Origin of the sequence: Corynebacterium nasorum, assembly GCF_022345765.1 — a bacterium.
GTDB classification, from domain to species: Bacteria; Actinomycetota; Actinomycetes; order Mycobacteriales; family Mycobacteriaceae; genus Corynebacterium; species Corynebacterium kefirresidentii.
In genome coordinates, this window is the sequence record NZ_JAKRDR010000005.1 from 1 (window position 1) to 57206 (window position 57206).

Genomic DNA, 57206 nt, shown 5'->3' on the forward strand with positions numbered 1-57206 from the left:
AACGCCCGGTCCCATTCCGAACCCGGAAGCTAAGCCTGCACACGCTGATGGTACTGCAACCGGGAGGTTGTGGGAGAGTAAGTCACCGCCGACACCAAACAACAAACACAACAAAATACAAACAACAAAGAAGAGGACGGTATACCACCGCCCTCTTCTTTCGTCGTTTTACCAGCCCTCCCGGCCCGTGGAAGGTCCTCATCTACAAAGCCAAGAGTACGGCTGAAGGCTATGGAGGGGAGAGTCTGGGCGGACTCACATCTTGTCACCGGCCCACAACGTGGCAAGGGTGCCCCGAGCTGTCTATGCAGTCTCGGGCTATTGAGCTATTTTTACTACCACCACACTGCCTATCCTGTAGCAGCCATCGGTTTCAACATAGGCCACCGAGAAGCCGCTAGCACGAGGCTCGGCGTACCGGGCTTGTGCTACTGAAAATCGATGAGACGGTGTGTGTATAGCGGCAGGGCGGACTCAAACTCGCGCGGCTTTTCACTCAGGGGATCAGTAAATTCGATGCGCGTGGCCGTTAGGTGCATGGGGATACGCATATCCTCTGCTTCTTCGGGAAAGATTTCTGGATAGACTGGGTCACCCAGGATAGGTACGCCTGCTTGCCACATATGGAGACGCAATTGATGGGTCTTACCCGTGGTGGGGGTTAATGAGTAAATTCCTAATTCTGGCAGGTGGCCGTGTAGTTTTTCATAAGGGGCATTGTCTATGCGGTCGACTGAAGCGAGGGTAGTGAACGCATTAGGGGGACCGTCGCCAATTCGGCCCTGGATTTCGCCGGGGGTCTTGGTGAGGTGCGAGGACCATTGGAGGGGCGTCGGAAAGCGCCGGTATTTGGCGATCGCTTGATAGGTTTTTGCGACTTTCTTTTCAGCGAAAAGGGTTTGGTAGGCACCGCGCACCTCACGGTGTTTGGTAAATAGCAAGATTCCGGATGTAAGTCTGTCTAGACGGTGTGCTGGTGCTAGTTCGCTATTTCCGGTCATTCGCCGCAGCTGGACTGTAGCGGTCTGTACGATATGTCGCGCCCGTGGCATGGTGGCCATGAACGGTGGCTTATCGGCGATGAGAATGTGTTCATCTTCATAGAGAACGGGGATGTCATAAGGCACCGGTATCTCGGGTGCCGGCATGCGGTAGAAAAAGACGTCCTCATCTTGGCGCAAGACGGATTCCGGTCGGAGCTGGGTTTGGTCGCGTAGGACCACCTCGCCGGAGTCAAAGCGCGCTTGGAGCGCGGCGGCGTCATCGTGAGGATGCCGGTGGCGTTGTGCCGAGATTACTGCACTAAGAAAATCCCAGGCGGTTATGTTTGCCTCAGGGGTGCGCACGCGGGTTGGGTTTAGGCCGTCTTTAATCGGTAAAGGCGTGAAACCTTTTCTGCGATGTACTAAGGTTTTGTCCATGGATTTTAACTCTCTCATTGAACCGGTTGTTGCCTTTTTCTCTGAAGGTATCGGCGCCGTAATTCGCACCGTCTTGGAATTTGTTTACACCGTTATGTTCCCGTCGAATTCTGAGGCCGCAACCATCAACCCTCAAGCCTAATCCGTACTACAATTAAGGTATAACCACGGAAAGGACACATCATGGCCAAGGAAGACATTGTAGTCGTTGCCGTTGACGGTTCGGAAGCATCCAAGAATGCAGTCCGCTGGGCCGCAAATACGGCTATGAAGCGCGAGATTCCTCTTCGAATTGCATCGAGCTACACCATGCCGCAGTTCTTGTACGCAGAGGGCATGGTTCCGCCGAAGGAACTTTTCGATGACTTGCAGGCCGAGACGCTGGAAAAGATCGAAGAGGCTCGCGCTATCGCTCATGAGGTTGCCCCAGAGCTGAAGATTGGTCATACGGTGGCTGAGGGCTCCCCGATCGATATGCTGCTGGAAATGTCGCATGATGTCACCATGATCGTCATGGGTTCCCGCGGCATGGGTGGCTTGTCTGGCATGGTGATGGGCTCTGTCTCCGCTTCGGTTGTCTCCCACGCTTCTTGCCCAGTGGTTGTCGTTCGCGAAGATAATCACGTTACGGAATCCACCAAGTACGGTCCTGTTGTGGTCGGTGTGGATGGCTCTGAGGTCTCGCAGAAGGCCACTGCTTATGCATTCCGTGAGGCGCAGGCTCGTGGCGCCGCTTTGATTGCGGTTCACACCTGGATGGATATGCAGGTACAGGCTTCCTTGGCTGGTCTTTCGGCCGCCCAGTCTGAGTGGGCTGATATCGAGAAGGAGCAGAGCGAGCTGTTGGCTGAAAACCTCAAGGAGCCGCGCGAGGAGTACCCAGACGTAGAGGTCAAGCAGCTTATCACCCGGGATCGTCCAGTGAGCGCTTTGACCGAAGCCGCAGAAGGTGCGCAGCTTCTGGTTGTGGGCTCCCATGGCCGCGGCGGCTTTAAGGGTATGCTCTTGGGCTCGACCTCTCGCGCATTGCTGCAGTCTGCACCATGCCCGATGATGGTTGTTCGCCCGGATGAGGACAACTAAAAGCTACTGCGTATAAGGTGCTCCGCCCATGTAGGCGGAGCACCTTTGTTGTTGCGTACCCCCTAGAGCCGGTTCGCTCGTGTACGTTGGAGTGTGCCCGTTAATTTAGGAGGATTGCATGAATTTGGGTTTGGGGCTTTTTAGCTCGATTGTTATCGGTATTATTGCTGGCTGGCTGGCAGAAAAGATTATGAAGCGCGACCACGGCTTGTTGACCAACCTTATTGTTGGTGTGCTGGGCGGCATTATCGGCGGAATGATTATCCACTTCCTGAACATTGAGGAAGGCGGATGGATCTTCTCCTTGATTGCCGCTACTGGTGGTGCTTGTATCCTGTTGTGGATCGTGGGGCTCATTAAGAAGTAGCCCGCATTTAATTCGCGTACAAACCGGTTTGTCTATAAAGTATAGATGAACCGGCTTTGTCGTTTTAGAGAGGAAACCATGGCAGAAAAGAAGTCGCGCCGTAATCGGCCCAGCCCGCGTAGTCGGCTGCTGGAATCGGCGACCAAGCTTTTTACTACCGAGGGCATTCGTGTCATCGGAATTGACCGCATCCTGCGTGAGGCGGACGTAGCTAAGGCTTCTTTGTACTCCTTATTTGGTTCCAAGGATGCGCTCGTAATCGCCTATGTGGAAGCTTTGGACGAGAAGTTCCGCCAGGATTGGGAGCAGCGCACTGCGGAGATGACGGATCCGGATCAAAAGATCATGGCCTTTTTTGATAAAGCGATTGAGGAAGAACCCAAGCAGGATTTCCGCGGATCCCACTTTTTGAATGCGGCCGGAGAATACCCGCGACCAGAAACTGAAGCTGAGCACGGGATCGTGGCTGCATGTATTGAGCACCGTAACTGGGTGCACTCTACCTTGACGGCATTGTTGACTGAGCGCAATGGGTACCCATCCTCTTCGCAGGCGAGCCAGCTTTTGATCTTCTTGGATGGTGGTCGCGCCGGCGCTCGGCTCACCAAGGAGATTGGGCCGCTGCAGACGGCTCGCGAACTGGCTACTCAGATGCTTTCTGCTCCCCCTGCTGATTATTCGATTTAAGATACTTTCGTGCCTCCATACGTAGCCGGTTGACCCGCTTCTTCTCTTCCTTGGAGAGGGCGGGTTCTTTTTCGCGCTTGCGCCAGCGGCGGATGCTGTCTCGGCGCATAGTATGAACGTCCTCAGTAAGTGGGTAGTCGCGGTGCAAAATGATCTCAAACATGGCGGTTTGGATCAGCGTGAAGAGATACGCGCAGCCCCAGTAGAGAATGATTGCTACCGGGATTGGTCCGGTTTGGGCCAAGTGCCATAGGAAGAATGGGATGACTAAGAGCAAAAAGCCCATGATGATGAAGACGCGACGGTTGACCTTTTGATCAAACTGAGTGGTGCGGAAGCTGCGCACCAGAGAAATAACAGAATTAGCCATGGTAAAGGTAATAGCGGCTATCAAGATGGGGTTGATGAGGTCGCCGTGTTCGCGGGCGAAATCCGTCAACGGGGCGCCGTAGAAGGTAGTTTGGCGGAAGGCCGACACATCGGAGGCATTCAGCATTCCCACGGTGGTGGAGCCGCGCTCGATATTAGACATGCGCAGGAGCACCTGGTAGAGGCCGATGAAGGCCGGGATCATGATGAGTGGGGGAAAACAGCCCGCTGCAGGGTTATAGTTGTAGCTCTTCATGAGGTTCTTTTCCTCTTGCATGAGCTCCACCATTTCCTCGGTAGTGGTGGCGTTGTTCATCTGCTTTTTGATGCGGTTGTTTTCTGGGCGGATGAGTGCGCCGATACGGGCGGAACGTACGGAAATCCAGTTCAGGGGGACAACGACTCCACGCACGGTGATAACGAGCAGAATGATCGAGATCAGCCAAGCCGTGGATTCACTGACGAAGCTGCTGACGATCCAGTGCCAGAATTTCATGATTCCAGAAACCGGGTACATGAAGACTTCGTACATACTTAACCTTTCATGGGCAGTATGGTCTAAGGCATGACTAAAGTTCTTGGGGAACTCATGCTAACCATTGGCGTGGTTCTTTTACTCTTTGCATTCTATGAAGCCTATTGGACAAATGTAGAATCCGGGCAGTTGCGAGAAGAGGCGAGTGCCGATCTTGAAGAGCAATGGAGGAACCCACGCCAGAAGATGGAGCCGGAATTGGGCGAGGCATTCGCCCAGCTCTACATTCCCACCTTTGGTTCTGACTATCACTTCGCCATCATTGAGGGCACCAATGAAGATGATCTGCTCCGCGGTCCTGGTCGCTACGTAGATTCCCAGATGCCGGGGGAGATGGGAAACTTTGCCGTTGCCGGCCACCGCGTGGGCAAGGGGGCTCCCTTTAATGATATAGGCAAGCTGGAGACCTGCGATGACATCGTGGTGGAGACGCAAACGGAGCGAATCACCTATCGCGTACTGCCCATTGATGGAGAGCAGGCGGATTGCTTTAACGGAATACCGCCGGAGTATTCCCACGTGGTTGGCCGGCATATTACAACGCCTGGCGATGTCTCAGTGACCAACCCAGTACCAGAGTCTGACGCCGCGCCGAATCGCGAGATCCTTACCCTGACCACGTGCCACCCGCAATTTTCCAATGCGGAGCGCATGATTGTGCACGCTATGGAAGTAGAAAAAGAGGAGAAATAATGTATCGCGCTTTATGGAATTTTTTGCCGGGGCCGACACCGGTGAAAGTCATCTTGGCCATCGCCATTGCGGCGGGAGTTTTCTTCCTGCTGATGGAGGTTGTATTCCCGTGGCTGTCGCCAATGATGCCGTATAACGATGTCGCGGTCTAAAGGCCTAAGTTCGCAATCGCCTCGTGGGCGATCTGCTCTGATTTAACCGTTTGTTGCTGGTTGCTCCAGACCAGCACCGCGTGCGTGTCCTTCTGCACGGCGTATACGGCGTGTTCATCGACCACGCCCCGGCCGCCTTCCCAACCGTCAAAAGAGGCGGGTTCGGTGGCGTCGATAGGTGCGGCCCAATCCACTGCGGCGCGAGCGTCTTCGGCCGTGGGCATATCCCGCACGATGACGGTGGCTTGTGGATCGTCCTGATAAGACCAGAATACGCAGGCTGGGGTGGGAAAGCGCGTGTCGATGCCCTGTTTGGTCAGGCGCTGGCCGTTGGTTTTTTCTAGCCAGCCGGGGCCGATATAGGGGCAATCGCTCCAGTCATTGACCTCCGCGGTCTGAGAGACGTTAACCTCGGGTGCTTGCGATGATTCTGGGGTTACCGGGGTGTTTGGCGCAGGGGCGGGCGTGGATGAATCGCAGCCGGCGATCCCAAAAGCGGCTAGGGTGAAAAGGGGAAGTAGGCTTTTGCGCATGAACTCCACAATAGACCGGGATACCGATGCACTCCGCACCGGCATCCATATCCTCACCGCTGGCCTGCTGGTGGTCGGCATTTTCACCTCGGCGCGGATGCCGCTTTCCCAAGCGATTATTAACCTGCTGCTCTTGGTGGGTTTTGCGGCGGTATTTTTCGCGGGCTCGGTGTACGGGGAGAACTGGGCTAGGCCGGTGCGCTACCTATGGCTATGCATCCTATCGGTGCTGTGGATAGCGGACCTTTCTGTGGCTCCAGCGGCAATCTATTTGGTCTTCGCGATGTTCTTCCTGTACCTCACGGTGCTGGATATGGCGGCGGGCATAGTCTGCGTTATTGGAGCCTCAATCATCACCGTGGCGGTGCAGATACCGCAGGGGCTAACTTTTGGCGGGGTGATGGGACCGGCAGTTTCGGCGCTGGTGACGATAGCGATTACCTACGCTTTCCGTACGCTGTCACGGATGAATAAGGAGCTGATAGAAACTCGTTCGCAGCTAGCGGCCACGGAGCGCGATGCTGGCATGGTGGCCGAGCGTCAGCGCATTGCGCACGAGATTCATGACACCCTTGCCCAAGGGCTGTCTTCTATTCAAATGCTTTTGCATTCGGCGGACCGCGATTTGGATAAGCAGGACGTGGACAAGGCGCGAGAGCGAATTGAACTGGCCCGAAGGACGGCCGCGGATAATCTGCACGAGGCACGGGCGATGATTGCGGCCTTGCAGCCGCCAACGCTCAATGAGGCTTCCCTTGAGGCGGCGTTGACCCGCATGGCGGAGAATTTTGGTGCTACTGGAGATATCCACGTAGAGGTGGAATCCGAAGGTGAAGTACAACAGTTGCCCATGAAGGTGGAGGCGGCGTTATTGCGGATTGCGCAGGGGGCTGTGGGGAACGTCGTCAAGCATGCAGGGGCGAGCCGCGCCCGGATTACGGTGACCTATGAGGGTGATGAGGTGCGCCTGGACGTGGTGGATAATGGCAAGGGCTTTGATCCGGCTGCGGTGGAGAGTACCCCTGCAGGTCTGGGACATATTGGGCTGGCCGCAATCAGGCGCCGCGCGCAGGAGCTAGGCGGGGAGGTCATTATTGAATCCGCGCCGGGGGAGGGCACTGCTGTGTCAGCTAGTATGCCCTTAAACAGCCGAGTAGATTAAACTTTTGGTTGACAATGACATCGATAGGAGGAATGTCGTGATTCGGGTCCTATTAGCAGATGACCACGAAATCGTCCGGCTAGGCTTGCGCTCCGTGCTGGAGGGCGCAGAAGATATCGACGTCGTAGGGGAGGTCGCTACGGCCGAAGCTGCGGTGTCGGCTGCGCAGGCGGGCGGCATCGATGTCATCCTGATGGACCTGCGCTTTGGCGCCGGCGTGGAAGGGACCCGCGTTATGGGTGGTGCGGAGGCTACCGCGCAGATTCGATCCGCCATGGCCACCCCGCCCAAGGTTCTGGTGGTCACTAACTATGACACCGATGCGGATATTCTCGGCGCGATTGAGGCCGGCGCCGTGGGCTATCTCCTCAAGGATGCACCACCGCAGGAGTTGCTCGCGGCGGTACGCTCGACTGCGGAGGGCGATTCGGCGCTTTCTCCTATCGTGGCCGATAGGCTAATGACTCGCGTACGCACGCCGCGTACTTCCCTTACACCGCGCGAGTTAGAAGTATTGCAGCTGGTGGCAGCCGGTGCTTCAAACCGCCAGATTGGACAAGATCTTATGTTGTCTGAGGCCACCGTGAAGTCCCACCTTGTGCACATTTATGACAAGTTGGGTGTGCGTTCGCGCACCTCCGCCGTGGCGGCTGCGCGCGAGCAGGGCGTGCTCTAGTTGGCAGCGTTATAGGCCTCGATGACGTCCTGCGGGATCTTACCCCGGTGCGCCACTGGCAGCCCTTGGGTGCGTGCCCATGCGCGGATCTGACTCGGATTGGCGCGCTGTGCATTGATGCCCGGGGCAACGCGGGCGGCATCCACGTAGGGGGCGAGAAGATTATGGAAGCGACGCGCGTTATCCGTGGAGAGATCGATAAGGTAGTTTTGACCGTTCACGCTGAAGCGAATGACTTCTAGCTGGTCTTCGGGAATTAGGGTGTGGTCCAAGTCGTCGTAAAATTGGGTCACTTCACGGCGGGACATTTTGCCTCCAATTTTCTAAATGCACACCAAGCAAAGAGAGCATTAATGGTGTTTCAGGGATAGGGCGATTAGAAGACTATCAGCAACTTTTTCGGGCCGAAAATACTTTTCCCGAAAAATTCCGGAACTTTATGGAAAATAAATATATGCCACCACCGCCCCCTATTCGGTGGTGGCATAAATGATTTTACTGGGCCAGACGCTGCTGGATTTCCGCAGTAATGGAGTCAATCTCCGAGCTAATGGTCTTGTGCGCGCGGCGGCGCTGCTGCTCAGTCATAAACTCAGCATTGTCGATGGCGGAGTCTACTTCCTGGAGGCGGTCGCGCACATCGCGCTTGAATCCGGCCGGGATATCCGTGTTATCGAGGGAATTGCGGATACCTGCGGTGCGGGCCTTGAGCGGGGCACCGTAGCCGGAAAAGGAAGCCATCTGGTCCGAAGTTACGCCGGCTTTGGCGGCCTTTCGCTTTTCGCCTTCGGTTTTCAAGCCTACGTAGCCGCGGTAGAGAAGTGGCAGCAGCAGGGGAGCGGCGGTGCGCAGTGCGCCGGCGTAGCGCTTGACGTTATCGGAATTAAAACGGCCGGCCTTGAGCTTGGCCAGTTCATTCTTGGCCATCTTCTGCTCGTGCTTGCGGCGCTTCTTTAGGCCCTTTTCCTCAGACTTGATGAGGTGCTTTTCCTGCTTGGCCAGAAGCTTTTGCTGGCGACGGCGGTCCTTAGACTGGGCCTTTACCTCTGCCTTAGCGCGGGTCTTGGCAGCCTTTGCCTGTGCGCGTGCTTCTTGGCGGGCCTTTTTAATTTTCTTCAGAATGCTCATTTAATTTCCCTCACGTTTGATCGAGTCTGGATTCAACTTTACCTTGCCGTTCCATTAAGCTCACCCGGTGTGGAGGATGTGGTTGTTGCTTCGGACCTTGTGGGGTGCCGTTACCGCTTAGTGCAGCGGCGTGCGCACCCCGAGATGCCGCGTACCCATGCCTCGATTGCCCGGGCGGAGCGCCACGCCGCCGCCGTGGAGGCGGTCATGCAGATGCTTCCGCGCAGGGGTTCCGGTCGTTTCCGCCGCATCGATTTAGAAGACGATGAGTGGGAGCGCTCCATGCGCACCCTTGAGGCTGTGGTTTCCGGATATACGCACATCACCAATGCGGTCTTTGCTACCGAGGAGTGGATGGTGCACGTGGATGTGCTGCTGCGTGAGGGCGATAAATACACCCCGATCATCGTCTCCAATCATCGTGTGGCCCGCAAGAATGACACGAAGACGACGCTGGCGGTGCCCACCCACAGGTTGGGGCTGAGCGAGCCGCTCGAAGCCCCGTATAAGCTGCGCCACCATGCGGTGGATGGCTACCGCTTAGCTTTTGCCGCTCGTGCTTTGCAGGATCTAGGGCTTGATTCGGGCCGGGGCGGAGCCATTGGACAGGATCGCACGCGAGCATTTTTTACTGACACGGCCAGGTTTGATCTGGAACGCGCGTGGAATCAGCCGCTGCCTACTGCGCCGGTACGGGTTAAAGAGTGCGCTAGCTGCCGCTTCTGGTCTTTGTGTGAACCAGAGTTGGTGGCGGCGGATGATATTTCGCTCTTTTTATCCGGCGACCGCGCTAAGCCTTACCGCGAGCGAGGTATTACTTCCGTGCAGGCGCTTATCGACGCCGACCTGGGCGAACCCTCCCGCCTTGCAGCCGCCTGGCGCGCCGGGGAAGTATTGTTGCGCCGCGGTGACGTGAACGTTCCGCGGGCGGACGTGGAAGTAGACGTGGATATGGAAGCCTACCTGGACCAGGGCGCGTATCTATGGGGAGCGTGGTACGACGGCGAGTATGTCCCTTTCGTGACCTGGGAGCCGTTGGGAGGGCGCGCCGAGGCGGAAAATTTTGCGGCCTTCTGGCGCTGGCTGATGGATCTGCGGGCGCAGGCGCATGCGCAGGGTAAAACCTTTGCTGCTTATTGCTACTCTGCCCATGGCGAGAATCACTGGATGCGTATGTCCGCGCGGCGTTTCCACGAGGTGGATGAGCGGGAGGTAGAAGAGTTCATCTCCTCGCCCGAGTGGGTGGATATGTTTGCCCACGTTAAAAGATCCTTCGCCGGCCCCTTTGGCCTGGGCCTGAAGGTTGTTGCGCCTGAGGCTGGGTTTACGTGGCCAGAAGAGGATTTCGACGGCGAAGAATCCGTGAATGCGCGGCGCGAGGCGCTAGCCGGGGACCTCGTGGCGCGGCAGCGTTTGCTGGACTATAACTCCGGCGATGTACAGGCCACCCGCGCGGTACGCGAGTGGATGGATGCCGGAGCACCGGGGGTTAAAGCGCTGTAAATAGGGCGTACACGACCGAGAGGATCGCTATGCCCATATATACCTGGTTCCATTCAGGTCCCGGCTTGGGATCTGGGCCCTCCGCCTTTTTCATTAAGACCTGTTTCTGGGCTTTGACCGCTCGGGCGATGAGCACGGGGTAGACAGCCAGAGAAAGGATGCACAGAAGGGAGGCGGCCACCTTGAGCAGGGAAACATCGGTACCGATCCAGATGAGTAGCCCGCCATTGACGAATGTGGCACGCAATAAGCCGAGTTTGTCTAGCTGCTGTAGGCCCGCTCGGACGGCAGAGGGGCCGCCACCCATGGTGGTGGGCAAGAGGTAACTCATGACGCCGATGAGGAGCTGACCGGCAAACCCCACCAGCAAGGCGAGGGAAGGCAGTGCCGGTTCAGGGGTGAAAAAGTGCTGGACGGTGTAATACGCCAAAGACAGCACCAGCCATAACGAGGCCATAAGGACGGAGACCGAGGCGAAAGTAATGCGATCGCGCGGGTCTTTAGCCACTGTGAGCACGTTGTCGAGCCACTGCTGCAGACTCAGTACCCAACCGCAGCAGTACATGATTAGGCCCAACTGGGGGAATCCGAGGAAGGCCCCAATGATGGTGGCGGCCACGCCGACGGCGAGCAGGGCAAAGGAGGAACGCATGTGGCGATTGATACCTTGGGTGCGCCAAATGGAGGGGAAAAGGATGGTGAGGGAGCCGGCCGCTGCCAAGCCGATGAAACCGCCGATATTGGCGGCGATATGGGCGAGCAGCAGCGTAGGGTGGCCGGGGTGGACCGCTAGCAGTGCGCCAAACATGGCGCCTACCGGCAGGCAGAGGGCGGAAAGTGCATAGGCGCCCACCACCGGCCGGAAGCGCTTTTCTTTGGCGCCGCGCCATTGCCGGAAGAGCGATGCCGCATGCCAAAGCATCATGAGAGTAATGAGCGTGGCTCCCACCTGGGTGACTATCCAGTGATGGGACCAGAATTCCATAAGGACTTGGCCGAGTAGCGTGATGATGATGCCGGCATTGAGGCCATAGATGCGACCCAATTGGGTGGGCCGGGCGGAATCGGGGAGGCGCTGTTGGGTGAATTTTTCCGTCAGGTGCTGTGACCAGACCATGATGCTATTGCTCACTAGTCCGAGGGTGAACAGGTGAATGAGCACCCATCGGTAGTTCGGCACCAGGGTATGCGTGGCACCCACGAGGATGAAGACCATCATCCACAGAGATACGGGCCGAGAGGCCCTTCGGTGCCACGTCCGCGCCGACCACTTATTCTCAGGCATAAAACCGATATTAGTCGGATTTAATCCTGGTCCAAGTCAGTGCGCTAAGGCTAAGGGCCACCGCGGTGAAGAAGGCAATGAAGAGGGGCCAAGAAAGGGCGTCGAAAAGCATGCCCGCACACGCTCCCACCACAGAAGAGCCGAAATAATAGCAGAATACGTACATCGAGGACGCCTCCGCACGGTCATGGGTGGCAATCTGGCCTACCCACCCGGAGGCAGTGGAGTGGACGGCGAAAAAGCCCACGGTAAAGGCGATCATGCCCAGGAGCGTCATGGGAAGGTTACCGGCGCATAATGCGATGCCAAGGGTAAAAAGTGCGGCTGAAGCACAGAGGGTTTTCCCATGCCCGATCCGTGCCACGAGAGAGCCCGCCCGCGCAGAGGACCACGTGCCGGAAAGATAGAAGAGGAAGGCCAAACCGGCGAGTGAAGGGGCCAACCCAAAATCATCGATGAGCCGGAAGGTCAGGAAGTTGTACATGGAGACAAATGTGCCCATAGAGAGGAACGCGGTGAGAAAGAGCAATGCCAAATCCCGGTTAGCCCAGTGGCCGAAAAGCGCCCGACTTTCGCTGGTGAGATGGATGGATTTCGGCCGGAAATTGCGTTGCGCGGGAAGCAGGAGCCACGACGTGATGGCAAAGGCGAGCGAAACTAGCGCCGAACCAAAAAGGGCCCAGCGCCACGTGGAAATCTCTACCAGCCCGGTAGGAATGAGACGGCCGGTAAGGCCGCCGACGGAGGTGCCTGCAATGTAGAGCCCCATGGCGCGCGGCAGCGCTTTATCATCGAGTTCTTCAGAAAGCCATGCCATCGCGGTAGCAGGTGCACCGGAGAGGAGAGCGCCCTGCAGGCCGCGCAGCAAAATAAGATGCCATCCTTCGGCAGCGAGCGGCACAATGAGCCCCACGCTGGTGGCGGAAACGGCCGAAATAAGCAGGATACGGCCGCGGCCGAAGCGTTCGGAGAGGATGGAAGCGGGGACGACGCACAGGGCCAGCGCGCCCGTAGCGGCCGATACGGTCATGGCCGCCTCGGTGGAGGAAAGACCCATGTTTTGTACCAGCGTGGGAAGAATAGCTTGGGTGGAATAAAGGCTGGAGAAGATGGCCAAGCCCACTAGGAGCATGGCTACCGTTGCACGCCGCGTTCTAGTCATGTCATTTAGCCTGCCTTGTGGCACTGCATGTGTAAAATGTGGAAAATTACAAAAAGCGATGCGGAGCATGCATGAATGTTGAAGATATCCGCGGCTTCCTCGCCGTGGTGGATTACGGTCGGGTTGGCGCTGCGGCCGATGAGCTGGGGATTTCCCAATCTGCACTGACCCGCCGCGTACAGCGCGTAGAAGCAAGCCTCGGTGCCCGTCTTTTTGAGCGCACTGGGCACACCCTGCATGTAAACTCGCGCGGAACCGTCTTCGCTGCGACAGGACGGGAAATGCTCCGCGCCTATGAGTCAGGCCGGGACGATGTAGCCCGCCTCATGGACCCCGAACGAGGTACCGTGCGCCTTGATTTCATGCACTCGCTCGGCACCTGGCTGGTTCCGGATCTGATCAAAAGTTATCGCGAGCTGCACCCCCACGTGGATATTCGCCTGCACCAAGGGGCGGCGCAAGAGCTGGTGAGCAGAGTAGAAAATGGCGAATCCGACCTCGCGCTGGTAGGCCCGCGGCCGAATGCCGCATTGGGCTGGCACCAGATAAAGGTGCAGCGCCTAGGTCTTGCGGTACCGGAAGGCCACTGGGCAGCACACCGGCAAGAGGTAGATCTTGCGGAATGTGCGGCCGAGCCGTTCATCGGCATGCTTCCCGGCTATGGCACGCGCATGCTCCTTGATGCCCTGGCGGAAGATGCCGGCTTTAGTCCCCACCTTGTTTTCGAATCGATGGAGCTTACCACCGTTGCGGGGCTGGTAGCGGCCGGCCTTGGGGTGGCGCTCTTGCCGCTGGATGATCCTTATCTACAGGTGGGAAGCCTAGTTCCCCTTACGCCGCCGGCGTACCGCGAACTCGGTTTGGTGTGGCGCGCCGGGGACGATGCGCCTCCGGTGCAGCAATTCCGGGAGTTTATCCGGGCATAGAAAAGGCCGCCCCAGAGGGGGCGGCCTGTGTAACTAAAAGGAGTTACTTGGTGGCTGCAGCGAAGCGCTCAGCAACGTCATCCCAGTTGAAGACGTTCCATACGGCCTTTACGTAATCAGCCTTAACGTTCTTGTACTGCAGGTAGAAAGCGTGCTCCCACATATCCAGCATCAGCAGCGGGGTGAAGTTGATGGAGGTATTACCCTGCTGGTCAGTCAGCTGCTCGATGATCAGGCGGCCAGCAATGTGGTCGTAGCCCAGAACTGCCCAGCCAGAGCCCTGCAGGGAGGTAGCGGCAGCGGAGAAGTGAGCCTTGAACTTCTCAAAGGAGCCGAAGTCGCGGTTGATAGCTTCTGCCAGCTCGCCGGTTGGCTCGCCGCCACCATTCGGGGATAGGTTCTTCCAGAAGATGGAGTGGTTGGTGTGGCCACCCAGGTTAAATGCCAAGTTCTTGGACAGGGCACGGATACGATCCGGGTTAGCCTCGCCGTTGCGCTCTTCCTCGAGCGCCTCGAGTGCAGCGTTAGCGCCAGCAACGTAGGTTGCGTGGTGCTTATCGTGGTGGAGCTCCATGATCTCTGCGGAGATGTGTGGCTCCAGTGCGTCGAATGCGTATGGGAGGTCAGGAAGTTCGTAAACAGCCATTAATTTAATCCTTTCTTCGGGTACGTGTCCCGATGATAGGCACGGTTGAAAGATTTCGCCATGATTAATTCGAATTGTGGAACCAGCGCGAAAATTAACTGGCTGTGGAATAGCTTTTCGCAGTACAACGTTGGGAAGAAGGAATAAGGAAGGAGCTATGCCTCATGTGGATGTTTAAACCAGAGCCCAAGCTCGTTGCCGCAGACCAAGCCCTGTCAGGGCGAGCCGAACCGATTCTGGCCCCTGCCCCGCATGCTGTTTTAGGAACGCCGATTACCGGACCGTGGAAAGAAGGGCAGCGCTCCATCCTCATTGCACTGGGATGTTTCTGGGGTGCGGAGAAGATGTTCTGGGAGACAGAAGGAGTGGAGTCCACCTCGGTGGGCTATGCGGGTGGCACTACCCCGAATCCTACGTATTACGAGGTATGCCGCGGACTGACCAACCATGCCGAGGTGGTTCAGGTGGTTTATGACCCGCAACGCATCAGCCTGCGTGATCTTGTGGTGCAGGCCCTTGAGGCGCATGATCCCACCCAGGGCTTCCGTCAGGGCAATGATGTAGGCACGCAATATCGCTCTGCCTTCTATCCACGCACGGAGGATGAGCGGGCAGAAATCCAGGACATCGTGGATTCCTATGCAAACAAGCTCAAGGAATTCGGATTCGGAGATACCACCACGGAGGTTAAACTTCTCTCCGATACAGATTCCGGGGAGTACTACCTAGCTGAGGACGAGCATCAGCAGTATTTACATAAGGTGCCCAATGGATACTGCCCGCACCACAGCACCGGGGTGAAGTGCGATTAAGCGTCGCGCCGGATGAAGCGGGCAATCTTCTTAGCCAACTTTGGGGTGAGCGATTGGCGCGATTGGGATCCTAAAACCTCGTCCCAATACCAGAGCATTTCCTCAAAATAGTTGTGTCCGTGCCCGCCGGGGACGTTGAGGGAATTGATTTGGTCCAAGCCAATTTGCCACCAGGTAATAAATGGCACCCAGTGCAGCTGCCGGAAGGTATCCGCGTGCAGGGCCTCCGGCTGCGGTTCATGGATCCATGTGGGCCTGCGCACAAGGAGATTCAGGTCCCACCACACGATGGCGTCGGAAGCGTGTTGGGCAATGAGCATGCGGGGCCGGCGCCAGGTATGGGCGAAGTCGTTGCCAAAGGCGTCGTGCAGCGTGTGGTCCGGGGCCGCTGCGTAGCGCACATGTTTACCGCCATCGATAACGGGCAGACGTTCCAAAGAGCCAATGTCTCGGCGCAAACGCTGGGTAAAATGCGTCATGCGTGGAGGGCCGGAAAAGACGGCGCCATTGCAGGCAGAAAGTAGGTCCTCCACATTATGGTAGTTATCCATAATGGCGTAGGCTCCAAGCGATTCACCTGCAAAATAGAGCCGAGGGCGGTTTTCCTCCGGTAGCTTATCTATTTCTTCTTGTATCACCCGAATCAATTCGCGGGCTGCCTGCTTCGGGGCGTTTTTATCTACAAGGTAAGCAAAGACCGAAGGCAGATAGGAATATTGCATGGTGACGGTGACGCAATCACCGCCGGTTAAAAACTCATAGGAGCACGCGCCCCAATTATTTATCCATCCCGAACCCGCAGGCATCTGGATAACAATAGTTTCGCGCCTTAGGGCACCAGTGCGCTCGAGTTCGGCGCGAACTTTCTCTGCGGATTGCCGGAAGGAACGCCCCGGAATGTATCCGGCATAGATGCGGATGGGCTCTTTCGCATTGATTCCCGTTGCCATGCGGATATCGCGGGCGCGGGGGCCATTAGAAACAAAGCGGCGCCCCTGCTGCCCCAGCGCCGACCACGGCTCGAGCGACCACGGGCTACCGGACCGCTCCGGCTCCCAAGGCATGGAGGTGCCGGGGAAAATTTGCTTATTGATTCTTTGCGCTTGGTGCGAAAGTGAGCGCAACCAGCGCCGAAAAACCACGCGATCAGAAAGGGCAAAGGCCGTTAGGCTCAGTCCTGCGGTAACAACCGGCCAAGCGATAAGCGCCGGAACCCAGCGTCCCAACTGGCGCGATAATTTAGTAACGGCCAGCTGTGTGGCTTCCCCGATAAGCAGTAGTGTGCCATAGCCTGCGGTGCCAGCGGCCAAGCCGATCGCCGCCGTAACGGGCCCGCGCACGAGCTGTTTATTTACTAACTCCGCCTGCTTTTTCTGGTTGCGCAACGAAAGTACGGCATTAAAGGCGGTGCCGGCGCCGATAGCAAGGTGCAGGATCTGTCGATGTTGTGGCCCCAGGCGGTCCTGGGGGCGCTTACCAATGCTGTTGAGTAGGAAGCTTGTCGAAGCCGCCCCCAAATGTCCGATGCCCTGGCCAATGGCTACATTGGCGGCAGTCACCCACCACGGGCGAGGGAGGAGAGAGGGTGAAATTGCTGCCCACGTGGCTAATTCCGCACCCAAAATTCCAGCCGACATATTGGGCGGTAAGGTTTGCCGGCTGGTCATACGGACGATGGGCGTGAGATCCGCGGCTACGCCAAGAGCGATTAGTGCAGCGCGGCGGAGAGCGCGTTTCATAATGCCCGATTGTCCCAGATTTCGGTGGGAATTTCAGGGTGAGATCTAGCCCGTGCAAAACCCCCCAAAAAGTTGCACAATGGGGTCATGGCAAATCATGTAGGAAACAAGGTAGTTCTCATCGGCGCCGGCGACGTGGGAGTCGCCTACGCCTTCGCTCTCATCAACCAAAGCATCGTTGACCACCTGGCAATCATCGACATCGATGAAAAGAAGCTAGAGGGCAACGTCATGGACCTCAATCACGGCGTTGTTTGGGCCCCCACCCGCACTCGCGTCACCAAGGGCACCTACGCCGATTGCGCAGACGCCGATATGGTTGTCATCTGCGCCGGTGCCGCACAGAAGCCGGGCGAAACCCGCCTCGACCTGGTGGGCAAAAACGTCAAGATCATGAACAGCATCGTCTCCGATGTCATGGCCAATGACTTTGACGGCATCTTCCTTGTCGCCTCCAACCCAGTGGACATCCTGACCTACGCCGTATGGAAGGCCTCCGGCCTGGACCACAAGCGAGTCATCGGCTCCGGCACCGTGCTGGACTCCGCTCGCTTCCGCTACATGTTGGGTGAGCTAGAAGGCGTTGCCCCGAAGTCCGTTCACGCCTACATCGTGGGCGAGCACGGCGATTCCGAGCTGCCGGCCGTCTCTACTGCCAATATCGCTGGTGTTCCGTTGTCCAAGAAGTTCGACACGGATCCGGAGTACGCTGAGCGCATCGAGAAGATCTTCGAAGATACCCGCGATGCTGCCTACTCCATCATTGATGCCAAGGGTTCTACCTCTTTCGGCATCGGCATGGGCCTAGCCCGCATTACCGCCGCCGTCATCCAGAACCAGGACGTGGCTCTGCCAGTGTCTGCGTATCTGCAGGGCGAGTACGGCGTAGAAGATCTCTACATCGGCACTGCCGCCATTATCAATCGTTCCGGCATCGTGCGCGCGATTGAGCTGCAGCTCAATGAGCACGAAAAGGAGCGTTTCGATGCTTCTGCGAAGACCCTGAATGACATCAAGGAAGAGTTCTTCGGCTAGTGAAGATTGTCGCCCACAGGGGATACTCCGGAAAATATCCAGAGCTATCCCCTCTAGCTTTTGAGAAGGCTTTAGATTTGCCAATTCATGGCGTCGAGTGCGATGTGCGCTTGACGCGCGATGGAAAGGTAGTGGTCCAACACGATCCCACGTTGGACCGCACTGCGGGGCGCCCCGGCCGCATTTCCAAGCTGGACTGGGAAGAATTGCGCGGCGTGGACATCGGTTCGGGCCAACGCATGATGCTTCTCGATGAACTCTTGGAGCTACTCGAGGGCAAACCGCACCACCTATACATCGAGACCAAGCACCCCTCCGGGCAGGGCGACATCCTGGAGGAGCAAACGGTGCTGCGCCTGCGTTATGCGGGGCTTTTCGACGATCCCCGGATCCACATCATTTCCTTTTCCCACCATGCCATTCGGCGGATGCAAAACTTGGCGCCGCATATGGACCGGATTTATCTCCGCCGCGATTGGGAACGCCACGTCAACCGGCCCGATGTGATGTTGTCCAAGCCCACCGCTCTGGGCGTATCCTTGCTGCGTGCGAAGCTACAGCCAGCAATTATCGGTGCCCAGGGATTGCCTACTTACCTGTGGACCGTAGATAAGCCGGAGGATATGAAGTGGGCGTGGGCCAATGGGGTGGATATGCTCGCTACCAACCAACCCGAAGTGGCCCTGCATGCCATTGAGCTCTAGTAACCAGGTATCTTGGAAGCATGGCCAAGAAGAAAAAGAACAAGGAACAGCTGCCTGATGGCATGTCCCGCCGCCAGGCAAAGCTCGCCGCCCGCGCCAAGGAGCGCGCTGCCCTAGAAAAGGATCCCCGCCCCTACGGTGGACTTGCTGCAGAGGCCAGCCTGGTCGCCATGCAGGAGTTCGTCCCCTCCGCTTTTGCCAAGCTTGAGGTCAAGGGCTGCGACAAGAACGTATATGTAGCCACCGTCTTGCCGGGTGCTTCTGCTGCGCTAATTCGTGATGCCGAATTTGGCGGCGATGCCTTCGTGGGCTTGCAGGTACAGTCGCATACCCATAACCCGGGCCGCGACCTCGCCTTTGCCCTCAACTGGGTGAAGAATAATGAGCCTGGCGCCACCCTGGAATCCACTGCGGCTGATGGCTCGGAGCCGAAGCTGGAAGAGCTTATCGACGCCTCCGCAGCCCTCGACGTGCAGGTGCACCAAGACTTCGAATGGTGGATCCCGGAGGGTGCACAGGTCACCCCGCAGATTGCGCAGTCCCTACGCGCAGCTAATGATTCCGTCATCGAATCCCACGAAGTGGGCGAGAACATCACCGGCGCTGCTTTCTGGGCAAATGCCGGCGGTGGCAAGGCCCATATTCGTTGGGTCCGCCCGAGTGACGATGAATCCGCATTCTTGAATGCGCTGGCACGCGTAGCCGCCCGCGGTGAGCTGAACCTCGGTGAAGATACCAAGTTTGCCGGTGTCTTCCGCACCCACGGCCTTATTGCCCCAGTCTTTGACTTGGATCCAGAGGTTGACCACGCTTCCTATGAGGACCACCTCACCCGCGTGGATAAGGCCCTGGAGGAGGAAATTTCTAATGATGCTCAGCTCAGCGCCGATGAGCGCAAGCAGCTCGAAAACATCAAGTCTCGCCAGGTGACCTTGCGTTAAAGACATAAAAAATGGCACCTCCTGTGGCGGAGGTGCCATTTTTTGATCCCTATTTGAGGGAATCCCACAACCCAGAGGCTGCTTCCTCGTCCCAGAGGACTACGTTGCCTACCTCGGTGTCTTGGAACCCACCGATGGGGACGGTTTCTGTTTCCACACCGGAGCCCATGGCAAGCGCCACGCGGGCAAGATGCCAGACGTGGTCACCGTTGCCCACGATGAACGAGGAAGCGGTGTGGTTGACCAAGGAGTAGGCGCGGAATGGGTTGATAATGGTGGCAGGAGAAGCCACCTTATCCAGCAAAGCGGAGAAGAATTCGCGCTGGCGCTGCACGCGGTCTAGGTCACCCATGGCAGTAGCACGGGTGCGCACGTAGCCCAAGGCATCGCGTCCCTTGAGCTTTTGGCAGCCGTCTTGGAGATCGATGCCGGCGAGCGGGTCATTGATGGGTTCTTTCACGCACACGTCCACACCGCCGACAGAATCGACCACATTGGCCAGGCCACCCATGCCGATTTCGGCATAGTGGTCGATGTGCAGACCGGTTGTCCCTTCAACGGTTTGGGCGAGTAGCTGCGGTCCACCGTAGGTAAAGGCGGCATTGATTTTGTCCATGCCAAAACCGGGGACCTCTACGTAGCTATCGCGCGGAATGGACACGAGCTTGGCCTTGCCGGTGCGGGGAATGTGCAGCAGCATGATGGTATCGGTACGGCCTTCACCTACATCGCCGCCGGTGCCCAGTTCGGCCTGCTGTTCCTCGCTGAGGCCCTGACGAGAATCGGAACCGACGAGCAACCAATTGGTGCCGGCGGTATTAGACACTTGGTCTTCTGGAAGCGCTTCGACACGGGTGAGGCGAGCATCGGTCCAAAACATGAAGACGAGGTTGAATACCAAGAGGACAACAAGCGCCATACCAATACAACCGAGGGCGCGCTTGGCCGGATTGACCTTCTTGCGGCGGCTATGCGGGCGCTGGCGGGGCGCAGGTCGGGGTTCGGTCCGACGGGGTGGGCGTTGCTGCGCTCGGTATTGACTCGGGTAGCGGCTCGGCGTTGGGGGTGGGGTGCGGCGCGGTGGCTGTTGCTGCCGCTGTGGCTGCGGAGCGCGGAAGGATTGCTGTTCCGGTTCGACGCGCCGCGGCGTCGGGCGGGCGGAGGAACGGCGTCGAATGGGGCGGCCGTATCGATCCTTGAGGGGACGCCCATCGGCCCCAAGGACGAATTCAGTGGAGGAACCGTCGCCGGCGCGGCGGGCCTCCCTATGCGGATCTCGTCCTGATTCAGTCATGCGCTATACCTTACAAGGTGCGGGGAGTTTCGCCCGCTTCGCGACGTCCCCCTAAGGGCATTTTCACAGGAAGGAATAACCCACGAAAGCGACGGCGTCGATAAGAAAATGCGCTATGACTAACGGCCATACTCGCCCCGTGCGGTGGTAGTAGTAGCCATAAACGAACCCCATGATGATATTGCCACATCCAGCAGAAACTCCTTGGTAGAGGTGGTAAGAACCGCGCAAGACAGAGCTCGCGGCAAGTATTGTCAGCAGGGACCAACGGGCCTGGCGCAAGCGCGTCATAAACCACATCACCACCACGGTTTCCTCCGCAAAGGCATTAGCCGCTGCCTTAAAAAGGGAAACGGGAATGTGCACCCAAGCATTGGCAAAATCGCCGGGGATAACCTCTTTGCTCCACCCGAAGTGGACTGACGTGAAATATAGGGCGAGTCCCGGAATTCCAATAAGTGCGGCAAGCCCTGCCCCCTCCAGCCAGTCGCGGGCGCGGTAGGCGCGCGGGAAAATATGGTCCTTAGCCAGCAGGAAGAGCGCTAAGGCACCATAGGAGCAGAGTACAGCGGCCGAGCACAGCTGCAGGCCCATATCCACCCAGGCTAAAGAGGACTGGCTGGAGTTGAGCGTGACCGATTGCTCATTGAGCCGCTGCGGTGAGGCGAAGGAATTGATGAGGTTCAACACCGCCCGCACCCCGGAAATACCAAAGGTGAGGGTGAGGACGATGAGCAGTTCGGCGCGTAGAGACTTGGTCATGGGTGCAGGATGTGGGCGAGGCCGAGCAGGGAGGCGTCGGAAAGCGTAATGCCCCCTAGGTGTACTCCCACCGGTGGGTGATTGGGAATGGTCCACGGCACGGAAATGGCGGGAAGTTGGGCCATATTAAACAGCGAACCCCACGGGGACCACTGGGTCTGGGCTGCGAAATTCTCCTCATGGGACAGAGACAGGAAATATCCGGTGCGCGGTGGATCCGTGGTCAGCATCGGGGTGAGGATGGCATCTACGCCCCACTCTTGGGCCAGTAGGTCCGGCAGCTGCCGAACGTGTGCCCGCGCCGCGGCCACCTCAGCAGAGCTGACGCGCCGCCCCTGCTGGGCAATCCACTCGGCGTAGCCTTCTGCTGGGTGAAGCTCCGCTAGGCGGGAGGTAAAAATATTCCGGAAATGCGCAAAGGTAGCCCGAGCCTGAGGGTAGGGGGAAATGGGCACTACCTGAAAGCCGGCTGCCTGTAGGCGCTGGGCGGCCTCGCGGGCGGCGCGGAGGTGGTGCGCAGCGACGCTGGCATCGCAGAACAACGGCTCCAGTAGCAGACCGATGCGGGCGCGCGGGGTGATCATGCGGTGTCCATGCAAAAACGCATTATCTGCCACGGTCCGGGTAATAAAGCCCTGCACACCCAGTTCTTTTCCTGCCGGTTTGAAACCCACGACGCCGCAGGCCGCGGCCGGCACGCGGATGGATCCGCCGCCATCGCTGGCGTGGGCTGCTCGCAGCAATCCTCGTCTGACTTGCACCGCCGCGCCACCCGAAGAACCACCCGGGGTGCAGCCGGGGTAGAGGGGATTATCGGGGTGGGGCAGGCCCACCGGTTCCGTATCTACACGCAGGCCAAGTTCCGGAGCGGAGGACTTGCCGATGATGCGCGCACCCTGCTTTTCCAAGCCCTCTATGAAGGAATCGCTACGCTCAGGGTAGTAGGTACGATCGATGTTTCCCAAGGTAGTGGGCATGCCGCGGACATCGCAGAGATCCTTAGCGGACAGGACCCAGCCGCTTAGCCGGCCGTAGGCGGAAGGCTTGCGGTCCAGATCCACGTAGGTAAAACCATGCTCCTCTGGGGCAAGGCCGCGCAGGTCCGCGCGGAGCTGTTCTACGGAAAAGTCCATGGGGCACCAGTCTAGTGGGCTAAGGTGACGAGCATGATTACCACCATCGCCTTCCTTGGACCGGCAGGAACTTTTACGGAAGCGGCCGTGCACAAGTTTGCCGCGCACCTGCCGGAGGTAGAGACCATGCCGGTTGGCTCTCCATCGGAAGCGGTGGCCGCGGTGCGCGCCGGGCAGGCCGAGTATGCCTGCGTAGCTATTGAAAATTCCGTCGATGGCGCGGTAACCACCACCTTTGATGCCCTTGTAGAGGGAGAACCGGTGCAGATTTACCGCGAGGTGGATATCCCCGTGGCCTTTAGCATCATGACCCGGCCGGACACGGAGGATATTAAACGGCTCAGTACCCACCCGGTGGCCTTCCAGCAAATCCGCGGGTGGGTAAAAGAACACCTGCCGGAGGTTGAGTTCGTGCCGGCTAGCTCCAATGCGGCTGCGGCCGAGGCGGTGGCTCGGGGGGATGCTGATGCCGCGGCGGCACCAGCGCGGGCGGCCGAGATCTTTGGTTTGGAGACCATGGCCCAGGGGGTGGCGGATATAAAGGGCGCCGCAACACGGTTTGTTTTGGTGGGGCGCCCGGGAAAGCCTACCGCGCGTACCGGACAGGATCGCACCAGTGTTATCTTCACCCTGCCTAATGAGCCGGGCAGCCTGGTGGGAGCACTGCAGGACTTTGCACACCGTGGGGTGGACCTTTCCCGGATTGAGTCGCGTCCAACGCGGGAGGCCTTTGGTGAATACCGTTTCTATATAGACCTCATTGGGCATATTGAAGACCAACCGGTGGCAGAGGCGCTCCGGGCATTGTGGTTGCGGGCGCAGAACGTGCTCTTCCTTGGCTCTTGGCCGGCGGCAACCCCCGCAGGCAGGCCGCCGCGCGATCTTGCCGCGGCGGATGAATGGGTAGCGCGGGCACGCAGGGGCCAATAATCTAGAGGCATGCCCGGAAGAATCATCCTGCTGCGCCACGGCCAGACCTATTCCAATATTTCTCGTCTTCTTGATACTCGCCCGCCTGGGGCCGAGCTTACTGAGCGCGGGCGCGACCAAGCCACGGAGGTCGGCCGTGAGCTAGCGCAGTTGGTGGGCGAGCGCGAGGTGGAATTTAAATGCTCCGTCGCGCTGCGCGCGCAGCAAACCGCGATGCTGGCGGCACGCGCCTTTGAACAGGAGCGCGGCATTCCAGGGTTTTCCCAGCGCGTTGATGTGATCGCCGGCGTGCACGAGATTTCTGCCGGCGATTGGGAAATGGACGGCAGCGAGGATGCCCACCGTTCGCACATGGTGGCCATGCGCGGCTGGTGCGATGGCGAGCAAGACGCCGGCATGGAAGGCGGCGAGACCCTAGAGGATGTGCTGGCGCGCTACCAGCCGGTGCTGGAGGGCATTGCAGCGCAGCTTGCCGACGACCACGATGTCATCCTTGTTAGCCACGGCGCGGCCATCCGCGTGGTCACCAAGCATGCCACGGGGGTTGATGCCGACTTTGCCTATACCGGCTACCTGCCCAATTGTCGCTTCATGGTGATGGAGCCCCGCGGCAAGGACTTTGGGCAGTGGACATTGACCCGTTGGGCAGATACGGAGCTCTAGCCCCAGCCTAGGCGGTGCAGCTCCTCTTCCTCGAGGCCAAAATAGTGGCCGAGCTCGTGAAATACCGTCACCTTGACCTGCTCTGCTAGGTCTTCCTCGCTGCCGGACCAGCGCTGCAGCGTCTTCCGGTAAATGAAGATCGCATCGGGCAAGAAACCGGTGTGGTCGAAGGTGCGGCGGGGCAGTGCCACGCCTTCATAGAGCCCGAGCAGCATCGGGTTATCGGGGTTTTCATCTTCGACCAAGATGACGAGGTTGCGCATGCGACGTACAAATTCCTCGGGGACCTGATCCAGCGCCTCGTTGACCATTTCATCGAAGCGCTCTTCCGAAACCTCCACCATTAGGGTGCTGGGGCTGGTGCAGGGGCGGCGGATTCGGGCGCTGGCTTATTGTCCTTATCCTCGCGCAGCGGATTGCGCTCAGGTCGCTCCTCCGGCGGCTTGCCATCGATAGTCAGGGCCTGACGGCCACCGGTAGCGGAACCGGTGATGGCAGAGAAGCCGCCGCCTGCGCGGGCATGCACGAGGAAGCAATTGACGGACTTGGTGCCACCATTCCATGAGGCCTCGGTGATAGAACCCCAGAACGGTTGCAGCGTGGATTGATAGAGCTGTTCTTCGCCGCCGAGGTAGTCCTCGGTAGCGGCGGTGCAGGTATCGGAAAGGAATTTGTCCATATCCTTGCCATCCGGGTAGCCATCAGGGAACTGCTTGCCCACATCAATGACGGATACGGTTTCCATCTGGTGCGGCTTAGCGCAGTCAACGACGTGTGGAACCTGCTTGTCATCGATGGCCAAGCATTCGCCCGGCTTGGTGAGGTTGGCCTGCTCGGAGGCTTCTACGTTGCCGAGATTAAGCTGCGGTACGCCGTGGTCATCGGTGGTTTGCAGGCCGCAGAGTAGGGTGCGGTCGCCGCGATCCCAGGCAGACTGCGGCGGGAGAATGGATGCTACGTCGTACTTGCCGTTGGGATCCCACTTGCCGTGCAGGTAGTTCACGGTGGCGGATTCGCACAGCTCATCGCGCAATTGGTGTTGGCGGGTAAGTGCCGGGCGAGTAGCATCTGGTCCGAATTCGCTGGTGGGGTACACACTTAAGTCTTCGGTCTTGGAGACCTCGAAGCGGTGCTGTTCGGAACAAGGTACTTCCTTGAACCCTGTGGCGGAGCCATCTTTCGCGATATCCCACGTCAAGCAGGCACCAGCGGCCGCGGCGGTGAAAGGTTCCGGTTTAGGGGCAGCGGTTTCTGAATTATCCCCGCTATCGTGCTGCTGGGCAGCGGTGGTCTCATCGCTGCCCGATTTCTGGGAGCTGATAACGCCGTAGATGCCCATGAAAACGGCCGCCGCGATTGCCGCAATCAAGACAATCTGGACGGCCACAGCGGAACGCCACGCAGGTGATTTCTTCATAAGGCCCCTAATCTTACCTTTTAACCTGGATGCTGGCTAGAGACTGTTCTCCCTAGCCACCCGGGTAGTCAGGCGATAGCGGTCGGTGCGATAAACCGAGGAGCACCACTCTACCGGCCTATCGCCCGAGCGGGAGTAGCGCACAATGTGGAGCAGCGGGGTGCCCACGGGGACGTCGAGAAGCGGGGCAGTGTCCGCATCGGCCGATATTGCAGAGACCGTCTGATCCGCATCGGTGATGGGGACATCAAAGACAGAATCGAGGATGGCGTAGACCGAGTTGTAGATGTCATTTTCCAAAAGGCTGGGCGCGAACGTGGAGTTATACCAGCCATCGTCGATGGAGTACGGTTCGCCATCGCCCAAGCGCAGGCGGCGCAGGTGAATATGTTCGGCGTTAGCGGGCGTATCAAAAAAGATGGCGGCATCCTCTGGGGCGCTACTGCGGCCGCTAGTAAGGATTTTAGAAGAGGCGGTGACGTCTTGGGCGCCCATCTCATCTGAAAATGAGGCCAGGTGGAGCCGGGAGACTAGGGGATTGGGGGCCACGAAGGTGCCCTTACCGCGGATGCGGCGCAATTTCCCGGCCGCGACGAGATCACCGATGGCGCGGCGTACTGTGATACGTGACACCCCGTAGGTCTCTTCAAGGAGCCTTTCGCCGGGGAGGGTATCGCCGGGTTTGAGGGTCGTGCGGCACAATTCTTCGAGGATATCGTGCAATTGGGCGTGTTTTGGAACGGGGCCGTCCGTAATAGTGCGGGCGGGGAGCTGAACGGCGGACATAACTCCATGGTAATTCGCTGGTTATTACCACCGCAAGGTGTTGTCAATACGCTAAACTTACATTCGTGATTGATCTCAAGCTACTCCGCGAAAACCCTGACGTTGTCCGTGCTTCCCAGGTGAATCGAGGTGAGGATCCCTCCCTCGTAGACCAGCTCTTGGAAGCTGATGAGCAGCGCCGTGCTGCTATTCAAAAGGCCGACGAACTGCGCTCCGAGCAGAAGGCTTTTGGCAAGAAGATCGGCCAGGCCTCCCCGGAAGAGCGCCCGGCTTTGCTAGAGGGCTCCAATGAGCTGAAGGCCAAGGTCAAGGAAGCGGAAGAGGCACAGTCTGCCGCTGAGGCCAAGGTGGAAGAGCTGCAGTACAAGCTGGATAACGTGGTCGAAGGTGCCCCAGCCGGCGGCGAAGATGACTTCGTGGTGATGGAAGAGGTCGGCCAGATTCCTGAGTTCGACTTCGAACCGAAGGACCACCTTGAGCTGGGCGAATCCCTAGGCCTCATCGACGTCAAGCGTGGCGCCAAGGTAGGTGGAGCTCGCTTCTACTACCTCACTGGTGACGGTGCCTTCCTGCAGCTAGGAATGCTCATGCTCGCGGCACAGAAGGCGCGCGAAGCTGGTTTTAAGCTGATGATTCCGCCAGTTCTAGTCCGCCCAGACATTATGTCCGGCACCGGGTTCCTGGGACAGCACTCTGATGAGGTGTACTACCTCCCGGCTGATGATATGTACTTGGTTGGTACCTCTGAGGTAGCCCTTGCCGGCTACCACAAGGATGAGATCATCGACCTCTCTAACGGTCCGCTGCAGTACGCTGGCTGGTCCTCCTGCTTCCGCCGCGAGGCTGGCTCCCACGGTAAGGACACTCGCGGCATCCTGCGCGTCCACCAATTCGACAAGCTGGAGATGTTCGTTTACTGCAAGCCTGAAGATGCGGAGGAAATGCACCAGCGCCTTCTATCCATGGAAAAGGACATGCTTGAAGCCATGGAGCTGCCCTACCGCACCATCGACATTGCCGGTGGCGATCTCGGTTCTTCGGCGGCCCGCAAGTTCGACAATGAGGCTTGGGTTCCTACCCAAGGCACCTACCGCGAGCTGACTTCCACCTCGAACTGCACCACCTTCCAGGCTCGCCGCCTGTCCACCCGTTACCGCGACGAAAACGGCAAGACTCAAACCGCAGCTACCTTGAACGGCACCCTGGCCACTACTCGCTGGCTCGTTGCTATTCTGGAAAACCACCAGCAGGCCGACGGCTCTGTCGTTGTCCCTGAGGCCCTGCGCCCCTTCGTGGGCAAGGATGTCCTCACCCCGCAGTAAGTCCGCCGTCGTCCTGGAGAGTTATGAACGCTGCGACGAATTTCCTGTACCGCCAGATCACTCACATTGGTAGGGGGGTGACTCTGGCGCAGGGATTAAAAATGCGCCTTTCGGGTGAAGAAAATATCCCCGATGAAGGCGGCGCGGTATTGGTCTGTAACCACACCGGCTACATGGACTTCCTCTTCGGGGCCTTTTTGGCTTACCGCAAAAAGCGCCTCGTGCGCTTCTTGGCAAAGGCTGGCATCTTTAAAGCCCCACTAGCGGGTCCCTTGCTCAAGGCCATGCACCATGTGCCAGTTGATCGCATCGATGGCAATGCCTCAATGCGGCAGGCGGTTCGGCTCGCTAAAGAGGGCGAACTTGTCGGGGTGTTTTCTGAAGGCACGATTTCCCGCAGCTTCGAAATTCGCAGCATGAAAAGTGGTGCCTCCCGCATCGCCTATGAGGCTGGGGTGCCGGTAATCCCGCAGGTCATCTTCGGCTCCCAGCGCCTGTGGACCAAGGGGCATAAAAAGAATCTGGGACGGACGAAGACTCCAGTCTTTATCACTGCCCTAGAACCGTACTATCCCACTGGTGATGCGGAAGCCGATACCGAGGAGATTAGGCGCCGAATGCAAGAGGCTTTGGAAGGGCTATGGGAACAGTACGAAGCTGAATTTGGCCCCATGCCAGCGGGCGATTATTGGGTGCCCGCCCGCAAGGGCGGCGGCGCTCCCACCCTCGAAGAAGCGGAGGAGCGGGATGCTGAAGTAGAAACTGAGCGCCACCGCGTACGCCGGCTACGTGATGATCTGGTGGGGCTTAAAGAACGCGTATCCGTCACCACGGTTGACCTAGTGCGCAACCGCATGGCCGCCGCCAAGGGGGATGAAGAGGATGCGCCCAAGACTAAGGCGCGCACCGCCCCAGAGACTTTGGATTGGATCAAAGCCAATCTCAACGCCGTGGTGGAAGAGGCAACACGTGGTTTGGATGAAGGTCGCGATAAGGTCGCGGATGTTATGGCGCAACTGAAATCTGATGTGGCGCAAACCCAGGCTTCCATTACCGCCAGCAGCAAAGAGATTTGGGCCGGTTCTAAAGCTGAGCAGGGCCTTTTGGCAGCAGCTACCCAATCCCGGCTTATCGTCTCGCGCCTGCCGCACCGCATGAAGGCTCAATTCTCCTCCATCCCGCGTGTGGTGGTAGCGCATAGTAGTGCGCTGAATTGGGAGGATGGAGCACTGACCCCGCGGTTGCGCAAGGCTTTTGCGGATATCTACCCGGCGGCCGAAGTTCTCATAGTGGTATCGCCCGCGGGCGATGTAGATGTCCCGCAAGCCGTGTGGACCATTGTCATTGATGAGGATGTTGCACAGCCACGCCTCGATGCTGCAGCAATGTCCGTTACTGCCGCCAGTGCGGCACAAGGCGTGGAGCGCATCCTAGAGGATCTGCAGGATGAGCCGGAAGAGACTCTAGTCTTTGCAAATGAGCCGGGGGATGAGGACTTCCTTGAGTGGATGCCGGTGGTGGCTTTGGAAACTGCCCCGATAGAGGTGGTTAAGGGTGCTCAAGCGGTAACCTACTCGGCAGAAAAGGCCGGAATGTCAGAGGTACTCGAGGCGATGGCGCGTTTAGCGAAGAAATAGCGACAGTTTTTCGTCCGCTTTACACCCCCGCGAGGGGGTGGTTTTCTTTTTGGAAGTCTAAGTATTTTAAGGAAACTGACTGCTTACGGGCCTGAAACTTACGTGTGAGTAACCACATGTGTAACTCAAGTCGGTGACCCCTAACATATATTTTAGGAGATGAAGTCTCTGTAGCCCCGGTGCGATACTTTCCACCGAACCCATAATTACCTGCTTTTAGCTGTGCTTATGCCATCTCATTCACGGACCTATGGCCCAGGCACATGCAAGCACCAAGGAAGGAGATGCGGTCAGTAATGATCCAGCAAAGCAATCAATCCTTTAACCCCGAATACTTTGAAACTCTATGGAACGGGTACGCAGATGAGGACTACGACGTAGTCATTATCGGTGGCGGTTCCGTGGGTGCCGGAGCGGCAGCGGATGCCGCCACCCGCGGTCTGAAGACCGCCGTCATTGAGGCACGCGACTTCGCCGCAGGTACCTCTTCCCGCTCCTCCAAGATGTTCCACGGTGGCCTGCGCTACCTGGCAATGTTTGACTTCCGCCTCGTGGCTGAGTCCCTCAAGGAGCGCGAGCTCAACATGTCTACCCTGGCACCTCACCTGGTGAAGCCGTTGAAGTTCATCTTCCCGCTGACCCACCATGTATGGGAGCGCGTCATGATGTTCGGTGGATTTACGCTCTATGACCTCATGGGCGGATCGAAGAGCGTGCCAATGCAGAAGCACTTGACCCGTAAGGGCGTGCTGAAGGTGACCCCGGGCCTGAAGGATGATGCCATTGTGGGTGGCGTTCGCTACTACGACACCCTCGTGGATGACGCCCGCCATACCATGACCGTGCTGCGTACCGCCGCCGAGTACGGCGCCGATGTCCGCACCAATACCGAGGTCATTGGCTTTGACAAGGACCGCGGCGGCCGCATCGTAGGTGCCAAGGTCCGCGATACCGCCACTGGGCGCGAAACCACTGTGCGCGGCAAGGTCTTCATCAACGCTACCGGCGTGTGGAATGACAAGGTTCAAGAGATGGCCGGCGTGGAAGGCAAGTTCACCGTGCACGCGTCCAAGGGCGTACACATCGTTGTGCCAAAGGATGCGCTCGATGCGGACGCGGCCCTGTGCTTCGTAACCGAAAAGTCCGTCCTCTTCGTTATCCCATGGGGCGAGTACTGGATCATCGGTACCACCGACACCGATTGGGAAAAGGGGCTGTCCCTGCCGGATCCGGCACCAACCAAGTCCGATATTGATTATATTTTGGGCCAGGTTAACCAGCGCGTACGCCGTAAGATCACCCGCGATGACATCGTGGGCGTCTACTCCGGTCTACGCCCGCTGCTGTCCGGCAAGTCTGATTCCACCACCAACCTTTCCCGTAACCACGCCGTTGCGCGCGTGGCCCCAGGCATGGTCTCTGTTGCCGGCGGTAAGTACACCACGTACCGCGTCATTGGTAAGGACGCCGTGGATCTAGCAGTCCAAGAACTAGATACCAAGGTGCCAGAGTCCATCACTGAGCAAACCCCGATCTTGGGCGCCGCTGGCTACCATGCTCTAGCTAACCAAGTCCCATCTCTGGCCCGTCGCTACAACCTGAGCGAAAAGTTCATCGAGCACCTGCTTGGCCGCTATGGCTCCCTGCTGGGTGAGGTTTTGGCACCTGCAGCCGAGGATGCTTCGCTGCTGGAGCCAGTTCCAGGTGCCGAGTCCTACCTGTGGGCCGAGGTCCGCTACGCCGTCACTCACGAAGGCGCATTGCACTTGGAGGACATCCTGTCCCGTCGTCTGCGTATCGCCATCGAGTTTGGCGACCGCGGCGTGAATGCCGCCCCGGCAGTTGCTGACTTTGTGGCACCACTGCTGGGCTGGAGTGACGCCGACAAGGAGCGCGAGGTATCCCAATTCAAAGCCCACACCCAGGCCGAACTTGAAGCAGAAGCTGCGGTAACTGACCGCGAGGCCAATGACATTTTGGTCCGCGCAGGATCTGCCCGACCTACCCAAAACGAGGTATAAGTTATGACCGGATTTGATGCATTCCTGTGGGAGTTTATCGGCACCGCGTTGCTGCTCCTTCTAGGTAACGGCGTATGTGCGCTGGTAAACCTGCGCACCTCTGGCGCGCGCGGCTCCGATTGGGTCGTTATCGCCCTAGGCTGGGGCATGGCGGTCTTCGTCGGCGCCAGCGTGGCCGACCCCACGGGCGGGCACCTCAACCCCGCCGTCACCGTCATGTTGGCCGTCAATGGATCGCTTGAATGGTCCCTGGTTCCGTATTACTGCCTAGGCCAGATCCTTGGCGCAATCCTGGGTGCCATCCTGGCATGGGCTGCCTTCAAGCAGCTTTTCGACGCCAATAATTATGACGATGCCGGAAACGTCACCGGCGCCAATAAGAACACGAACGGCATCTTCTTTACCAAGCCGGCCCACCCTAAAAACGGGTGGAATGCGGTGACGGAGTTTATTGCTACCTGCGTGCTGTTGATGTTCATCGCTTTCGGCCCAACCGGCGGTGAGCTAGGCCCCATGAGCTACTTCGCTGTTGCCTTCGTTGTTGTGGCAGTCGGTCTGTCCCTTGGTACCCCCACGGGTTATGCCATCAATCCGGTCCGTGATCTGGGCCCGCGAATTGCCTATGCATTCATCTTGCCCATCCAGGACAAAGGCAGTGCGAACTGGGGCTATGCTTGGGTCCCTATCGTGGCCCCGTTGGTCGCGGCTGTAGCCGTTGGCCTGTTGTCCGTTGCGCTCTAAATCCATTTTTGTACAGGAGACTAGACACATGACTAACAAGAAATACGTCGCCGCAATCGATCAGGGAACTACGTCGACGCGCTGCATTATCTTTAACCACGATGGCGAGCAGGTTGCCGTTGGTCAGCTCGAACACGAGCAGATCTTTCCCGAAAAGGGCTGGGTAGAACACGACCCGGAAGAAATCTGGAGCAATACCCGTCGCGCCGTCGGTGAGGCTCTTGCCAATGGCGATATCACCGTGGAAGACATTGACTCGGTAGGTATCACCAACCAGCGAGAGACCACCGTGGTGTGGGATAAGCACACCGGCAAGCCGGTCTACAACGCTATTGTCTGGCAAGATACCCGCACCACTGCCATCTGTAAGGAGCTCTCGGGAGAGGAAGGCCCCGAAAAGTGGCGCCGCCGCACCGGTCTTTTCATTAACTCCTACCCGGCCGGCCCGAAGGTGAAGTGGATCCTCGATAACGTCGAGGGCGCACGCGAGCGCGCCGAGGCCGGCGATCTGCTCTTCGGCACCATTGACAGCTGGCTATTGTGGAACCTCACCGGCGGAGCCGAGGGCGATGCTGGCCGTGAGGCTCTGCACGCTACCGACGTCACCAACGCCTCCCGCACCCTGCTCATGGACATCGAAAAGCTGGAGTGGGATGAGGAACTGTGCAAGGAAATGGGCATCCCAATGTCCATGCTGCCGGAGATTCGCCCATCCCTCGGTGATTTCCGTACCGTGCGTGAGCGCGGTTCGCTCTCCGGTGTTCCTATCCGCGCCATCCTGGGTGACCAGCAGTCTGCGATGTTTGGACAAGGCTGCTTCCGCGCCGGCTCTGCAAAGAATACCTACGGAACCGGATTGTTCCTCCTGCTGAACACGGGCACCACCCCGAAGTTCTCTGAGAATGGCCTGCTGACCACCGTGTGCTTCCAGCGTGAGGGCGAACGCCCTGTCTACGCGTTGGAGGGCTCCGTATCCATGGGCGGTTCCCTAGTGCAGTGGCTGCGCGATAACCTGCAGATTATCCCGAATGCTGCATCCATCGAGAACTTGGCTCGCGAAGTTAAAGACAACGGCGGCGTCTACATCGTGCCTGCCTTCTCTGGCCTCTTCGCCCCGTACTGGCGCCCAGATGCTCGTGGCGTCATCGTGGGCCTGACCCGCTTTGCCAACCGCAAGCACTTGGCTCGCGCCGTGCTCGAGTCCACTGCATACCAGACTCGCGACGTGGCCGATGCGATGGTGGCAGACTCCGGTGTGGAGATCACCGAGCTGCGCGTGGACGGCGGCATGACCATGAACGAACTTCTGATGCAGTTCCAAGCGGACATGCTCGGCGTGGAAGTACACCGTCCGAAGAATATCGAGACCACCGCGACCGGCGCGGCCTTCGCGGCAGGTTTGGACAATGGCTTCTGGGATGACCTGAGCGTTTTGGGTAACCAGACAGGAGACATGAAGGTGTTTAAGCCGAAGCGTGAGAAGGAAGAGGTAGAGGCTCTCTACCGCGACTGGAAGCGCGCTATTAAGCGTTCCTTGGACTGGGAAGATGACGAGGACGAGGATCTGGACTTCTAAGTCCTGAAGTAAACTCGCGGGTATGGAGAATTTCCCTGCCCGCGCTCCTCGCCTTATCGCGAGCGATATTGACGGCACCCTGCTGGACCGCAACCACCGTGTCCCGCGTCGCAACCGTGACGCTGTGGCGCGGGCGGTCCAACAGGGTGCCTATTTTGCGCTTTCCACTGGCCGGCCGTTCCGGTGGATAGCCCCCGTGTTGGAGCAGCTTCCCGTCCGCCCGGTGTGTGTGACTTCGAATGGGGCGGTGCTCTATGATTCCGCGTAGGACCGCGTGATGTCCGCCCACGAGCTTTCACCCGCAGCGTTGGCAGAAGTGGTGGATGTGGCCCAGACGGTGTTGGGTACCGTGGGCTTTGGAGCGGAGCGGGCAGGAGGCTCGCTTGGCGACGCCGTCGAGGACCTCTTCGTAGTCGAACGCCATTACTCCGAAAACGCCCTCTTTGAAGGCTTCGGGGTGGTCAGCATGGGCGAGCTTGTGGGGCAGCCGGCGGTGAAGTTTCTTATCCGCAATACCGATTATTCCGCGCCGGAACTCTACGACCTTATTTCCCCGCACATTGATCCAGAATTGGCCCATGTGACCTACTCGATTAATGAAGGCATGTTGGAAGTTGCCGCACCGAAGGTTACCAAGCGTCGCGGCGTGGAATGGCTCGCAGACCATGCAGGCGTGGATCAGGCCGGGGTCATCGCCTTTGGGGATATGCCCAACGATATAGAAATGCTGCAGTGGGCAGGCTGTGGTGTGGCTATGGAAAACGCCCACCCGGAGGTTAAGGCGGCCGCGGATACGGTCACCGTGGCTAACCACCAGGCGGGCGTCGCAAAGGTGCTAGAGCGCTGGTTCTAGTCGGTGAAGATGTCTACCTTTTCCGTTTCGGTGTTGTAGACAATCTCGCCACCCTGGAACTTCACACGGATTTCCTTGCCATTCTTTTCCTCGTTGGAGGTAGGCAGGCCGAGCTTGGAGGCATTATCGCCCTCGGACCACTTCTTGGCAATCTCACCCGTCAACGCCTTGGTGCCGGATTCCTTGGAGGAGAGCACCACGCCATTTTGGAAGAGCTGGTAGAGGATCTTGCCGCCGTCGGTAGTATCCGGGCCGCCGACTGCCAGGCCTAGGACCGGACCGAAAGCGTTGAGGACGGAGGTCCAGGATTCCTTCAATCCCTCGTTGTTGGAGACCTGGACAACCTTATTGACAATCTCCGGGATATCGCCGGTGGTCAGGTTGCCCGCCACCTTCTGATCGGTATCAGGCTTCTGCAGGCGCTCATTGGCGATGAGCACGCCGAAGACGGCGGCAGCGATGCCGGCAAGGGCGGAGATAGTGGAGACCGGTACCTCGACGTCGCCTAGCGAGGAGGTGATGTCCCCACCCACCTGCTGCGGGCTCTTGGGGGCATTGGGCTGAGGAGCCTTCTGCCAATTCAGATCCGTACTGTTCTTACCGGACTTAATGGCATCCGCTTTGCGCTTGGTGTTCTTACGGATTTCGTCCCAGTGGCGCATGGTGTACTGACCCGGGCAGGCGGTGTTGTGGAAATCATTGTGACCCGCGAATGCCGGCACGGTGGCCATGGTCCCAGCCGGGAACTTGGAGCCGTAGAAGCCGCCGGAGTACAAGCTAGCCTTGCCCATTGGATCGATGTTAGAGATTGCTGCTTTCCAGCCCGCAATCTCGGCCACGGAGTTGAGCATCTCGCGGGAAGGCTCGGTTTCCTCGTAGTTGCCAATCATGGAAATGCCCCAGTTATTGGCATTGAAGCCGCCTACGTGGGCACCCTGTACAGCCTTGTCCAAACCGCCATAGCGGCCCTCATAGATGGTGCCGAACTTATCTACCAGCACGTTGTAGCCGATATCGCACCAGCCCAGGGTCTGTGCATGGTATTCATAAGCGCCGCGAACCTGTGCCGCTGCCTGCGCGCGGGTGTAGTTATTGGTACCCGCGGTGTGGTGCAGGGTCATAGCTTTCAAGCCATCGTCGTAGGTCGGCTGCTGGCAGCGTTTGGACTCGTCGGCGCCCCAGCCAGCGCGGGAGACAACCTTGGGCATACCCGCGGTTTCCGCGGTGGGTTCGATAGCTTCGCCGGCTTGGGCATTGCCGTCGATAAACACGGCGTCGAGATCCGCAACCTGGGTGCGCTCATCGGCCACGGGGGAGATTTCGCCGACGTTGTAGGCAAGCGGTGCCGGGCGATGTGCATCAGCGCCCTTAGCGGCTTTGTCCAGGAGGGAGTCTTCCTTCTTGTCCAGGTTGGATCCGGTCACGAGGTCAACGTTGGCCATAGAGACCTGAACATCGTTGGTATCGCCTACGAAGATGAGCTCGGTGCCGTTCTTGCCCTCGGAGTAGTTCATCGCATCCATGGGCAACCACTCGCTCCAGGAGCCATCCTGCTGCTTGGAGCGCACGAAGGAGTTGATATCGCGCTTGCCCTCCCACGTGACGGCGAACATGTTGAAGGTTTCGTCGCGGTGGAATTGCTTGACCGCGCGGCGGCCTTCGCCGTCGCCCTGCGCGGCTACGGCGGGGTCATCGACGACGATGGATTCGCCATCGCTGAAGCTGGTGGAGGCGTTTTTGACCTCAATGGGGCCGCTATTGTTGGAGTCCTGGGTCTTAAGTACCTGCTGGCCGCCGAATGCGGCGGTCACGGCGAGCGCGATAGAGGTGACTGCCGCAATGACCGGGGTGGACCACTTGGACCTGTTGGGTACTAGTCGACGTCGTTGTTGCACTGTTATCTCCCTGGGGTTGTGCAGCTGTTAAAACGGTTGCCAAAAGTTAAGAATTGATTGTGATGGTACGTTTGTGACTTCTGTGAAACCTGTTGCGACACGCCGTTGCGCCGTGTCGGTTGCCGAAGTGCAATAAACTGGGGGCCATGACTTCTTATGACCTCATCGTTGTTGGCTCTGGATTTTTTGGCCTCACGGTTGCCGAGCGCGCCGCTAGTCAGCTGGATAAGAAGGTGCTCATTGTGGAGCGCCGCAACCACCTCGGCGGCAATGCCTACTCCGAGGCTGAACCCACCACCGGAATCGAGGTGCACAAGTACGGTGCGCACCTCTTCCACACCTCTAATAAGCGCGTGTGGGACTACTGCAATAAGTTCACCGATTTCACCGATTACCAGCACCGCGTCTTTGCTATGCACGATGGCACCGCCTACCAATTCCCGATGGGCCTGGGTCTTATTAACCAGTTCTTCGGCCGCTACTACTCCCCGGATGAGGCCCGCCAGCTCATTAAGGATCAGGCCGGCGAGTTCTCACCGGAAGAAGCGCAAAACCTAGAGGAAAAGGCCATCTCCCTTATCGGTCGCCCGCTGTATGAGGCCTTTATTCGCGATTACACCGCTAAGCAGTGGCAGACGGACCCGAAGGAGCTGCCGGCCGCGAATATCACCCGTCTGCCGGTGCGCTATACCTTCAACAATCGCTACTTCAATGACACCTATGAGGGTCTGCCCGTTGACGGCTACGCGGCATGGCTAGAAAACATGGCTGACCACGACAATATTGAGGTCCGTTTGGATACCGATTGGTTCGAGGTTCGTGAGGAGCTGCGCGCTGAGTCTCCGGATGCGCCCGTGGTCTACACGGGCCCATTGGACCGCTACTTTGATTTTGCCGAGGGCGAGCTGGGCTGGCGCACCCTCGACTTTGATCTGGAGGTGCTGGACACCGGCGATTTCCAGGGCACGCCCGTGATGAACTACAACGATGCGGACGTGGACTACACCCGCATCCATGAATTCCGCCACTTCCACCCGGAGCGTAAGGATAAGTATCCGAAGGACAAGACGGTCATCATGAAGGAGTACTCGCGCTTCGCCGATAAAGGCGATGAGCCGTATTACCCGATTAATACTCCGGAAGACCGCACTAAGCTGGAGGCCTATCGCAAGCTCGCCGCCCAGGAGTCGAAGGACAATAGGGTTCTTTTTGGCGGCCGCTTGGGCACCTACCAGTACCTGGATATGCACATGGCTATCGGTTCTGCGCTGTCCATGTTTGATAATAAGCTCGCGCCATTCTGGAACGAGGGCAAGGCTATCGAACAGGAGCGTGGCCACTAAACTTGATCACCTCTACAGGAAGGAGGTGACGGTATGGCTGATCGCCGCATGTGGAAAATGTCGCCGGAGCGGCTGCAAGAGCATCTAAAACTGCGTAGCCGTGCATCGCGCATTCCCGATAAAAAGAAGGAACAGTCCAAGAAGGCCTGCCGGAACTCCCGGCGGGCCTTCCCGCATTTTCGGCGCAGAAAACTATTGGGTTTAACCCAACCGTTTGACTTAACCCACCGTTAACCTGTAAAGTTAACGTCAGGTTAACACGTAGCAAACGGGACAATAACCCGAGAAAGGGGATAACAATGAACCAGTTTGAAACCCTGCGTCAGGATCTGCACGAAAACTACGGCCATGAGTACACGGCCGCAGAAATCGATGCCAAGCTCGATGAGGTTATTGCCAAGCACACCAAGAAGGCGGAGCTCGAAGAATTCGTGCCGCTATTGGTGGAGCGTGAGGTGCGTGAATACTTCGGCGCTCACCGCCTTCACGTCCGCTTTGCCGCCGGTACCAATAATGCGTTGGCTCAAGCCGCGGCGGAACTGACCCGCAAGCACGCCGGCGAGGCCCTCTATGTGGATACCGCCGTTGCCCACCCGGAAAACGAGGCAGAAGGCCACCTCGCCCACGTTATGAACGAGCGCGGTATGGGTGAGGCTCCAAATAAGTACCTCGATGAGGTACGGACGGTAGCGATGCCGGATTATATCGTGTTCCTAGGCCGTGAGGTCGAACGCGATGAGGCAGGTAAAGACATCAAAATCTGGGATATTCCTACCGCGGATACCGTAGAGCAGGCGCGCGAATTGGCCGATGACCTCGAAGCCCGCGTGCTCTACATGCTCAATAAGCTGGGCATTGATCCGGTCACTGAGCCGGTTAACGCCTAAAAGCGATACGGGTTCGGTAGCTGGGAGGAGACATTGTTGTTGGCCACCCAGAAGCCCGCAAACCTATAGGGCATATAGTGCGTGCCCATGCCGGGGCGCCATTCCGGCGTGCCCAAGAGCGGGGGAGTCTGGCGGTCGCGCTGTGGATATAGCCTTTCTGGCAGCGCGCCCACCATGGGGTGGTAGTCCTCGAGGATGCGAGCGAAGGCGGAGTCGAAGTCTTCCCGCGACAGATCCTGGGACAGCTCATTAATGCGCTGCGTTATCTGGCGGAGGCTGGCGTTGTCGGGTTGACGGGAGAGGGCCGTTTGGGCGTCGTTAAGCAGCCATTGCGTCTCGCCGGCGCGTACCGCAGTATCGCCATCGCAGAATTTTTCCAGGGAATCTATCTGCGCTGCGGCCGTATGGATCTGCTTGAGCGCCTTATAGGACTCCTTGATGGAGGCGGCATGCGAGGAAAAGTCCTGGACGTGTTCTAAGGCCTTGAGCGTCGGCCGCGCATCGGTGTACTGATTGACTAGGAAACGCCACTGGGCCTTGAGGGAATCGCCCGCCAAGGGGGATTGCAGGGCATTAATGCGCGCCTCCGTGCGCTCGATGAGCTCCTCGGCGCTATCGCGAACTCCCGCAATATAGTCAAAGCGCTTGCGCAGGCGGGCGCGGCGGGTGAGCAAGTAAGTAATGAGCCCCACCGCAGCGAGGACCACGATCACTGACGTGGTGGCAATGAACATAGACCACGTGGGCGCCTCCTGCGCAGATTGCCGGCGCACGGTCGGATCCGCGACGGCGCGCGTGGCCAAGATCATGCCGACGGTATAGTCATCGTCCTCCAGCGCCGGCCGCATCTGATCCAGGATGCCGTCCACGCGGCCGGCGTTATAAATCTTGATGTCTCGGCACACTTGGGCGCCACAGCGCACGGCCATGCTATTGGGTTCAAAGCCTACGGCGATAACGAGTACATTCTTCTGCAGCTCACCGTTGCTGATGAATTGTGGGTGCTCGCGCGCCAAGTCATGCAACAGGGTGCGGGAAAAATCCTCGCCCGAATTCGGATACGTGGCGTAGACAACCTCGTGCACGGAATCTGGAAGGTGCATGGACTGCGCTTGTGATTTCACGGCCTCTTCGTCCGAAGAGCTTAGAATCTGGGCGTGGTCCAAAAAATCCACCGCGGGCTTGTCCTCCGCGAGGGCGGCGGGTGCGCTAGCTGCAGCAAAAAGACCTACTACTGCCGCGCAAGGAACCCATCTCATGATGTTCCATCTTACGGGCTCCGCGTGTAAACCGTAGTACTTATGCAAAAGCAACTACGCTAAATCGCTGACTACTGTTTATACCGTTTGGAGAATCGAAGTTATCGTGACTGCCAACAACACCCAGGCCCATGAGCCCCTGCAGCGCATTCTGCTGCCTAAGCGCGGCGAGCCCTTTGATGTGCGGATGCTCTACCTCATCGAGGCCGAGCAAAACCGCGAACGCCTCAGCTGGTTTAACCGCACGTCCGTAACCATCCCGGCCGGCGAGGAAGCCTCTTTTGAAACCTACTTCAACGCCTTCCCGGCCTCCTATTGGCGCCGCTGGTCCCAGCTGCGCTCCGTTATCCTCAGCCTGGACATTGAGGGCCAGGCAAATATTTCCCTCTACCGCTCCAAGCAGGATGGCCAGCGCATTTCCGTGGCCAACCACCTGGTAAGCACCGGCCACCATGAGTTCGAGCTGCCACTCAAAAACTTCGAAGACGGCGGCTGGCTGTGGTTCGATATCACCGCCGAGCAGGACACCACGCTTGCCGACGCCGCCTGGTGCTCCCCCCACGCCCCCGGCCCGCAGGTGCTGCCGGACGGCACCGAGCAGCCGGCCCAAGACAAGCGCGTGGCGGTAGGCATTCCCACTTTCAACCGCCCGACCGATGCCGTAGCAGCCCTTAAGGCATTGGCCGAGGACCCAGTAGTCGATGAGATCATCGACTTCGTCCTCATGCCGGACCAAGGCAACCAGCACCCTGCCGATGAGCCAGGCTATGACGAGGCAGTCGCTCACTTTGGTGAGCGCTTCCGCGAGTTCCGCCAGGGCAACCTAGGCGGCTCCGGTGGCTACTCCCGCATTATGTACGAGGCGCTGGGAAATACCGATTCGCCCTTCATCCTTTATATGGACGATGACATCGCCATCGAACCGGATTCCGTGCTGCGCGCGGTGCAAGCGGCCCGTTACGCTGCCAAGCCGATTATCGTCGGTGGCCAAATGCTTAACCTGCAGGAGCGCTCCCAGCTGCGCACTACCGGCGAGCGCGTCAACCGTGCCGATTTCATGTGGGGTGCGGCACCGCACGCCGTCTACGACCACGACTTTGCCAAGTACCCGCTGCGCGCCATCGGTACCCGCGAAACTCACCTAGATCCCAAGAAGTACGATTCCCGCGCGCTGCACCGCCGCGTTGACGTGGAGTACAACGGCTGGTGGATGTGCCTCTTCCCGCGCATTGTGGCAGAAACCAACGGCCAGCCGCTGCCGCTCTTTATCAAGTGGGACGATACCGAGTATTCCCTGCGCGCGGCGCGCAATGGCTTCCCCACGGTGACCTGGCCAGGTGCCGCCATCTGGCACATGGCTTGGGCCGATAAGGATGATGCCATTGACTGGCAGGCCTATTTCCACCTGCGCAACCGCCTCATCGTTGCCGCGATGTACCACGAGGGACCGGCCAAGGGCATTACCAAGTCCATCTTCAAGTCCACCCTCAAGCACACCATGTGCATGGAATACTCCACCATGGCCATCCAGATTGAAGCTATGCGCGACTTCCTAGCGGGGCCGGACCATCTCTTTGACATCCTGGAGTCCTCGCTGCCGCGCATCGCGGAAATCCGCAAGAACTATTCCGATGCTGTCATTTTGGAATCCGCAGATGAGCTGCCCTCTCCCACCGGCGCGCCGGGTGTGCCTACGCGCAATATCGGCGGCCGCCTAGCCAAGATTAAGAAGATCCCGTGGGCCATCAAGGGCCTCAAGCACCTCGTGAGCAAGGAAGACGCTGCGCACCACGAGGCGCCTCAGCTTAACCTCACTCCGGACGAGGCCCGGTGGTTTACCCTTTCCCGCGTGGACTCTGCCACCGTCTCTACCGCAGGTGGCACCGGTGTGGCCTTCCGTAAGCGCGACCGCGACTTGGCCAAAGACCTCGTATCGCAGACCCGCGAGCTACTGAAGGAGATCGAGGAAAACTTCGATGACCTGCGCACTGAATACCGTGCGGCGCAGCCGGAGCTGACCTCGCGCGAGTCCTGGAAGAAGGTCTTTGATGCCCAATAAACTTTCCGTAGCAGAATCGCGCGTCCTCGAATCCATCCAGGGTGCGGCCTTTGACGTGCCCGGCGTGCTTCCCACCGCCCGCGGGCTGAGCCACTGGGGCGAGCATGCCCTGGGCTGGATGGGCAGCGCTGCGGTAGGGGCGGGCGTCGACAAGCGCCGCCGCGAGGGCTGGATCCGGGTGGGCGCTGCTGCTTTTCTCGCGCACGCCGCTAGCGTGGTGCTCAAGCGCATCGTGCGCCGCAAGCGCCCCGATTATCCGTACGTGCGCGTGGGGGTAAAGACTCCCTCCAAGCTATCTTTTCCCAGTTCGCACGCGACCTCGACTACTGCATTCCTGGTGGCGGCGAGCCGCCTTACCGGCTGCAAGGCGCCGCTTCTCGGCGTGCCAGTCATGATGGCATCGCGTATGGTCCTCGGAGTGCACTACCCAACAGATACGGCAGTGGGTGCGGCCATCGGCGCTGCTACCGCAGAGGTCGTGATGAAAGGAATGAAGCATGAGTGATGATGGAAACCAGCACTTTTTCCATTCGGAACCGCACACCTCTGGCGTAGATACCGGCCGCAAGCGCAAGCCGCCGAAGAATCTTGTCGATGGCATGATTAAGGCCCTGCGTCCCAAGCAGTGGGTCAAAAACGTCCTCGTGCTGGCGGCCCCCGCCGCGGCCGGCGCCGATGCCCTATTTCACGGCCGCGTGCTTGTCGATGTCCTCTTGGCCTTCGTCGTCTTCTGCCTCGGCGCTTCCTCCATCTACTTGATCAATGATGCGAAGGACTGGCGCGAGGATCAGGAGCATCCGACCAAACGCTTCCGCCCGATTGCCTCCGGCGTGCTGCCCATCAAGCTCGCCTATGTCATGGCCGTGGTGCTCATCTGCTTGTCCATCGGGCTATCCTTCCTTGCTACCGCTGGCCCGCAGCTGGCAATTGTGATGGCGATTTATATCGCGTTGCAATTGGGCTATTGCTTCGGTTGGAAGCACATGCCGGTGATTGATATCGCCCTGGTTTCCTCCGGCTTCATGCTGCGCACCATGGCCGGTGGCGTGGCTGCAGGCATCGAGCTTTCGCAGTGGTTCCTGCTGGTGGCGGCCTTTGGCTCGCTATTTATGGCCTCAGGCAAGCGCTACTCGGAGATCCTTCTTGTGGAGCAAACCGGCGCGAAAATCCGCAAGTCCCTGGAAGGTTATACGCCTACCTACCTGCGCTTCGTGTGGACGCTAGCCGCCACCGCGGTGGTTATCTGCTACACCCTCTGGGGCTTCGAGCTTGCTAACGATGCCCAGACCGGTGGCGTGTGGTACCAAGTCTCCATGGTGCCGTTTACCATCGCCATCTTGCGCTATGCGGCCGATGTGGACCGCGGCCAGGGTGGCGCTCCGGATGAGATTGCACTGGAGGACCGCACTTTGCAGGTTCTCGCTTTGGCTTGGCTCGCTTGCATCGCCATGGCGGTGTATATCACGCCGTTGTTCTAGACACAGCTGAATCGATATAGAAATTTTCCTCGGGGCTGATAAACTTTCTTCCCGTGCTTAACACCGACCACAAGAGTATCGCCCGCTGGAGTACCCCGGCGGTCGTTCTTGTGATCGGTGTTTTATCTTTGTGGGGCGGTTTTGCGCGCCGCTGGATTTCCGATGACGGACTCATTGTCCTGCGAACCGTGCGCAACCTCGAAGCCGGAAATGGGCCCGTGTTCAATATGGGCGAACGCGTAGAGGCCAATACCTCCACGCTGTGGCAGTACCTCATTTTCCTGGTGCGCTGGGTGACCCACGCAAACCTAGAAGGCATCGCCATTTACTTGGGGCTCATCCTGGCGGTAGTAGCAATGGTGGTCGGTACGGGGGCGTCGGCAAGCATTCGCTCTGGCGCTGTTCTTCCGGCCGGTGCGCTGGTGTATCTGGCCCTTCCGCCGGCCAGGGACTTCTTCACCTCGGGACTGGAGTGGGGCCTCTGCATTTTCTATCTAGCTGTGCTCTGGTCGCTATTGCTGCGTTGGTCGCGGCCGGCCCGCCATTCCAATAGCAATAGCGACGCCTACTGGCTAGCTTTCTGGGCCGGATTGTCTTGGCTGGTGCGCCCAGAGCTCGCCCTGTACGGCGGTCTGGTGGGAATCATTCTCCTCGTGTCTCATCGATCGTGGAAAGTTATCGCTGTCGCGGTGCCGTTGCCGCTGGCTTATGAGGTCTTCCGCATGGGCTACTACGGCCTGCTGACCCCACACACGGCTGTGGCTAAGTCCGCGGCTGACTCCGAATGGGGCAAGGGGTTTACCTACCTGGCGGATTTTGCCGGCCCATACTGGCTCTTCCTGCCGCTTATCGTGCTCGCCGTGGCAGGTCTATGGAAGGCAAACCTGCGCCCCACCGCGGTGTGCTCTACTGCCACCGCTATTTATCTCTTTGAAGGCACTGCGCTCATTCACACGCTCTACGTGCTGCGCGTGGGTGGAGATTTCATGCATGGTCGCATGCTTTTGCTCCCACTTTTTGCGGCACTGCTTCCCATTTTTGTGGTGAGCGTTCGAGCATGGATAGCCTCCGTGTTCTGTGCGGTATGGGCGCTAGTTATCGTTCTGCGCGGACATCCGGTGGACCGCAGCATCTACGAGGGCGAGATCTCCATCGTGGATGAGCGCGATTTCTGGACCAACGCGACCCAGCGTGAGGATCCTCCCATGCGGGCCGAAGAATTCCTCGGCGCCAAGTTTATGGAGGACTACCAAGAGGGCATCGACGAGCTGGAGGCTGGCGACGCCATGACCTTCCGCTATATCAAGGGGGAAGATAGGTTCTCGTGGACGGCGGCCCCCGCAGATCCCTCGCGCACCGACCCACCGACCGTTTACCTGCTCAATTTGGGCCTTTCTTCCATGAATGCACCGCTGGATATTCGCGTGCTGGACAATATTGGACTCAGCAATCCTTTGGCGGCGCGCCAGCCACGCATCGTGGGTGGACGCATTGGGCACGACAAGAGCTTGGATATGTCATGGCAGGTGGCAGACTCTGCCGTCGATATTGACGAGGTTCCGGCGTGGATTGATAAGTACGAGGTTGCCAAGGCTCGCGCCGCTCTTGCCGACGCCGATTTTCAGAAACTCTTCGCCACCTACAGGGATCCTTTAACTTGGGACCGTTTCTGGAAAAATATTAAATTCTCCCTGACAGACGGGCGGACCCTAGCCTTCTCCTCGGATCCCTCGGACTACCTGCACTAATTCCTTCAAATGCAGACTTTAGGGCCAACCTAAGTTACACTAACCTGTGACATTGTTATCGATCCGTGACGTTAACGATATACGGGGTTCGGACGATAAAGCTTAGTGACAATCACCGAGTAGTTTGGAGGAGAAAGATGACTGCTTCCATCAAGGGTCGCGTCCTTTCAGTCATCATGGCAGTTGCCGTAGCTTTGGGCTTGGCCGTCGTGGCGGGCTCCCAGCCGGCCGAGGCAGCCAACCGCGACTGGCTGCGCCGTGACGCCACTGGTACGTGTGAGTGGGACAAGGTTGCCTGGTGGGTCCAGCGCTGTGACGTGTGGTCCCAGGCCATGGGCCGCACCATCCCGGTACAGATTCAGCCCGCAAAGCGCGGCGGCAATGCTGCCCTCTATTTGCTTGATGGTCTCCGTGCCACCGATCGCACCAACGCGTGGGTAAACGACGTCAATGCTGCAAGGACCTACGAGCCGCACAACATTACCTTGGCTATGCCGGTTGGCGGTGCCGCTTCCTTCTATGCTGATTGGCAGGGGCCTGCGACCTACGATCTATCAAACCCCGTTAATTATAAATGGGAGACGTTTCTGACCAGCGAACTCCCAGGCTATCTGGAGCGAAACTTCGGCGTTGCACGTAACAATAACTCTATTGCGGGTTTGTCGATGGGCGCTGGTGCCGCGCTAACCCTGGCAGCGAAGCACCCGAATCAATTCCGGCAAGCGCTGTCTTTTTCCGGTTTCTTGACTACCACTGTTCCGGGGGCACAGACGTTCATGCGTCTGGCTATGTTGGATGCTGGTGGCTTCAATATCAATGCAATGTACGGATCGCTGTTTAATCCGAAGCGTTTCCAAAACGATCCGCTGTTGCTGATCCCTCAATTGCGTAACACTAATCTATATATTTCTTCGGCCTCTGGTATTCCTGGTCCTGGGGACAGCCATTATCTGCCAGAGCATCAAGCCGCTGGGGCAGCCTTAGAGGTCGGGTCTAACGTGACTACTCACGTGTGGGAAGGTGCTGCGCGGCTGCAAGGTCTAAATCCGACTGTAAGCTACCCAGCCCAAGGCCTGCACAACTGGGAACAATTTGGTTATCAGCTTAATCGCTCTAAACCTCAAGTTCTGAACGTGATGAACGCGTGGTAGCGCAGTAGTTCATTTACTAGAGTTGGTTGTTTGAACAGTGTCCTTATAACTAAAGGCCGACAGCTAGAGTTGAAGATCGCAGTACAATCATGGTCTCGCTATATTGAATTGGTATGAATCTGAATGGCCCTACGGGGTCGCCTCTTGCCACATCTGATTGAGTGGACACGGGTGTGGTTCTACGCGACTAGTCCGATTTTATTTGCGGTCATAGCCATCAAATTGATGGAGCAGTAATAGCACCACGAGTTCCGTCGTTTCGCCTTGTAGCGTGCGTACCAGATAAAAATTTCCTGTGGGATACGAGATGTTTTGAGGAGAACTTGGCTTAAGGGTCAAAATGTGTGTCTGGCTCGGCGTGTCGCTGGGATTGGATTTGGCCTTTTTGGATGCCGATTGAGTGGGTGTACACGGTGTCGATACCGTTGTCGTAGAGGGCTGGTCGTCCTGTTTCGTGGTCGGCTTGGTTCTCGGTGTGGGTCAGGATGGATACTTTGGCGAGTTGGTCTTGGCCCCAGTGGGACTGCTTGGCGATGCGTAGTGGCTCGTCGGGCAGTTCTGCTTTAGATAGAGCCACCACTCGAGCATTCGGCGTTGGCGTTCTCCGCGTCGTCCGCGGTTTGTTCTCGCTAGTAATTTCAACTGGGGGTTGATTCCGCCTTCGAGACTATTGGTGGTGGCTTATATTCGTGAGTATCAACGACTCCTTCAGGCGGGGTGAGGTAGACAAGCAGCAGGTCGCTACGCCAGGCTGTTGTAGGCCTTGCGCACGTTTGCATGGGCCAACGTATGCGTTCAATGGACTGTTTGGGGTCTTTGACGAGGGTCTTTTCCTGTAACCAGGTGCGGTAGACTGGGGCGAATCCATTCAGTTGTGCGCCCCCATTGGCTGGCTTGGTCGATAGTGGTAATGCGTGTGAGTTTGGGTGCCAGTTGGTAGATGGGGCACCCAGCATCAGTACGTGGACGTGAGGTGGTATGGTGGCGTACCACACGCTGAGCATGCACCAGGCAGCGTTGGATGACAGTGGTAGGCCAGCACTGTTTGATGGCACTAGCAGCTCCTTGCTCGCCGTCAATGACGGCGATTGAAGGCGCTGATATTCGTTCCAATAACTGTGTGTAGGCATGGGTGGTTTCGCGCTTGCACCAGTGGCAGGCAATGACGTGGTCTAGGGTGCCGGCCACGATTAAGCATCTGCTGGCGGTGTAGGTGCCGTCGATAAAGACTTGGTCATAGATCCGCCCGGTATGACCGACGATGAGGTCGGGAACATCTACAAGCCAGCACCAGCTAAAGCGTCGTTTCGTTGTTGAAGCACTGACACCATTTTGTGTAGCCAAAGCTTCCAGTGAAGTTGTGGAGATGCAATGTTCGATGAACTGGCTCAATGCGGCAGCTTTGGTGACATCTGGTCGGCTTTTATTGACTGAAACTCCGCAGGCCTTACACCGCCTTCGGGTAGTTCCTTTGCATTTGGTATCGCCGCCGCAGTGGCAACGTGGTCGATCCTTTGGCATTGGGCCACCAGACCACCGCCTATTACCACGGGTTGGCTACCACATCGTGGATTTCGCATCTGAAGCTCAGATATACGCCCGCGAAGCATATATCCTGCGAAACCCTACAGGTCAGAATCTAAAAATACCTGATCTTAGACATGCATTGTGACCCTCAACCCCCGTTTTATTCGAACAGCGTAAAGAGAGCGTCAAGGGAATTTTGGTATCAGTGGTAAAGCGCACTAGCAGTCAGTTAGCGCGTGTAGGTGCCATTCCGGTGCATTGAACGAAAAACGGCCCTACTAAGGAGCAGTGCACCGCCAAAGCGATATTCCAATGTGTCAACTCGAATGCATGCTTACAAACTAGCCACGCCTTCTGCTCAAAAGACGGAGGAATGTCCGAACGCTGGTCAAGCATTTATGGTTTGCATGTAGTGGAATCCGCGCAAATATAGTGCTCTAATGCGAGGAGATTTAGCAAGTAATGGGGACACATGGGATACAGCGCAGAAAGGGATTTCTAAAAAAGCTACAAGCTATACAGAATATCCCTGAGGAACTTTGAGATGACGTGTAACATTTTAACGAAAGCTGAAGAACTATAAATAGTGCCACTGCGGTACTTTCAAAGATTGGCCAGTCAATTTTAACCTTGAGAAGAGGACCAATGAAGATACGAAAAATTTGCGGTGTAATAGTCGCGCTCGCCATCGGGGTATCAGGGGTGCCAATTGCACAGGCAGCCCCTTCTTTACCATCGTTACCTCAACAAGCGCCGACGCTTCCCCCGTTGCCGCAAATGCCACCGCTTCCCCAACTGCCGCAAATGCCACCGCTTCCCCCGTTGCCGCAAATGCCACCGCTTCCAGCGGCACCAATAAACCTCCAACCAAAGCCTCAAGTGAACCAAAACGTTCGGGAAACCTATCTGAGCTTTGGCGACTCCGTAGCGGCCAACCCTACAGCACTAGACGTGGCGGTATACAAGACTAAAAAGAACGTCCCGAATCTTGAGTGGCCAACCATTCGCAATGGCTCCTGCGCACAGGATCCTAACAACTTTGCAGTTCAGGCTGCGAAGCGTACTGGCCTGCGCCTAGAGGACTATTCTTGTCCGGGAGCGACTGCATACGTCGAACCGCACGGAAATGATGCAATCCCACATGACACAGTTCGTCAGCAGGTTGAGCGAGCAATAGCGGATCGTAAGCTCGATGCGAATACGCGGCTGGTGACTATCAGTGCTGGAGTTAACGACACTTACCAGCCAAATAACTTGCCATCAATGACTACACAGCCCCAACGAATGGCTCGTTACGATGCGGCAATGACAGGTGCTATTAACCGTGTGAAAAGCGTCGCCCCCAACGCAAAAGTAATTCTTCTGGGAATCCCAGATGAAACAGATGGGCACAATCATACATGTGGCTCTAATCTTCTAGGGGTTACCAGTCACTGGTATTTCCCACTTGTGGCCTATTACCAAGATGAAGTGCGAGAACAGCAACGATTGGCCGCTCTGCATACGGGAAGTGAGTTTCTGGATATGGTCGCCGAGATTTCCGTTCAAAGTGGCAAGAATGGGTGCTCTAATGATCCTGGACGTTATGGTGCCTCGATCTTTGACGATTCACCGCATAAGTTGGCCGGGCATCTCACTGATGCCGGGCACGGATATTATGGTAGGCGTATTGCCGAAACTTATCGCTAAGGCATCCAAATGGGTCAACAGGCAGGTGATGGAAATAGCCACTAATTCCTGTCTATGACTTTTACTAGAAGAGACGGCAATTTCGTCATTGACACAGAAAGAACGACGATATGACTCCTGAGTTTGTATTCACACTGGTCCAGAACTATCCGCTCACGACGCCGCTGGTTCATCTAACCGGTACATTGCGTTTAGACAATTTCTTGGACAGAACCTTGAATGCATGGCCGAGCATTCAACAAGTATTTCAATTATTTTAGAAGTACGCCTTCAAGAGCCATTTAACGTAGCTGTACAAATTCCTATCTGTAAGTCCAACAAGGACTTCAATCCGAGACGTATTACTGCGATGTGAATTCAAAGAAGGAGCTAATCTAGATGACTGGCACTATCACCAACGCCTCGAAAAATGACAATAACTCAACTTGTTTGGCGGAATTGCCAGGACCCAAGGTTTACCCGTTTGTCGGAACTGCATATTCGGTTGACCCTAATAACGTTGTACAATCCGCAACTAAGCTTGCTAAAGAACATGGGCGATTTTATCGACAGGTAATCCCTGGGACAGAGCCTTTCTATGTAGTGAGCTCCTTCGCACTGGTGGATGAACTATCGGATGAATCCCGATTCCATAAATTAGTCCACCCTGCTCTGCAAGTAGTGCGTAATTTTGCGGGGAATGGACTGTTTACTTCTGAATATGATGATCCGGAGTGGGGCAAAGCCCACCGTATTCTCATGCCGGCGTTCAACCCGTTAGCGTTGCGGAGTATGTATGGTCAAATGACGGACATTGCGGACCAGTTAATGCTTAAGTGGTCCAGAAATTCTTCAGGAGCGGCAGTTGACGTTGCTAATGATTTCACTCGTTTGACTCTCGATACGATCGCGCTATGCTCGTTCAGCTATCGGTTTAACTCGTTTTACACCGAAGGTTTCCACCCGTTTGTCAATGCAATGGCAAGAGGCCTACATCATGCAGGCCGAAAGGCTCACGCACTTGAAATTCAAAAAAAGCTTGACTTTATTGGTCAACACCGATTCCAGGGGGACATTAAAACCATGGAAAATACGGTGGATGAGTTGATTTCAGAGCGGCGTCGGAATCCCAGCGCTGAGGGTGATGAAGATGTTCTCGACGTGATGATGAATGCTGAAGATCCGTCGACTGGTGAAAAGCTAAGCGATGAGAACCTTCGTTATCAGCTCATTACTTTTCTGATTGCAGGCCACGAGACTACCTCAGGACTTCTAAGTTTTGTGGTGTATGAGTTAATCAAGAATCCGGAAGTCCTTCAGAAAGCTCGAAAATTAACAGACAAGGTTTTGAATGGTCGCTTTCCTAAGTATGAAGATCTTAAAAATCTGGGATACATAGACCAGATCTTACGTGAAGGCTTGCGACTATACCCGACGGCACCAGCATATGCTGTGACACCTTATGAAACCACCACAATCGGCGAAAATGGAGGAACGGCTGGCGACCCTGTAACTGTTAATCCAGGCGACACTCTTCTTGTCCTTTTGGGACACATGCATCGTGATCCGGCTGTGTGGGATAGTCCTGAGGAATTTAGACCGGAGAGGTTTGAATTTGAAAGTGCAAAGAAAATTCCGCACAACGCCTGGAAGCCGTTTGGCAACGGCGAGCGATCCTGCTTAGGCCGTGCATTCGCCATGCAGGAAGCGACAATGGTTCTTGCTTTAATTATCCAACACTTCGATCTTGAATTCGCTGATCCTTCATACGAACTTACCATGTTGGATGGACTCACTTCGAAACCGAAAGATCTATTGATCAACATCGCTCCGCGAGAAAAGTTCCCGTACCGGGGTCGAGGCGGGGAGTCTGAGACCGAAGCAGGTGGGTCGATTTCCGGCGAGGAAAGGCTTGACAAGGTTGCGGTTGCCGAGCCAAACGGGCATAAGCTGCGGCTATTCGTCGGATCCAATGCTGGGACTTCTCGGAATCATGCGAAAAAACTGGAAGCGTTCGCTAATTCGCAAGGTTTTGAAACGGAGGTGGCTGACCTCGATGATGCAGTTGATGACCTGCACTCTGGAGACGTAGTAATAATTGCTACCAGCTCTTATGAGGGATTGCCGCCGGAGAATGCGAAGTCTTTTTTCAAGTGGCTGACCACTGGGGACTGTCCTGACTTAGGTGAAGTAAGCTTTGCCGTAGTTGGTAGTGGTAATTCCGAATGGGCGGAAACGTTCCAACGCGTGCCGTCAGTCATCGATCAGGCTATGGAAGCGGCGGGGGCTAACCGGCTCGTCGATAGAGGAGCTGTAGATGTTCGCGGAGACTACCTCTCGGATTTCGCGGACTGGGAAAAGCAGCTTTGGCAGGCTATTGGAGATCATCTTTCGGTAGAAATTAACAGCCAAGACGAAGCGAATTCAGTTCAGATCCAGTACATGAGCGAAGGTCGAGCAGATGCCCTGTCGACCGATTCGGAGAGCGAGTTTTTTGAGGCCGAAGTTCAAAAAGTTGTCAGGCTTTCAACCGCCGCAGATGGACCGATCAATGATAAGTACCGGGTGGATATAGAGCTACCTCAAGAAGTTAATTATTCTACAGGTGACTATCTTGAAGTACTACCGCGAAATCCAGAAGTTTCAGTAAATCGCGTTTTGGATCGATTTAGGCTGTCAAGCGAAGCCCGCATAAAGCTGAACGGCAAATCTACGATTCTTCCAGTCGGCCAAGTGATGGCTCTTACTGAACTGCTTACTAACTACGTTGAGCTTGCAACTCCAGTTAGTAAACAGCACATCGGCATCCTACAACGCAACTGTGTGTGCCCCCCGGAAAAGAAGGAATTGGAAATGCTCCTTGAGCCGGCCACTTATGCTCAGTTGTTGAGGAATAGGACCTCATTGATAGACCTCCTCGAGAAGTATTCATCAATTGATTTGAGCTTTGAAGAGTATTTGTCCCTCCTTGAGCCACTGAAGCCCCGCCGCTACTCTATTTCCTCCTCCTCTTTGGCGTCTACGAATCGGGTGTCCCTTACCTTCTCTAGGCTAGAGTCTCCAGCTTGGTCTGGAAGTGGAGTTTTTTCCGGTGTTGCCTCTAACTATCTAGCTGGACTAAAACCAGGGGCAAAGGTTTGCGTTTCCGTTGTTGGTGGAAACCCCCATTTCCGCGCCGATGACGTGGACAAACCAGTGGTGATGATTGGTGCGGGTACAGGGATCGCACCTTTAAGGGCGTTTATCGAGGAACGCGCGATTCAATCACGGAATAGTAGGCGTGCTGTGGAACCTGTACTACTCTTTTTCGGATGCCACGGACCAGATTCGGATTACTTGTATCGGGAAGAATTGGAAGTCTGGGAGAAAGACGGTCTAGTCGACGTTAGGACAGCCTTTTCTAGGCATCCAGAAATGAATTCTTCCCAAAATGAGGTGAAGTACGTCCAAGACAAAGTATACGAGAATCGTCACGAGGTAATGGACTATATTTCCAGGGGCGCGAGGGTCCTAGTTTGCGGAGATGCGACCAAGGTTGCGCCCTCGGTGCGTGAAGTCATGCGAACGATTGTTGGGGAACATCTCAACCTAGATGAAAGCGCTGCCGCCGCTGCAGTTGGAAAGATGGAACGAGAATCGTTTACCTATGTCACTGATGCATTTTCATAAAATTGCAACTAGGTAATTTAAGCCGTGAAAGGAAAACAATGTCAAAATACACACTGCAACCTAACACTCAGCATGGTGTTCCTAGGAAGGAAGTTGTTCGTCAGTTCCTTTACTTTCTTAACGTCATTCGGAAAAACAACATCTTTGAGTTCGGTTCGGCGCGGGAGGTAAGGTCCGACTTTGAGACTATTCGAAGGTTTGGGACGTTGGAAAGTGGCGCATTGGCGAATACCGCACGCCGTCACCCTGAACGTCTGGGCCTAGTTGATGATGACGGCGAGCTAACGTTTGGTGAGTGCTTCGAGCAAGTGACTCGACTAGCAACCGGACTTCTCAAAAACGGTGTGGAGGACGGAAGCAATGTAGCCGTCATGGCACTAAACGGGCGTGCTGCAATATTTCCGCTTTGCGCACGTCAGATGGCTGGCTACCATATTTTCATGATTAACGCCAACAGCTCTGGCCCTCAGATCGAGCGCGTGCTTGAGTTCCATGAAGTTAAAACCCTCATCGTGGACCAATGTTTCTACGAAAGGCTTACGGAGACTACTAAGAAGACGTGTCAGATCATTATTGGTCACGTGGAGGATAGCTCCTCCCTCCCTGAGGGTGTCCTTACTATGGAGGGAATCATAGAAGCCGGCAGTCCTAATTTGAGCCTCCTGCCCAAAAAGCCTACGAAGTCTCAGCATGTCGTGATGACCTCGGGTACCACAGGAATGCCGAAGGGAGTTGTACGCCGTCAGCTTAAGTCGCCTCAGGGTATTGGACCGGTTTTGGACGCTATCCCATGGCGCCGAGATATGTCTGTCCTTCTTACAGGCGTACTATTTCACTTCTACGGCTGGGGTAATATGCTGTTGTGCTTATTTACCGGTTCGACGATAATTACTCAACGCAATTTCGATTCAGCGAAAGCACTTGAACAAGTGGAACGGTATGGTGTGGATGCGTGGATCAGCTCCGCCTCTCGGCTTCGCGGGATGATAGGTTATTTGGATAAGAACGGTATTGACCGCGTGCCTGGCCTTGAGTTTGTAACGTCCTCGGGTAGCCCCCTCACCCCTTACGAGGTGCAAAAGGTAAATCAAAAGTTCGGCCCCATTTTCCACAATTGCTACGGTTCCACTGAAACTTCTGGTCTTGCGATTTCGGCAGCCGAAGACTTGGCGGCAGACCCAACGTTGACTGGTACTATTCACCCAGGCTCAATGATTGAGATACGAAACGATGACGGTCAAGTGGTTCCCGACGGCGAAGTAGGGGAGATTTTCGCCGGTGCCTACGACATGTTTGCCGGATATACCGATCCATCAATTGATATTAAAACTCAAAATGGGCTACTGCGTATGGGTGATCGCGGCTATAAGAAGGGAAATAAGCTATACGTGGGCGGGCGTGCGGACGACCTAGTAATTACGCAGTATGGTGAGAAGATTTTCCCTTCTGAGCTAGAGGACTTACTGATCCGAGACAGTCGTGTCGCAGAGGTACATGTACACGGCGTTCAAGATCCTGACTTTGGCCAGGCTCTCCGTGCCTACATCATTCGGGAAGACGGCGTGAGTTCGGAGGAGCTTACAGAAGATGAAGTTCGCCGGCTAGTCCGCGAGGGCTTGTCCGACGCGCACACTCCTCGCGACGTGTTTTTCGTTACTGATCTTCCTCGCAACCCAATGGGTAAGGTTATACGCCCTGAGCTTCCTGGCAAGTCGACAGCCTAGAGAGTTCAATTCGTCTGTGTAGGATGAGATTTTTCTAAGCCTATTCTCCCCTCTGCTTGCCTCCTGATATGAACCGGCCCCAAAAGTTGGACTGGTTTAATTCTAGGTGGTTAGACGTTCAAGGGCTTGATTCCGATAGTGCATCGGGGTCAGGCCCTTTAGTCGTTGTTGGATGGGTTCGGTTTTGTACCACTGGATGTAATCTTCGATAGCATGGGTGAGTTCCTCGACGTTGCTAAAATCTTCTCCGTGGTACATCTCGGTTTTAAGTGTCCGAAAAAGTTGACCATTACTGCGTTGTCGTCACAGTTGGCTTTACGCGACATCGACTGAGCACTGCCGTTGGCGTGAATCAAAGTACGCCAGGTCGACTGCTGGTATTGGAAGCCTGGGTAGGTGTGCATCATCCACCCAGCCTTCGGCGCACAGGCCGCAATCGCTTTTGTCAATGATTTTGACGATAAACGCTATCGACGGTGATTTAGACACGGTGTGAGGGACAATGGGACGGTCGATGAGATCCATTACTGGGGACAAATACACTTTGCGGCCTGCAGTCCTAAACTCGGTAACGTCGCTAACAAAGATGGTGTTGGGCTTGTCTGGAGTGAACTTGCAGTCAAACTTTTTGCCAGCAATGCGACGGATGGTTCCTGCGTAGGAAGTGAAGGGCTTGCGCTGACGGATTTTGGTCCGAAGGCCCATCTGGCGAATGAGCTTGTAGACGAGTTTGTGGTTGACCAGCCAGCCTTTATTACGCAAGTCCGGCAACACTTGCCGGTGGCCGTAGCGATGCTTGTTGCGCCCGATGCTTCCTAGGATTGTTTGCTTTACCGCAGCATGCTTATCTGGCTTTTCGAGTCGCTTTTGATCGTAGAAGAATGTCGCCCGTGGCATACCTGCCGCTGCTAGGAGGTCTTCCAAGCGGTGTGGCGGCTTGGGGTTAACGATCGCCTGTTTTTCAGGAGTGTCCCTGGTTTCTCAAGTACCGCAATTTTTTTAGATAGGCATTATCGGTTCGCAACTGGTCGTATTCGCGAGGCAATTTGTCTCCTTCAGTAAGCATCTTCGGGTTAGCTGCGCCTTTAGGCCTACCCTTCGGCTTGGGCTTTAACGCTTCATCACCGCCTTTTCGCCATTTCCGCGGCCGATCTCTGACCACCTGATCTGGCGACAGGCCAAACTCACGGACAAGATTGTTCTTTGTCTCGCCGGCGAGGTGGCGTTGGACAACTTCTTTTTGACCTCGAAGGAGTACTGCCGCTTTGAGGGCTTTTCACAAGACATAGCTTGCCATGGAGCAAGACTCGACCAAACAAAACAAGGACTGGATCAACGCGAACACCAACATGTTGAGCTGCAGCCTAGTAACCATAACTCGGGCCGCCAATTCTCCCGCTGCGCCACTGACAACGAACTACGTGCGCGAATACAACTGCTCCCCACTAGAGTAGGTAATTGATTTCTCAGGCGAAGTAATGGGGAGCAGTACAATACGGAAAGGCTGGGGGCTTCAGTTGGGAATACTTCTGAATGCCCGGGTGGTGGAAAATTATATAGTGGGGTCACTCTACAACCAGCTAAAACTACGAGCAATCTAGCAAGTTGCTCAAATTTTTCGAGATGCCGCCAAGATTAACCAGAGCGACTAAACTACACTTCTTCAACATAACTGAGTGGGGACCGTTGCTTGACGAGGGATTCGGTGGATTTCTCTTTCGACTGCTATCCACTGGTTGTTAAATTGAACAATTCATTGCTTAAAGGGGTATTTTTGACCCCGTACTCATATCACTATATGAGAAAGCCTGGAATGCTTGGGGCTAAGCATCAATCAACGCCGATGCAAGCTGCTACTCTGAAAAGCCCTGAAATGCCCGCATCCCCAAACGTTCTATCTTCTTTGCTTTGTGACGAAGAAGGCTGCCGTTTTTGAGAAGAACTCCCTTTTCATGTTTAGCTTAGCTACTTCTTTACGGGGTACGTCAAGTTTGGCGTGCTTGTCAATATCCAGGTCTCGCTAACTTGGCTGTCCATCGCTAGAGGAGGACCTCTGAGACCCGAGTTGGTTGATTGGTGTAGACTTCGTGAAGCTAGGCACCGT

51 protein-coding genes, 1 rRNA gene and 3 pseudogenes are annotated in these 57206 nt (G+C 56.9%); 34 read left to right on the forward strand and 21 right to left on the reverse strand.

All coding sequences use genetic code 11. From position 1 onward, the window contains the following. Nucleotides 1-94 (forward strand): 5S ribosomal RNA (gene rrf / locus MHK04_RS05190); the annotation flags it as partial. Between the two features lie 334 nt (nt 95-428). Here the strand turns inward: rrf and MHK04_RS05195 are convergent. Next, entirely contained in the window at nt 429-1439 is a 1011-nt protein-coding gene (locus MHK04_RS05195; RefSeq protein WP_411350903.1) for a pseudouridine synthase, read from the reverse strand. Between MHK04_RS05195 and MHK04_RS05200 the strand changes: the two genes are divergently transcribed. The 4 genes from MHK04_RS05200 (at nt 1420) to MHK04_RS05215 (ending at nt 3558) form a co-directional block, all read left to right on the forward strand. After that, the gene (locus tag MHK04_RS05200; RefSeq protein ID WP_023020120.1) at nt 1420-1563 is read left to right on the forward strand and encodes a hypothetical protein; all 144 of its coding nucleotides are present in this window, start codon (nt 1420-1422) and stop codon (nt 1561-1563) included. The genes MHK04_RS05195 and MHK04_RS05200 overlap by 20 nt on opposite strands. A 41-nt stretch (nt 1564-1604) precedes the next feature. Then, the gene (locus MHK04_RS05205; protein ID WP_023020119.1) at nt 1605-2504 is read left to right on the forward strand and encodes a universal stress protein; all 900 of its coding nucleotides are present in this window, start codon (nt 1605-1607) and stop codon (nt 2502-2504) included. Between the two features lie 118 nt (nt 2505-2622). Continuing rightward, entirely contained in the window at nt 2623-2871 is a 249-nt protein-coding gene (locus MHK04_RS05210) for a GlsB/YeaQ/YmgE family stress response membrane protein (RefSeq protein WP_005325340.1), read from the forward strand. A gap of 78 nt (nt 2872-2949) precedes the next feature. Next, nucleotides 2950-3558, forward strand: coding sequence for a TetR/AcrR family transcriptional regulator (locus MHK04_RS05215; RefSeq protein WP_239208179.1), 609 nt, complete (start codon nt 2950-2952; stop codon nt 3556-3558). Here MHK04_RS05215 and MHK04_RS05220 read toward each other — a convergent pair. Then, entirely contained in the window at nt 3515-4459 is a 945-nt protein-coding gene (locus MHK04_RS05220; protein ID WP_023020117.1) for a membrane protein insertase YidC, read from the reverse strand. The two genes, MHK04_RS05215 and MHK04_RS05220, sit on opposite strands and share 44 nt — an antisense overlap. A gap of 33 nt (nt 4460-4492) precedes the next feature. Here MHK04_RS05220 and MHK04_RS05225 point away from each other — a divergent pair, with 33 nt between their 5' ends. Beyond that, nucleotides 4493-5155 carry a class E sortase gene (locus tag MHK04_RS05225; protein WP_239208180.1) on the forward strand — a complete coding sequence of 221 codons (663 nt, stop codon included), beginning with the start codon at nt 4493-4495 and terminating at the stop codon, nt 5153-5155. Further along, complete coding sequence (locus tag MHK04_RS05230) at nt 5155-5307, forward strand: hypothetical protein (RefSeq protein ID WP_239208181.1); 153 nt, start codon at nt 5155-5157, stop codon at nt 5305-5307. Before MHK04_RS05225 ends, MHK04_RS05230 begins: the two co-directional genes overlap by 1 nt. Here MHK04_RS05230 and MHK04_RS05235 read toward each other — a convergent pair. Continuing rightward, on the reverse strand, nt 5304-5840 hold the full coding sequence (locus MHK04_RS05235) for a DUF2020 domain-containing protein (RefSeq protein ID WP_034655585.1): 537 nt from the start codon (nt 5838-5840) through the stop codon (nt 5304-5306). The two genes, MHK04_RS05230 and MHK04_RS05235, sit on opposite strands and share 4 nt — an antisense overlap. On the opposite strand from MHK04_RS05235, the gene MHK04_RS05240 reads away from it, so the two are divergent. Then, a complete protein-coding gene (locus MHK04_RS05240; protein WP_239208182.1) occupies nt 5839-7002 on the forward strand; it encodes a sensor histidine kinase in 1164 nt (387 codons plus the stop codon). The genes MHK04_RS05235 and MHK04_RS05240 overlap by 2 nt on opposite strands. A gap of 37 nt (nt 7003-7039) precedes the next feature. Then, nucleotides 7040-7678 carry a LuxR C-terminal-related transcriptional regulator gene (locus tag MHK04_RS05245; RefSeq protein WP_023020112.1) on the forward strand — a complete coding sequence of 213 codons (639 nt, stop codon included), beginning with the start codon at nt 7040-7042 and terminating at the stop codon, nt 7676-7678. On the opposite strand, the gene MHK04_RS05250 is transcribed toward MHK04_RS05245, so the two are convergent. Next, a complete protein-coding gene (locus MHK04_RS05250) occupies nt 7675-7986 on the reverse strand; it encodes a histone-like nucleoid-structuring protein Lsr2 (protein WP_239208183.1) in 312 nt (103 codons plus the stop codon). The genes MHK04_RS05245 and MHK04_RS05250 overlap by 4 nt on opposite strands. Nucleotides 7987-8173: 187 nt before the next feature. Beyond that, nucleotides 8174-8806 carry a DUF6474 family protein gene (locus MHK04_RS05255; RefSeq protein WP_049359857.1) on the reverse strand — a complete coding sequence of 211 codons (633 nt, stop codon included), beginning with the start codon at nt 8804-8806 and terminating at the stop codon, nt 8174-8176. Nucleotides 8807-8875: 69 nt separating this feature from the next. Here MHK04_RS05255 and MHK04_RS05260 point away from each other — a divergent pair, with 69 nt between their 5' ends. Continuing rightward, nucleotides 8876-10309: a TM0106 family RecB-like putative nuclease gene (locus MHK04_RS05260; RefSeq protein WP_239208184.1), complete on the forward strand. Its 1434-nt coding sequence runs from the start codon at nt 8876-8878 to the stop codon at nt 10307-10309. Here the strand turns inward: MHK04_RS05260 and MHK04_RS05265 are convergent. Together MHK04_RS05265 and MHK04_RS05270 are read right to left on the reverse strand one after the other, a co-directional pair. Beyond that, nucleotides 10296-11594, reverse strand: a complete 1299-nt coding sequence (locus tag MHK04_RS05265) for a copper oxidase (RefSeq protein WP_239208185.1) — start codon at nt 11592-11594, stop codon at nt 10296-10298. The two genes, MHK04_RS05260 and MHK04_RS05265, sit on opposite strands and share 14 nt — an antisense overlap. Before the next feature lie 10 nt (nt 11595-11604). Further along, a complete protein-coding gene (locus tag MHK04_RS05270) occupies nt 11605-12756 on the reverse strand; it encodes an MFS transporter (RefSeq protein WP_023020107.1) in 1152 nt (383 codons plus the stop codon). 71 nt (nt 12757-12827) lie between these two features. Here MHK04_RS05270 and MHK04_RS05275 point away from each other — a divergent pair, with 71 nt between their 5' ends. Then, complete coding sequence (locus MHK04_RS05275) at nt 12828-13682, forward strand: LysR family transcriptional regulator (RefSeq protein WP_023020106.1); 855 nt, start codon at nt 12828-12830, stop codon at nt 13680-13682. Nucleotides 13683-13725: 43 nt separating this feature from the next. On the opposite strand, the gene MHK04_RS05280 is transcribed toward MHK04_RS05275, so the two are convergent. Further along, complete coding sequence (locus MHK04_RS05280; RefSeq protein WP_005325362.1) at nt 13726-14328, reverse strand: superoxide dismutase; 603 nt, start codon at nt 14326-14328, stop codon at nt 13726-13728. Between the two features lie 164 nt (nt 14329-14492). Between MHK04_RS05280 and msrA the strand changes: the two genes are divergently transcribed. Beyond that, on the forward strand, nt 14493-15140 hold the full coding sequence (msrA, locus tag MHK04_RS05285; RefSeq protein ID WP_023020105.1) for a peptide-methionine (S)-S-oxide reductase MsrA: 648 nt from the start codon (nt 14493-14495) through the stop codon (nt 15138-15140). Here msrA and MHK04_RS05290 read toward each other — a convergent pair. Beyond that, nucleotides 15137-16879, reverse strand: a complete 1743-nt coding sequence (locus MHK04_RS05290; RefSeq protein ID WP_023020104.1) for an alpha/beta-hydrolase family protein — start codon at nt 16877-16879, stop codon at nt 15137-15139. The genes msrA and MHK04_RS05290 overlap by 4 nt on opposite strands. A gap of 87 nt (nt 16880-16966) precedes the next feature. Here MHK04_RS05290 and MHK04_RS05295 point away from each other — a divergent pair, with 87 nt between their 5' ends. The 3 genes from MHK04_RS05295 to MHK04_RS05305 are packed head-to-tail and all read left to right on the forward strand — an operon-like array spanning nt 16967 to nt 19559. After that, nucleotides 16967-17914, forward strand: coding sequence for an L-lactate dehydrogenase (locus MHK04_RS05295; protein WP_023027783.1), 948 nt, complete (start codon nt 16967-16969; stop codon nt 17912-17914). Beyond that, on the forward strand, nt 17914-18618 hold the full coding sequence (locus MHK04_RS05300) for a glycerophosphodiester phosphodiesterase family protein (protein WP_023020102.1): 705 nt from the start codon (nt 17914-17916) through the stop codon (nt 18616-18618). Before MHK04_RS05295 ends, MHK04_RS05300 begins: the two co-directional genes overlap by 1 nt. 20 nt (nt 18619-18638) lie before the next feature. After that, a complete protein-coding gene (locus MHK04_RS05305) occupies nt 18639-19559 on the forward strand; it encodes a DUF5926 family protein (protein WP_023020101.1) in 921 nt (306 codons plus the stop codon). A 49-nt stretch (nt 19560-19608) separates the two neighbouring features. Here the strand turns inward: MHK04_RS05305 and MHK04_RS05310 are convergent, their stop codons facing one another. The 3 genes from MHK04_RS05310 to MHK04_RS05320 form a co-directional block, all read right to left on the reverse strand. Then, complete coding sequence (locus MHK04_RS05310) at nt 19609-20853, reverse strand: LCP family protein (RefSeq protein WP_023020100.1); 1245 nt, start codon at nt 20851-20853, stop codon at nt 19609-19611. A gap of 63 nt (nt 20854-20916) precedes the next feature. Further along, the gene (locus MHK04_RS05315) at nt 20917-21615 is read right to left on the reverse strand and encodes a CPBP family intramembrane glutamic endopeptidase (protein ID WP_023020099.1); all 699 of its coding nucleotides are present in this window, start codon (nt 21613-21615) and stop codon (nt 20917-20919) included. Beyond that, nucleotides 21612-22748: an amidase gene (locus MHK04_RS05320; RefSeq protein ID WP_239208186.1), complete on the reverse strand. Its 1137-nt coding sequence runs from the start codon at nt 22746-22748 to the stop codon at nt 21612-21614. The genes MHK04_RS05315 and MHK04_RS05320 overlap by 4 nt, the downstream gene beginning before the upstream one ends. Before the next feature lie 33 nt (nt 22749-22781). Here MHK04_RS05320 and pheA point away from each other — a divergent pair, with 33 nt between their 5' ends. Together pheA and MHK04_RS05330 are read left to right on the forward strand one after the other, a co-directional pair. After that, complete coding sequence (gene pheA / locus MHK04_RS05325) at nt 22782-23678, forward strand: prephenate dehydratase (protein ID WP_239208187.1); 897 nt, start codon at nt 22782-22784, stop codon at nt 23676-23678. A 9-nt stretch (nt 23679-23687) separates the two neighbouring features. Further along, nucleotides 23688-24341 carry a histidine phosphatase family protein gene (locus MHK04_RS05330; protein ID WP_239208188.1) on the forward strand — a complete coding sequence of 218 codons (654 nt, stop codon included), beginning with the start codon at nt 23688-23690 and terminating at the stop codon, nt 24339-24341. On the opposite strand, the gene MHK04_RS05335 is transcribed toward MHK04_RS05330, so the two are convergent. Genes MHK04_RS05335 through MHK04_RS05345 form a run of 3 tightly spaced genes read right to left on the reverse strand, consistent with a single transcriptional unit; the run spans nt 24338 to nt 26544 of the window. Continuing rightward, entirely contained in the window at nt 24338-24685 is a 348-nt protein-coding gene (locus MHK04_RS05335; RefSeq protein ID WP_023020095.1) for a metallopeptidase family protein, read from the reverse strand. The genes MHK04_RS05330 and MHK04_RS05335 overlap by 4 nt on opposite strands. Further along, the gene (locus tag MHK04_RS05340) at nt 24685-25758 is read right to left on the reverse strand and encodes a septum formation family protein (RefSeq protein WP_239208189.1); all 1074 of its coding nucleotides are present in this window, start codon (nt 25756-25758) and stop codon (nt 24685-24687) included. The genes MHK04_RS05335 and MHK04_RS05340 overlap by 1 nt, the downstream gene beginning before the upstream one ends. Nucleotides 25759-25794: 36 nt before the next feature. Next, nucleotides 25795-26544, reverse strand: coding sequence for a GntR family transcriptional regulator (locus tag MHK04_RS05345; RefSeq protein WP_023020093.1), 750 nt, complete (start codon nt 26542-26544; stop codon nt 25795-25797). 65 nt (nt 26545-26609) lie between these two features. On the opposite strand from MHK04_RS05345, the gene serS reads away from it, so the two are divergent. The 6 genes and pseudogenes from serS to MHK04_RS05375 all read left to right on the forward strand — a co-directional run bounded on the left by serS (nt 26610) and on the right by MHK04_RS05375 (nt 34694). Next, nucleotides 26610-27866 carry a serine--tRNA ligase gene (gene serS / locus MHK04_RS05350; RefSeq protein WP_023020092.1) on the forward strand — a complete coding sequence of 419 codons (1257 nt, stop codon included), beginning with the start codon at nt 26610-26612 and terminating at the stop codon, nt 27864-27866. Nucleotides 27867-27967: 101 nt separating this feature from the next. After that, complete coding sequence (locus MHK04_RS05355; protein ID WP_239208190.1) at nt 27968-29503, forward strand: lysophospholipid acyltransferase family protein; 1536 nt, start codon at nt 27968-27970, stop codon at nt 29501-29503. A gap of 296 nt (nt 29504-29799) precedes the next feature. Then, nucleotides 29800-31524 carry a glycerol-3-phosphate dehydrogenase/oxidase gene (locus tag MHK04_RS05360; RefSeq protein WP_239208191.1) on the forward strand — a complete coding sequence of 575 codons (1725 nt, stop codon included), beginning with the start codon at nt 29800-29802 and terminating at the stop codon, nt 31522-31524. A 3-nt stretch (nt 31525-31527) separates the two neighbouring features. Then, complete coding sequence (locus MHK04_RS05365; RefSeq protein WP_200288534.1) at nt 31528-32265, forward strand: MIP/aquaporin family protein; 738 nt, start codon at nt 31528-31530, stop codon at nt 32263-32265. A 28-nt stretch (nt 32266-32293) separates the two neighbouring features. Next, on the forward strand, nt 32294-33841 hold the full coding sequence (gene glpK / locus MHK04_RS05370) for a glycerol kinase GlpK (RefSeq protein WP_239208192.1): 1548 nt from the start codon (nt 32294-32296) through the stop codon (nt 33839-33841). A gap of 22 nt (nt 33842-33863) precedes the next feature. After that, a pseudogene (locus MHK04_RS05375) lies at nt 33864-34694 on the forward strand (HAD family hydrolase). Here the strand turns inward: MHK04_RS05375 and MHK04_RS05380 are convergent. Next, complete coding sequence (locus MHK04_RS05380; protein ID WP_239208193.1) at nt 34691-36589, reverse strand: N-acetylmuramoyl-L-alanine amidase; 1899 nt, start codon at nt 36587-36589, stop codon at nt 34691-34693. The pseudogene MHK04_RS05375 and the gene MHK04_RS05380 overlap by 4 nt on opposite strands. A gap of 146 nt (nt 36590-36735) precedes the next feature. Between MHK04_RS05380 and glf the strand changes: the two genes are divergently transcribed. From glf to MHK04_RS05395, 3 genes are all read left to right on the forward strand, one after another. Then, nucleotides 36736-37932, forward strand: coding sequence for a UDP-galactopyranose mutase (gene glf / locus MHK04_RS05385; protein ID WP_023020085.1), 1197 nt, complete (start codon nt 36736-36738; stop codon nt 37930-37932). A gap of 33 nt (nt 37933-37965) precedes the next feature. After that, nucleotides 37966-38166 (forward strand): hypothetical protein, encoded by a 201-nt coding sequence (locus MHK04_RS05390; RefSeq protein WP_023020084.1) that lies wholly within the window; start codon nt 37966-37968, stop codon nt 38164-38166. A gap of 65 nt (nt 38167-38231) precedes the next feature. After that, nucleotides 38232-38819 carry a three-helix bundle dimerization domain-containing protein gene (locus tag MHK04_RS05395; RefSeq protein WP_023020083.1) on the forward strand — a complete coding sequence of 196 codons (588 nt, stop codon included), beginning with the start codon at nt 38232-38234 and terminating at the stop codon, nt 38817-38819. Here MHK04_RS05395 and MHK04_RS05400 read toward each other — a convergent pair. Further along, the gene (locus MHK04_RS05400; RefSeq protein ID WP_023020082.1) at nt 38816-40078 is read right to left on the reverse strand and encodes a TPM domain-containing protein; all 1263 of its coding nucleotides are present in this window, start codon (nt 40076-40078) and stop codon (nt 38816-38818) included. The genes MHK04_RS05395 and MHK04_RS05400 overlap by 4 nt on opposite strands. Before the next feature lie 106 nt (nt 40079-40184). Here MHK04_RS05400 and MHK04_RS05405 point away from each other — a divergent pair, with 106 nt between their 5' ends. The 5 genes from MHK04_RS05405 (at nt 40185) to MHK04_RS05425 (ending at nt 46514) form a co-directional block, all read left to right on the forward strand. After that, entirely contained in the window at nt 40185-42137 is a 1953-nt protein-coding gene (locus MHK04_RS05405) for a glycosyltransferase (protein WP_023020081.1), read from the forward strand. Then, complete coding sequence (locus MHK04_RS05410) at nt 42127-42642, forward strand: phosphatase PAP2 family protein (RefSeq protein WP_023020080.1); 516 nt, start codon at nt 42127-42129, stop codon at nt 42640-42642. The genes MHK04_RS05405 and MHK04_RS05410 overlap by 11 nt, the downstream gene beginning before the upstream one ends. Further along, nucleotides 42635-43615 (forward strand): decaprenyl-phosphate phosphoribosyltransferase, encoded by a 981-nt coding sequence (locus MHK04_RS05415; RefSeq protein ID WP_239208194.1) that lies wholly within the window; start codon nt 42635-42637, stop codon nt 43613-43615. The genes MHK04_RS05410 and MHK04_RS05415 overlap by 8 nt, the downstream gene beginning before the upstream one ends. A gap of 53 nt (nt 43616-43668) precedes the next feature. Beyond that, nucleotides 43669-45363: an arabinofuranosyltransferase AftB family protein gene (locus tag MHK04_RS05420; RefSeq protein ID WP_200288547.1), complete on the forward strand. Its 1695-nt coding sequence runs from the start codon at nt 43669-43671 to the stop codon at nt 45361-45363. 137 nt (nt 45364-45500) lie between these two features. Next, the gene (locus MHK04_RS05425) at nt 45501-46514 is read left to right on the forward strand and encodes an alpha/beta hydrolase (RefSeq protein ID WP_023020077.1); all 1014 of its coding nucleotides are present in this window, start codon (nt 45501-45503) and stop codon (nt 46512-46514) included. A gap of 328 nt (nt 46515-46842) precedes the next feature. Here the strand turns inward: MHK04_RS05425 and MHK04_RS05430 are convergent. Beyond that, nucleotides 46843-48035: pseudogene (locus MHK04_RS05430) on the reverse strand (IS1249 family transposase). Nucleotides 48036-48920: 885 nt separating this feature from the next. Here MHK04_RS05430 and MHK04_RS05435 point away from each other — a divergent pair. The 3 genes from MHK04_RS05435 (at nt 48921) to MHK04_RS05445 (ending at nt 55102) form a co-directional block, all read left to right on the forward strand. After that, a complete protein-coding gene (locus MHK04_RS05435; protein ID WP_198010439.1) occupies nt 48921-49730 on the forward strand; it encodes a GDSL-type esterase/lipase family protein in 810 nt (269 codons plus the stop codon). Nucleotides 49731-50108: 378 nt separating this feature from the next. Continuing rightward, a complete protein-coding gene (locus MHK04_RS05440) occupies nt 50109-53378 on the forward strand; it encodes a cytochrome P450 (RefSeq protein WP_239208195.1) in 3270 nt (1089 codons plus the stop codon). Nucleotides 53379-53416: 38 nt separating this feature from the next. Then, nucleotides 53417-55102 (forward strand): AMP-binding protein, encoded by a 1686-nt coding sequence (locus MHK04_RS05445; protein ID WP_239208196.1) that lies wholly within the window; start codon nt 53417-53419, stop codon nt 55100-55102. A 102-nt stretch (nt 55103-55204) separates the two neighbouring features. Here the strand turns inward: MHK04_RS05445 and MHK04_RS12255 are convergent. The 3 genes and pseudogenes from MHK04_RS12255 to MHK04_RS12260 form a co-directional block, all read right to left on the reverse strand. Then, nucleotides 55205-55372 (reverse strand): annotated as a pseudogene (locus MHK04_RS12255) (IS3 family transposase); the annotation flags it as partial. A 45-nt stretch (nt 55373-55417) separates the two neighbouring features. After that, nucleotides 55418-56026: an IS3 family transposase gene (locus MHK04_RS05450; protein WP_239208197.1), complete on the reverse strand. Its 609-nt coding sequence runs from the start codon at nt 56024-56026 to the stop codon at nt 55418-55420. Nucleotides 56027-56063: 37 nt separating this feature from the next. Continuing rightward, on the reverse strand, nt 56064-56279 hold the full coding sequence (locus tag MHK04_RS12260; protein ID WP_375545484.1) for a hypothetical protein: 216 nt from the start codon (nt 56277-56279) through the stop codon (nt 56064-56066). Between the last annotated feature and the right edge of the window lie 927 nt (nt 56280-57206).

Excerpts from the sequence above, each read along its gene's own strand:
- MHK04_RS05200 (WP_023020120.1), top strand. The coding sequence starts at position 1,420 with ATGGATTTTAACTCTCTCATTGAACCGGTTGTTGCCTTTTTCTCTGAA.
- MHK04_RS05195 (WP_411350903.1), bottom strand. The coding sequence starts at position 1,439 with ATGAGAGAGTTAAAATCCATGGACAAAACCTTAGTACATCGCAGAAAA.
- MHK04_RS05205 (WP_023020119.1), top strand. The coding sequence starts at position 1,605 with ATGGCCAAGGAAGACATTGTAGTCGTTGCCGTTGACGGTTCGGAAGCA.
- MHK04_RS05210 (WP_005325340.1), top strand. The coding sequence starts at position 2,623 with ATGAATTTGGGTTTGGGGCTTTTTAGCTCGATTGTTATCGGTATTATT.
- MHK04_RS05215 (WP_239208179.1), top strand. The coding sequence starts at position 2,950 with ATGGCAGAAAAGAAGTCGCGCCGTAATCGGCCCAGCCCGCGTAGTCGG.
- MHK04_RS05220 (WP_023020117.1), bottom strand. The coding sequence starts at position 4,459 with ATGTACGAAGTCTTCATGTACCCGGTTTCTGGAATCATGAAATTCTGG.
- MHK04_RS05225 (WP_239208180.1), top strand. The coding sequence starts at position 4,493 with ATGACTAAAGTTCTTGGGGAACTCATGCTAACCATTGGCGTGGTTCTT.
- MHK04_RS05230 (WP_239208181.1), top strand. The coding sequence starts at position 5,155 with ATGTATCGCGCTTTATGGAATTTTTTGCCGGGGCCGACACCGGTGAAA.
- MHK04_RS05240 (WP_239208182.1), top strand. The coding sequence starts at position 5,839 with ATGAACTCCACAATAGACCGGGATACCGATGCACTCCGCACCGGCATC.
- MHK04_RS05235 (WP_034655585.1), bottom strand. The coding sequence starts at position 5,840 with ATGCGCAAAAGCCTACTTCCCCTTTTCACCCTAGCCGCTTTTGGGATC.
- MHK04_RS05250 (WP_239208183.1), bottom strand. The coding sequence starts at position 7,986 with ATGTCCCGCCGTGAAGTGACCCAATTTTACGACGACTTGGACCACACC.
- MHK04_RS05255 (WP_049359857.1), bottom strand. The coding sequence starts at position 8,806 with ATGAGCATTCTGAAGAAAATTAAAAAGGCCCGCCAAGAAGCACGCGCA.
- MHK04_RS05265 (WP_239208185.1), bottom strand. The coding sequence starts at position 11,594 with ATGCCTGAGAATAAGTGGTCGGCGCGGACGTGGCACCGAAGGGCCTCT.
- MHK04_RS05270 (WP_023020107.1), bottom strand. The coding sequence starts at position 12,756 with ATGACTAGAACGCGGCGTGCAACGGTAGCCATGCTCCTAGTGGGCTTG.
- MHK04_RS05275 (WP_023020106.1), top strand. The coding sequence starts at position 12,828 with ATGAATGTTGAAGATATCCGCGGCTTCCTCGCCGTGGTGGATTACGGT.
- MHK04_RS05280 (WP_005325362.1), bottom strand. The coding sequence starts at position 14,328 with ATGGCTGTTTACGAACTTCCTGACCTCCCATACGCATTCGACGCACTG.
- msrA (WP_023020105.1), top strand. The coding sequence starts at position 14,493 with ATGTGGATGTTTAAACCAGAGCCCAAGCTCGTTGCCGCAGACCAAGCC.
- MHK04_RS05290 (WP_023020104.1), bottom strand. The coding sequence starts at position 16,879 with ATGAAACGCGCTCTCCGCCGCGCTGCACTAATCGCTCTTGGCGTAGCC.
- MHK04_RS05295 (WP_023027783.1), top strand. The coding sequence starts at position 16,967 with ATGGCAAATCATGTAGGAAACAAGGTAGTTCTCATCGGCGCCGGCGAC.
- MHK04_RS05305 (WP_023020101.1), top strand. The coding sequence starts at position 18,639 with ATGGCCAAGAAGAAAAAGAACAAGGAACAGCTGCCTGATGGCATGTCC.
- MHK04_RS05310 (WP_023020100.1), bottom strand. The coding sequence starts at position 20,853 with ATGACTGAATCAGGACGAGATCCGCATAGGGAGGCCCGCCGCGCCGGC.
- MHK04_RS05315 (WP_023020099.1), bottom strand. The coding sequence starts at position 21,615 with ATGACCAAGTCTCTACGCGCCGAACTGCTCATCGTCCTCACCCTCACC.
- MHK04_RS05320 (WP_239208186.1), bottom strand. The coding sequence starts at position 22,748 with ATGGACTTTTCCGTAGAACAGCTCCGCGCGGACCTGCGCGGCCTTGCC.
- pheA (WP_239208187.1), top strand. The coding sequence starts at position 22,782 with ATGATTACCACCATCGCCTTCCTTGGACCGGCAGGAACTTTTACGGAA.
- MHK04_RS05330 (WP_239208188.1), top strand. The coding sequence starts at position 23,688 with ATGCCCGGAAGAATCATCCTGCTGCGCCACGGCCAGACCTATTCCAAT.
- MHK04_RS05335 (WP_023020095.1), bottom strand. The coding sequence starts at position 24,685 with ATGGTGGAGGTTTCGGAAGAGCGCTTCGATGAAATGGTCAACGAGGCG.
- MHK04_RS05340 (WP_239208189.1), bottom strand. The coding sequence starts at position 25,758 with ATGAAGAAATCACCTGCGTGGCGTTCCGCTGTGGCCGTCCAGATTGTC.
- MHK04_RS05345 (WP_023020093.1), bottom strand. The coding sequence starts at position 26,544 with ATGTCCGCCGTTCAGCTCCCCGCCCGCACTATTACGGACGGCCCCGTT.
- MHK04_RS05355 (WP_239208190.1), top strand. The coding sequence starts at position 27,968 with ATGCGCCTTTCGGGTGAAGAAAATATCCCCGATGAAGGCGGCGCGGTA.
- MHK04_RS05360 (WP_239208191.1), top strand. The coding sequence starts at position 29,800 with ATGATCCAGCAAAGCAATCAATCCTTTAACCCCGAATACTTTGAAACT.
- MHK04_RS05365 (WP_200288534.1), top strand. The coding sequence starts at position 31,528 with ATGACCGGATTTGATGCATTCCTGTGGGAGTTTATCGGCACCGCGTTG.
- glpK (WP_239208192.1), top strand. The coding sequence starts at position 32,294 with ATGACTAACAAGAAATACGTCGCCGCAATCGATCAGGGAACTACGTCG.
- glf (WP_023020085.1), top strand. The coding sequence starts at position 36,736 with ATGACTTCTTATGACCTCATCGTTGTTGGCTCTGGATTTTTTGGCCTC.
- MHK04_RS05390 (WP_023020084.1), top strand. The coding sequence starts at position 37,966 with ATGGCTGATCGCCGCATGTGGAAAATGTCGCCGGAGCGGCTGCAAGAG.
- MHK04_RS05395 (WP_023020083.1), top strand. The coding sequence starts at position 38,232 with ATGAACCAGTTTGAAACCCTGCGTCAGGATCTGCACGAAAACTACGGC.
- MHK04_RS05400 (WP_023020082.1), bottom strand. The coding sequence starts at position 40,078 with ATGAGATGGGTTCCTTGCGCGGCAGTAGTAGGTCTTTTTGCTGCAGCT.
- MHK04_RS05410 (WP_023020080.1), top strand. The coding sequence starts at position 42,127 with ATGCCCAATAAACTTTCCGTAGCAGAATCGCGCGTCCTCGAATCCATC.
- MHK04_RS05415 (WP_239208194.1), top strand. The coding sequence starts at position 42,635 with ATGAGTGATGATGGAAACCAGCACTTTTTCCATTCGGAACCGCACACC.
- MHK04_RS05425 (WP_023020077.1), top strand. The coding sequence starts at position 45,501 with ATGACTGCTTCCATCAAGGGTCGCGTCCTTTCAGTCATCATGGCAGTT.
- MHK04_RS05440 (WP_239208195.1), top strand. The coding sequence starts at position 50,109 with ATGACTGGCACTATCACCAACGCCTCGAAAAATGACAATAACTCAACT.
- MHK04_RS05445 (WP_239208196.1), top strand. The coding sequence starts at position 53,417 with ATGTCAAAATACACACTGCAACCTAACACTCAGCATGGTGTTCCTAGG.